At 71.2% G+C, this 57671-nt stretch carries 36 protein-coding genes and 3 pseudogenes (1 of these 39 running past the window's edge); 14 read left to right on the forward strand and 25 right to left on the reverse strand.

The features are described 5' to 3' along the window. Nucleotides 1–94: 94 nt before the first annotated feature. Together secA and ACZ43N_RS28475 are read right to left on the reverse strand one after the other, a co-directional pair. A complete protein-coding gene (secA, locus tag ACZ43N_RS28470; protein WP_468101748.1) occupies nucleotides 95–2725 on the reverse strand; it encodes a preprotein translocase subunit SecA in 2631 nt (876 codons plus the stop codon). Nucleotides 2726–2862: 137 nt separating this feature from the next. After that, nucleotides 2863–4803, reverse strand: a complete 1941-nt coding sequence (locus tag ACZ43N_RS28475) for an acyl-CoA dehydrogenase family protein (RefSeq protein ID WP_468101518.1) — start codon at nucleotides 4801–4803, stop codon at nucleotides 2863–2865. A 461-nt stretch (nucleotides 4804–5264) separates the two neighbouring features. Here ACZ43N_RS28475 and ACZ43N_RS28480 point away from each other — a divergent pair, with 461 nt between their 5' ends. The 3 genes from ACZ43N_RS28480 (at nucleotide 5265) to ACZ43N_RS28490 (ending at nucleotide 10076) form a co-directional block, all read left to right on the forward strand. Then, nucleotides 5265–6278 (forward strand): LacI family DNA-binding transcriptional regulator, encoded by a 1014-nt coding sequence (locus ACZ43N_RS28480; RefSeq protein WP_468101519.1) that lies wholly within the window; start codon nucleotides 5265–5267, stop codon nucleotides 6276–6278. A gap of 386 nt (nucleotides 6279–6664) precedes the next feature. Next, nucleotides 6665–8716 (forward strand): glycoside hydrolase family 31 protein, encoded by a 2052-nt coding sequence (locus ACZ43N_RS28485; RefSeq protein WP_468101521.1) that lies wholly within the window; start codon nucleotides 6665–6667, stop codon nucleotides 8714–8716. 106 nt (nucleotides 8717–8822) lie between these two features. Then, on the forward strand, nucleotides 8823–10076 hold the full coding sequence (locus ACZ43N_RS28490) for an AI-2E family transporter (RefSeq protein WP_468101523.1): 1254 nt from the start codon (nucleotides 8823–8825) through the stop codon (nucleotides 10074–10076). Between the two features lie 84 nt (nucleotides 10077–10160). Here the strand turns inward: ACZ43N_RS28490 and ACZ43N_RS28495 are convergent, their stop codons facing one another. From ACZ43N_RS28495 to ACZ43N_RS28505, 3 genes are all read right to left on the reverse strand, one after another. Then, nucleotides 10161–11591, reverse strand: coding sequence for a non-reducing end alpha-L-arabinofuranosidase family hydrolase (locus tag ACZ43N_RS28495; protein ID WP_468101524.1), 1431 nt, complete (start codon nucleotides 11589–11591; stop codon nucleotides 10161–10163). 187 nt (nucleotides 11592–11778) lie between these two features. After that, nucleotides 11779–14247: a CBM35 domain-containing protein gene (locus ACZ43N_RS28500; protein WP_468101526.1), complete on the reverse strand. Its 2469-nt coding sequence runs from the start codon at nucleotides 14245–14247 to the stop codon at nucleotides 11779–11781. Between the two features lie 328 nt (nucleotides 14248–14575). Then, on the reverse strand, nucleotides 14576–15634 hold the full coding sequence (locus tag ACZ43N_RS28505) for a LacI family DNA-binding transcriptional regulator (RefSeq protein ID WP_468101527.1): 1059 nt from the start codon (nucleotides 15632–15634) through the stop codon (nucleotides 14576–14578). Between the two features lie 105 nt (nucleotides 15635–15739). Here ACZ43N_RS28505 and ACZ43N_RS28510 point away from each other — a divergent pair, with 105 nt between their 5' ends. After that, complete coding sequence (locus tag ACZ43N_RS28510) at nucleotides 15740–18160, forward strand: glycoside hydrolase family 36 protein (RefSeq protein WP_468101529.1); 2421 nt, start codon at nucleotides 15740–15742, stop codon at nucleotides 18158–18160. 84 nt (nucleotides 18161–18244) lie between these two features. Here the strand turns inward: ACZ43N_RS28510 and ACZ43N_RS28515 are convergent, their stop codons facing one another. The 6 genes from ACZ43N_RS28515 to ACZ43N_RS28540 form a co-directional block, all read right to left on the reverse strand. Beyond that, complete coding sequence (locus ACZ43N_RS28515; RefSeq protein ID WP_468101532.1) at nucleotides 18245–18979, reverse strand: glycoside hydrolase family 12 protein; 735 nt, start codon at nucleotides 18977–18979, stop codon at nucleotides 18245–18247. Between the two features lie 167 nt (nucleotides 18980–19146). Further along, nucleotides 19147–21132: a beta-galactosidase gene (locus ACZ43N_RS28520; protein ID WP_468101533.1), complete on the reverse strand. Its 1986-nt coding sequence runs from the start codon at nucleotides 21130–21132 to the stop codon at nucleotides 19147–19149. Next, the gene (locus ACZ43N_RS28525; protein ID WP_468101535.1) at nucleotides 21129–23360 is read right to left on the reverse strand and encodes a 1,4-beta-glucanase; all 2232 of its coding nucleotides are present in this window, start codon (nucleotides 23358–23360) and stop codon (nucleotides 21129–21131) included. Before ACZ43N_RS28525 ends, ACZ43N_RS28520 begins: the two co-directional genes overlap by 4 nt. A gap of 253 nt (nucleotides 23361–23613) precedes the next feature. Then, a complete protein-coding gene (locus tag ACZ43N_RS28530; RefSeq protein ID WP_468101537.1) occupies nucleotides 23614–24576 on the reverse strand; it encodes a carbohydrate ABC transporter permease in 963 nt (320 codons plus the stop codon). After that, nucleotides 24573–25613: an ABC transporter permease gene (locus ACZ43N_RS28535; protein ID WP_468101539.1), complete on the reverse strand. Its 1041-nt coding sequence runs from the start codon at nucleotides 25611–25613 to the stop codon at nucleotides 24573–24575. Before ACZ43N_RS28535 ends, ACZ43N_RS28530 begins: the two co-directional genes overlap by 4 nt. A 27-nt stretch (nucleotides 25614–25640) precedes the next feature. After that, nucleotides 25641–27326: an extracellular solute-binding protein gene (locus tag ACZ43N_RS28540; RefSeq protein WP_468101540.1), complete on the reverse strand. Its 1686-nt coding sequence runs from the start codon at nucleotides 27324–27326 to the stop codon at nucleotides 25641–25643. A gap of 376 nt (nucleotides 27327–27702) precedes the next feature. Here ACZ43N_RS28540 and ACZ43N_RS28545 point away from each other — a divergent pair, with 376 nt between their 5' ends. Further along, the gene (locus ACZ43N_RS28545; RefSeq protein WP_468101542.1) at nucleotides 27703–30561 is read left to right on the forward strand and encodes a glycoside hydrolase family 3 C-terminal domain-containing protein; all 2859 of its coding nucleotides are present in this window, start codon (nucleotides 27703–27705) and stop codon (nucleotides 30559–30561) included. A 105-nt stretch (nucleotides 30562–30666) separates the two neighbouring features. Here ACZ43N_RS28545 and ACZ43N_RS28550 read toward each other — a convergent pair whose 3' ends face one another. Beyond that, on the reverse strand, nucleotides 30667–31443 hold the full coding sequence (locus ACZ43N_RS28550; protein WP_468101544.1) for a hypothetical protein: 777 nt from the start codon (nucleotides 31441–31443) through the stop codon (nucleotides 30667–30669). A gap of 108 nt (nucleotides 31444–31551) precedes the next feature. Here ACZ43N_RS28550 and ACZ43N_RS28555 point away from each other — a divergent pair, with 108 nt between their 5' ends. Further along, on the forward strand, nucleotides 31552–32073 hold the full coding sequence (locus ACZ43N_RS28555) for a GNAT family N-acetyltransferase (RefSeq protein ID WP_468101546.1): 522 nt from the start codon (nucleotides 31552–31554) through the stop codon (nucleotides 32071–32073). A 114-nt stretch (nucleotides 32074–32187) separates the two neighbouring features. Here the strand turns inward: ACZ43N_RS28555 and ACZ43N_RS28560 are convergent, their stop codons facing one another. The 3 genes from ACZ43N_RS28560 to ACZ43N_RS28570 all read right to left on the reverse strand — a co-directional run bounded on the left by ACZ43N_RS28560 (nucleotide 32188) and on the right by ACZ43N_RS28570 (nucleotide 38126). After that, nucleotides 32188–33633, reverse strand: a complete 1446-nt coding sequence (locus ACZ43N_RS28560) for an aldehyde dehydrogenase family protein (RefSeq protein WP_468101548.1) — start codon at nucleotides 33631–33633, stop codon at nucleotides 32188–32190. Nucleotides 33634–34038: 405 nt separating this feature from the next. Then, nucleotides 34039–35829, reverse strand: a complete 1791-nt coding sequence (locus ACZ43N_RS28565) for a PucR family transcriptional regulator (RefSeq protein ID WP_468101550.1) — start codon at nucleotides 35827–35829, stop codon at nucleotides 34039–34041. 167 nt (nucleotides 35830–35996) lie between these two features. Continuing rightward, nucleotides 35997–38126: an ATP-binding protein gene (locus ACZ43N_RS28570; protein ID WP_468101552.1), complete on the reverse strand. Its 2130-nt coding sequence runs from the start codon at nucleotides 38124–38126 to the stop codon at nucleotides 35997–35999. 271 nt (nucleotides 38127–38397) lie between these two features. Here ACZ43N_RS28570 and gabT point away from each other — a divergent pair, with 271 nt between their 5' ends. Together gabT and ACZ43N_RS28580 are read left to right on the forward strand one after the other, a co-directional pair. Further along, a complete protein-coding gene (gene gabT / locus ACZ43N_RS28575; RefSeq protein ID WP_468101554.1) occupies nucleotides 38398–39732 on the forward strand; it encodes a 4-aminobutyrate--2-oxoglutarate transaminase in 1335 nt (444 codons plus the stop codon). Nucleotides 39733–40008: 276 nt separating this feature from the next. Continuing rightward, nucleotides 40009–40836 (forward strand): phosphatase PAP2 family protein, encoded by an 828-nt coding sequence (locus ACZ43N_RS28580; RefSeq protein ID WP_468101556.1) that lies wholly within the window; start codon nucleotides 40009–40011, stop codon nucleotides 40834–40836. Here the strand turns inward: ACZ43N_RS28580 and ACZ43N_RS28585 are convergent. The 7 genes from ACZ43N_RS28585 to ACZ43N_RS28615 all read right to left on the reverse strand — a co-directional run bounded on the left by ACZ43N_RS28585 (nucleotide 40833) and on the right by ACZ43N_RS28615 (nucleotide 48761). After that, nucleotides 40833–41285 carry a bifunctional DNA primase/polymerase gene (locus ACZ43N_RS28585; protein WP_468101558.1) on the reverse strand — a complete coding sequence of 151 codons (453 nt, stop codon included), beginning with the start codon at nucleotides 41283–41285 and terminating at the stop codon, nucleotides 40833–40835. The two genes, ACZ43N_RS28580 and ACZ43N_RS28585, sit on opposite strands and share 4 nt — an antisense overlap. 211 nt (nucleotides 41286–41496) lie before the next feature. Next, entirely contained in the window at nucleotides 41497–42948 is a 1452-nt protein-coding gene (locus ACZ43N_RS28590; RefSeq protein WP_468101559.1) for an NAD(P)/FAD-dependent oxidoreductase, read from the reverse strand. A 37-nt stretch (nucleotides 42949–42985) separates the two neighbouring features. Further along, the gene (locus ACZ43N_RS28595; protein WP_468101560.1) at nucleotides 42986–43786 is read right to left on the reverse strand and encodes an ABC transporter permease; all 801 of its coding nucleotides are present in this window, start codon (nucleotides 43784–43786) and stop codon (nucleotides 42986–42988) included. Further along, a complete protein-coding gene (locus ACZ43N_RS28600) occupies nucleotides 43787–44719 on the reverse strand; it encodes an ABC transporter permease (protein WP_468101562.1) in 933 nt (310 codons plus the stop codon). After that, complete coding sequence (locus ACZ43N_RS28605) at nucleotides 44719–45888, reverse strand: ABC transporter ATP-binding protein (protein WP_468101564.1); 1170 nt, start codon at nucleotides 45886–45888, stop codon at nucleotides 44719–44721. Before ACZ43N_RS28605 ends, ACZ43N_RS28600 begins: the two co-directional genes overlap by 1 nt. An 8-nt stretch (nucleotides 45889–45896) precedes the next feature. Continuing rightward, nucleotides 45897–47141 carry an ABC transporter substrate-binding protein gene (locus ACZ43N_RS28610; RefSeq protein ID WP_468101565.1) on the reverse strand — a complete coding sequence of 415 codons (1245 nt, stop codon included), beginning with the start codon at nucleotides 47139–47141 and terminating at the stop codon, nucleotides 45897–45899. Nucleotides 47142–47225: 84 nt separating this feature from the next. After that, on the reverse strand, nucleotides 47226–48761 hold the full coding sequence (locus ACZ43N_RS28615) for a gamma-aminobutyraldehyde dehydrogenase (protein ID WP_468101567.1): 1536 nt from the start codon (nucleotides 48759–48761) through the stop codon (nucleotides 47226–47228). A 212-nt stretch (nucleotides 48762–48973) separates the two neighbouring features. Between ACZ43N_RS28615 and ACZ43N_RS28620 the strand changes: the two genes are divergently transcribed. Next, the gene (locus ACZ43N_RS28620; protein ID WP_468101569.1) at nucleotides 48974–49540 is read left to right on the forward strand and encodes an NADAR family protein; all 567 of its coding nucleotides are present in this window, start codon (nucleotides 48974–48976) and stop codon (nucleotides 49538–49540) included. Nucleotides 49541–49609: 69 nt separating this feature from the next. On the opposite strand, the gene ACZ43N_RS28625 is transcribed toward ACZ43N_RS28620, so the two are convergent. Further along, the gene (locus tag ACZ43N_RS28625; RefSeq protein WP_468101571.1) at nucleotides 49610–50809 is read right to left on the reverse strand and encodes a DUF4190 domain-containing protein; all 1200 of its coding nucleotides are present in this window, start codon (nucleotides 50807–50809) and stop codon (nucleotides 49610–49612) included. Nucleotides 50810–51575: 766 nt separating this feature from the next. Here ACZ43N_RS28625 and ACZ43N_RS28630 point away from each other — a divergent pair. Together ACZ43N_RS28630 and ACZ43N_RS28635 are read left to right on the forward strand one after the other, a co-directional pair. After that, nucleotides 51576–52704 (forward strand): annotated as a pseudogene (locus ACZ43N_RS28630) (adenosine deaminase). A 26-nt stretch (nucleotides 52705–52730) separates the two neighbouring features. Further along, nucleotides 52731–53417 (forward strand): glycerophosphodiester phosphodiesterase, encoded by a 687-nt coding sequence (locus tag ACZ43N_RS28635; RefSeq protein WP_468101750.1) that lies wholly within the window; start codon nucleotides 52731–52733, stop codon nucleotides 53415–53417. A 27-nt stretch (nucleotides 53418–53444) separates the two neighbouring features. On the opposite strand, the gene ACZ43N_RS28640 is transcribed toward ACZ43N_RS28635, so the two are convergent. Next, nucleotides 53445–55130, reverse strand: a complete 1686-nt coding sequence (locus ACZ43N_RS28640; protein ID WP_468101573.1) for an RNA polymerase sigma factor — start codon at nucleotides 55128–55130, stop codon at nucleotides 53445–53447. Nucleotides 55131–55342: 212 nt separating this feature from the next. Next, a complete protein-coding gene (locus ACZ43N_RS28645; RefSeq protein WP_468101574.1) occupies nucleotides 55343–55870 on the reverse strand; it encodes a hypothetical protein in 528 nt (175 codons plus the stop codon). Nucleotides 55871–56185: 315 nt separating this feature from the next. Between ACZ43N_RS28645 and ACZ43N_RS28650 the strand changes: the two genes are divergently transcribed. The 3 genes and pseudogenes from ACZ43N_RS28650 to ACZ43N_RS28660 all read left to right on the forward strand — a co-directional run. Continuing rightward, the gene (locus tag ACZ43N_RS28650; protein ID WP_468101576.1) at nucleotides 56186–56842 is read left to right on the forward strand and encodes a YceI family protein; all 657 of its coding nucleotides are present in this window, start codon (nucleotides 56186–56188) and stop codon (nucleotides 56840–56842) included. Nucleotides 56843–57012: 170 nt separating this feature from the next. After that, a pseudogene (locus ACZ43N_RS28655) lies at nucleotides 57013–57611 on the forward strand (hypothetical protein); the annotation flags it as partial. A gap of 2 nt (nucleotides 57612–57613) precedes the next feature. Next, a pseudogene (locus tag ACZ43N_RS28660) lies at nucleotides 57614–57671 on the forward strand (sugar phosphate isomerase/epimerase) (its annotated part continues 113 nt past the right edge of the window); the annotation flags it as partial.

Here is a 57671-nt window from a genome sequence, read left to right on the forward strand (position 1 = left end):
CTGGGAGATACGCGACGACATCCACGAAGCCTTCCTCACCCTCGGATGCGCACTCATCTGCTGGAGACGCCTGAAGTCATTGCGATAGGAGTTCTTAGGCCCTCCGGGCGCCCTCCACCACGCCCTCCGCCGTGTCGACGGTCGGGGCCGTGAAGTGGAGGGCGTTCTCGTCCCGGGTGGGGGCGAGGCCGCCGGAGGCGATGTCGAGGTTGAAGACGAAGCCGACGGACTCCTCCTTGATCGCGTCGGTCATGGCGACGAACATGTCGAAGCCCTCGCGCTCGTACTCGATGATCGGCTCGCGGCCCAGGGTCCAGCGCAGACCGATGCCGTCGCGGAGGTAGTCCATCTCGTAGAGGTGCTCGCGCCAGGTGCGGTCCAGGACGGACAGCACCACCCGGCGTTCCAGGTCGCGCAGGGTCTGCCTGCCCAGCTCGGCCTCGCGCTCGGCGTAGCGGGCGCGGATGTCGTCCGTCAGGGCCGTCACCAGGTCGTCGGCGGTGAGGTTGCCGCGGCCGCCGTGCTCCCGGGCCAGGTCCTCGATCATGAGCCCGACCGGGTAGAGCTCCCCGAGCGCCCGCCACAGGGCGTTCAGGTCCCACTCCTCCGGGAAGCCCTCGGCGGTCTCGGCGGCGACGTACGCCTCGACGGTGTCCTCCATGAAGTGGAGGATCTGGCCGCGCAGGTCCTCGCCCTCCAGCACGCGGCGGCGCTGGGCGTAGATCAGCCGGCGCTGGCGGTTGAGTACCTCGTCGAACTTGAGTACGTCCTTGCGGGACTCGAAGTGCTGGCGCTCCAGCTGGGCCTGGGCGGAGGCGACGGCACGGGTGACGATCCTGTTCTCGATGGGGACGTCCTCGGGCACGTGCGTCGCGGCCATGACGCGTTCGACGAGCTGGGCCTGGAACAGCCGCATCAGGTCGTCCTGGAGGGAGAGGTAGAAGCGGGACTCCCCCGGGTCGCCCTGGCGGCCGGAGCGGCCCCGCAGCTGGTGGTCGATGCGGCGGGCGTCGTGGCGTTCGGTGCCGAGGACGTAGAGACCGCCGAGTTCGGTGATCTCGGTGTGTTCGGCAGCCACCTCGGCGGTGATCCGGTCGAGGACCGTACGGCGCTCCTCCTCGTCCGCGTCGTCGGGCAGCGCGGCCCGGGCCAGGGCCTCCGGGTTGCCGCCGAGCATGATGTCGGTGCCCCGGCCCGCCATGTTCGTGGCGACCGTCACCGCTCCCCTGCGTCCCGCCTGGGCGACGATCATGGCCTCGCGCCGGTGGTTCTTGGCGTTGAGGACCTGGTGCGGGATACGGCGTTCGCTCAGGCGGGCGGAGAGCGCCTCGGAGACCTCGACGGTGGTGGTGCCGACCAGCACCGGCTGGCCCCTGGCGTGCCGCTCCGCGATGTCGTCGACGACCGCCGCGAACTTGGCCTCGGCGGTCCGGTAGATCAGGTCCGGCCGGTCCTCGCGGATCAGGGGCCGGTTGGTGGGGACGGGGACGACGCCCAGGTCGTAGATCTGGTGGAACTCCGCGGCCTCCGTCATGGCCGTGCCGGTCATGCCGGAGAGCTTGTCGTAGAGGCGGAAGAAGTTCTGCAGGGTGATGGTGGCGAGGGTCTGGTTCTCGGCCTTGACCGACACGCCCTCCTTGGCCTCGATCGCCTGGTGGAGGCCCTCGTTGTAGCGGCGGCCGGGCAGCATGCGGCCGGTGTGCTCGTCGACGATCAGGACCTCGCCGTCGATGACGACGTACTGCTGGTCCCTCTTGAACAGCTCCTTGGCCTTCAGGGCGTTGTTGAGGTGCCCGATGAGGGTGGTGTGGTCGGACTCGTAGAGGCTGTCGATGCCCAGCTGGTCCTGGACGTACTCGACGCCCGGGTCGAGGATCGCGACCGTGTGCTTGCGCGGGTCGTACTCGTAGTGGTGGCCCGCGCGCAGCCGCTCCAGCCGTTCCTTGTCGGCGGGGCGGGTGAAGCGTTCCTCCTGGATCTCGACGCCTCTCATCGGGCCGACGAGGGTCGCGAAGGCCTCGTACCAGTGGGTGGCCCGGTCGGCCGGGCCGGAGATGATCAGCGGGGTGCGGGCCTCGTCGATGAGGATGGAGTCGGCCTCGTCGACGATCGCGAAGTGGTGGCCGCGCTGCACGAGTTCGGCTCTCGACCAGGCCATGTTGTCGCGCAGATAGTCGAACCCGAACTCGGTGTTCGTGCCGTAGGTGACATCGCACGCGTACGCCGCCCGGCGTTCGTCCGGGGTCGATTCGGAGCGGAGAACGCCCACGGTCAGGCCGAGGAACTCATACGCCTTTCCCATCCACTCGGCGTCCCGGCGGGCCAGGTAGTCGTTGACGGTGACGACGTGGACGCCTTCTCCGGTGAGGGCGTTGAGATAGACCGGAAGGGTGGCCACCAGGGTCTTTCCCTCGCCCGTCTGCATTTCGGCGATATTGCCGAGGTGGAGGGCCGCGCCGCCCATGACCTGGACGTCGAAGGGGCGCATGCCGAGGGTGCGGCGGGCGGCCTCCCGCATGGTGGCGAAGGCCTCCGGCAGCAGGTCGTCGAGGGTCTCGCCGTCGGCCAGGCGCTGTCGGTACTCGTCGGTGAGGGCGCGCAGTCCGGTGTCCTCCAGGGCCGTGAAGTCCTCCTCGACCGAGGCGACCTCGTCGGCGATCCGGTGCAGTCGGCGCAGTATCCGGCCCTCGCCCGCGCGCATGATCTTGTGCGTGAGGGAGTTCATGCCCAGTTCGGACATCGCAGCATCACCTCGGCGCCGTCGCCCCGTCCGCCGTCCTCTTCGATTGTCGGCTCGTGCGGTGAGCGCGGCAAACAGCGAGACGGCGGAGCGGGGCGACGGTGGGTTCCGCGGGAGGAGGCTCAGCGAACGGGGCGGTGGACGTTCTCCCTCTCGCTCGCGCCCGGTGTCGCGTCCGCGATCCACGGGCCTTCGCCGGAGGGGTCGACCACACCCTGCTCGAGCCACTCGTACGCGCCCCCGAGCACGCCCTTGACCACCTTGCGGTCGACGTCGTCGGTGTTGCTCCACAGCCGGCCGAAGAGCTCCTCGACCCGGAGGCGGGACTGCCGGCAGAAGACGTCGGCGAGCTGGTACGCCTCGCGGCCGTGTCCCTCCGTGGTGCGCAGCAGCTCGGCCCGTACGCAGGCCGCGCTCATCGCGAACAGTTCGGCTCCGATGTCGACGATCCGGCCCAGGAAGCCCTGCTTGGTCTCCATCCGTCCCTGCCACCGGGACATGGCGTAGAAGGTGGAGCGGGCCAGTTTGCGGGCGGAGCGCTCGACGTAGCGCAGGTGGGCCGAGAGGTCGGGGTGCCCCGCCGGGTGGAACTCGGCGTAGGCGCGCGGGAGCTGTCCCGTACCGGCGACCAGTTTCGGCAGCCACTTGGCGTAGAAGACGCCCGCGTTCGCGCCCGCCCTGGCCTTGTCGGAGAGGGATTTCTCGGGGTCGATCAGGTCTCCGGCCACGGACAGGTGGGCGTCGACGGCCTCGCGGGCGATCAGCAGGTGCATGATCTCCGTGGAGCCCTCGAAGATGCGGTTGATCCGCAGGTCGCGGAGCATCTGCTCGGCGGGGACGGCACGTTCGCCGCGCGCCCTCAGGGACTCGGCGGTCTCGAAGCCCCGGCCGCCGCGGATCTGGACCAGCTCGTCGGCGATGCGCCAGCCCATCTCGGAGGCGAAGAGCTTGGCGAGGGCGCCCTCGATCCGGATGTCGTTGCGGTCCTCGTCGGCCATCTGCGAGGAGAGGTCGAGCACCGCCTCCAGGGCGAACGTGGTGGCCGCGATGAAGCTGATCTTGGCGCCCACCGCCTCGTGGTCGGCGATCGGCTTGCCCCACTGCTCACGGGCCGCCGACCACTCGCGGGCGATCTTCAGACACCACTTGCCGGCGGCCACGCAGGACGCGGGCAACGACAGTCGGCCGGTGTTGAGGGTGGTCAGCGCGATCTTCAGGCCTGCGCCCTCGGGGCCGATGCGGTTCGCCGCCGGGACCCGGACCTGGTGGAAGCGGGTGACGCCGTTCTCGATGCCGCGCAGGCCCATGAAGGCATTGCGGTTCTCGACGGTGACGCCCGGCGAGTCCGTCTCCACGACGAAGGCGGTGATGCCGCCCTTGTGGCCCTCGCTCTTCGGCACCCGGGCCATCACGACGAGGAGGTCCGCGACGACGCCGTTGGTGGTCCACAGCTTCACACCGTCGAGGACGTAGTCGTCCCCGTCGGGCACCGCGGTCGTCGCGAGCCGGGCCGGGTCCGAGCCGACGTCGGGCTCGGTGAGGAGGAAGGCGCTGATGTCGGTGCGGGCGCAGCGCGGCAGGAACTTCTGCTTCTGCTCGGGGGTGCCGAACAGTTTCAGCGGCTGCGGTACGCCGATCGACTGATGCGCGGAGAGCAGCACGCCGATCGCCGGGCTGGCCGAGCCCACCAGGGCCAGCGCCTTGTTGTAGTACACCTGGGTGAGGCCGAGGCCGCCGTACTTGGGGTCGATCTTCATGCCGAGGGCGCCGAGTTCCTTGAGGCCGTTGATCACCTCGTCGGGGATCCGGGCCTCGCGCTCGATGAGGGCGCCGTCGACCTTCGTCTCGCAGAACTCGCGGAGCTTGGTCAGGAACTGCTCACCGCGCCGGACGGCCTCGTCGGTGGGCAGCGGGTGGGGGTGGATGAGGTCGAGGCGGAACCGGCCCAGGAACAGTTCCTTGGCGAAGCTGGGCTTGCGCCAGTCCCGCTCGCGGGCGGCCTCCGCCACCTGGCGGGCCTCACGTTCGGTGACGACGGGTTTCTTGAGGGGTGGTGCGGACATGAGGCTCACCTCGCCGCGAATCGGGATCTTGTACCGGATGAGTACCTGATTGGTTACCGATGGGTGCTACCCGATCGTTGGTACCCGATCCGGACGCCCCCCGCCACCCCTCGCGCCCGCGTTCACCGGATGGTGGCCGAGTACCGCCTCGCCGCCCCGTCGGCCACTCCTGGCCACCTCCCGGCCGAAAGCAGTCGCCCGGCCCTAAGCTGAGAAATGCGGCGCCTCTCGAACAGGGGCCGCCCGGGAAGGGGCGCGGGAACTGCGCGACAAACCCCCGCGGGCCCCGCACCCGCCGTACGACATCCTCCCCCGCACCTCGGGGCGCCCAGCGATGAATCGAAGCGCTTCGACAACCTATGGACACGCATCCACCTCCGAGCTACTGTCGAGCCACCCTCACATCCACCTGTATGGATCCAACGCGCCGTCGAAGCGCTTAAACACGCTTGGAGAGCTGGATGGTCACCCTCGCCGAGGTCGCCCAGCACGCCGGAGTCTCGGCGAGCACGGTGAGCTATGTCCTCAGCGGCAAGCGGTCCATCTCCGCCGGCACCCGCCAGCGGGTCGAACGGAGCATCCAGGAGCTGGGCTACCACCCGAACGCCGGGGCGCGCGCCCTGGCGAGCAGCAAGTCCAACATCATCGCGCTGATGGTCCCGCTGCGGACGGACATGTACGTCCCCGTGATGATGGAGATCGCCATCGCGGTGGCGACCACGGCCCGTACCCACGGCTACGACGTGCTGCTGCTCACCGGCGAGGAGGGTCCCGACGCGGTGCGCCGGGTCACCGGCAGCGGGCTCGCCGACGCGATGATCCTGATGGACGTCGAGCTGAACGACGAACGCCTGCCGCTGCTGCGCGACACCGACCAGCCGTCGGTGCTCATCGGACTGCCGGCCGACACCACCGGCCTGACCTGCGTCGACCTCGACTTCGGGGCGACGGGCGCGCTGTGCGTGGAGCACCTGGCGATGCTGGGCCATCGCGAGATCGCCGTCATCGGCGAGGCCCCCGCGGTGTACGAGCGGCACACCGGCTTCGCCGAGCGCACCCTCGACGGGCTGCGGTCCCGCGCACGGGAACTGGGGCTGCGGGTGCTGCACCGGCCCTGCGAGGGCGGCTACGACGCCATGGCCGCGACCCTGGCCCGGATCTTCGACGAACGACCGGGCACCACGGGGTTCGTCGTGCAGAACGAGTCCGCGGTCGAGCCGCTGCTCGCGCTGCTGCGCCAGCAGGGCCGGGCGGTGCCCGAGGACGTCTCGGTGATCGCCGTCTGCCCCGAGCAGGTCGCCATGCAGGCGTCGGTACGGCTGACCTCGGTCGCCATTCCCGCCCAGGAGATGGGACGGCGGGCCGTGGAGCAACTGGTCGCCAAGCTCGACGGGCGGGAGACGGACGAAGTGGTGCTGCTCACCCCCGAGCTGACGGTCCGCGCGAGCACGGGACCGCTCTCCGGCGGCGGCTGAGACCGGGGCCGGGACATGGCCTGCGGGAACCGGCTCCCGCAGGCCGGCTGCCACCCCCACCGCCCGTCCTCCGCAGGCCGGCTGCCACCCCCACCGCCCGTCCTCCGCAGGCCAGCTACCACCCCCACCGCCCGTCCTCCGCAGGCCGGCTGCCACCCCCACCGCCCGTCCTCCGCACTCCGATTCCGCCCCGCCCCCGCCCTCCGGTCGTCCGGCGCCCCCGACCCCGCCCGCCGTCCTGCCCTCGTCCCGCACGTCGTCCCCCGACCCGCCCGTCGTCCGGGTGGTCGGCCCTGCGCTCCCCGCCCATGCCCCCTCACCCCCGTCCCCCGGCAGTCGCCGTCACGCCGGGCGTGCCGCCACTTCCTCCTCCCAGGAGCCGTCTCGTGAACCTGTCTGCCGAGAACCAGACCCCGACGGGCGCGGTCAGCCTCGCCCAGTCCTCCCCCACCGTCGGCACGTTCCGTGAGCGGGACGGCGCCCTGGAGTGGAGCGGACGCCAGGAGACCTTGCGGATCGAGCCCTGGGGCCCGGACGCGGTCCGGGTCCGTGCCCGGCTGGGCGGCCCGATCCTCGACGGACTGCCGGGCGCCCTGCTCGACGAGGCGGAGAGCACCGAGAGCAGCGTCAAGATCGAGGAGGGGCGGGGACGGCTGACGGTCGGCGCACTCACCGTCGAGGTCAGCACCGAGGGCCTGGTCCGGTTCACCCGTACCGCCGACGGCCGTGAACTGCTGTCCGAGGCGCGCGCCCACTTCTGGTGGCCGGGCTCGCGCCTCTACACGGCGGTCGGCAACGGCCACCACCGTCTGGAGCAGCGTTTCGCCGCCTACGACGACGAGAAGCTCTACGGCCTGGGCCAGCACCAGCACGGGCGGCTGGACCAGAAGGGGATGGTCCTCGACCTGGTGCAGCGCAACGCCGAGGTGGGCATCCCGGTGCTGACGTCCAGCCGCGGCTACACCCTGCTGTGGAACAACCCGGCGATCGGCCGGGTCGAGCTGGCGGGCAACGGGACGCGCTGGGTGGCGGACTCGGCCCGGCAGATCGACTACTGGATCACCGCGGGCGAGCCGGCCGACGCGCAGCGCCGCTACAGCGCGGTGACGGGCCGCACGCCGATGCTGCCCGAGTGGGCGGCCGGGTTCTGGCAGTGCAAGCTGCGCTACCGCACCCAGGACGAACTCCTCGCCGTGGCACGGGAGTACAAGCGTCGGGGTCTGCCGATCGATGTGATCGTGTGTGACTTCTTCCACTGGACGCACCTCGGCGAGTGGAAGTTCGACCTGAGCGAGTGGCCCGACCCGGCGGCCATGGTGAGCGAACTGGCCGAGATGGGCATCAAGCTGGTGGTGTCGGTGTGGCCGTCGGTGTCGCCGCTGTCGGAGAACCACCCCGTGATGGACCAGCGGGGCTACTTCATCGGCACGCAGTACGGTCCGACGGCCCACGCCGACTGGCCCGACAAGGAGGTCGCGTCCACGGTCCAGGTGGCCTTCTACGATGCGACGAACCCCGGGGCCCGTGAGTTCGTGTGGGCGCGGGTGAAGGAGAACTACCTGGAGCCGTACGGCATCACGGCGTTCTGGCTGGACGCCTGCGAGCCGGAGCTGAAGCCGGGCTTCCAGGAGAACCTGCGGTACTGGGCGGGCCCCGGCCTCGAGGTCGGCAACATCTACCCGGCGGAGAACGCCCGCACCTTCTACGAGGGGCTGAAGGCGGCCGGCGAGGACGAGATCGTCTCCCTCAACCGCTCGGCGTGGGCGGGCAGTCAGCGCTACGGGGCCGCCCTGTGGTCCGGTGACATCGGCACCGACTTCCCGACCCTGCGCCGGCAGATCGCGGCGGGCCTGAACACCGCACTGTCGGGTATTCCCTGGTGGAACACCGACATCGGCGGTTTCCACGGGGGTGACCCGGACGACCCGGCGTACCGCGAGGTGATGGTCCGCTGGTTCCAGTTCGGCGCGTTCTCCCCGCTGATGCGGCTGCACGGCTTCCGGGAGCCCGGCATGCCGCTGGGCCCGGCCATGACCGGCGGCCCCAACGAGGTCTGGTCGTACGGCGAGGAGGCCGGCGCGATCCTGGAGCGGTATCTGCGGCTGCGCGAGCGCGTCAAGCCGTACGTCCTGCGGGTCATGCGCGAGGCCCACGAGCAGGGACTCCCGGTCATGCGCCCGCTGTTCCTGGAGTTCCCCGGGGACGAGCGGGCCTGGTCGGTCGACGACGCCTATCTGTTCGGCCCCGACGTACTGGTCGCGCCGGTGCTGGAGGCGGGCGCGACAACCTGGACGACGTATCTCCCCGCGGGCGCCCGCTGGACCGACGCGTGGACCGGGGAGACCTACGACGGGGGCGCGTCCGTCACCGTCGACGCGCCGCTGGACCGCATCCCGCTGTTCCTGCGGGACGGGGCGTCGTTGCCGATCAACGAGTAGGCGGACGGCGGCCGTTCGGACACCGGGTCTACGCTATGGCGCCACGGCCATCCCGTGATCTTCAGGGGGTGTGCGCGACCCCCTGAGTGAGCGGAGACGACCAAGCATGAACAGCCGTACGGGAGACCCTCGCCGGGTGCGCGGGGGACGGCAGGGCCTGCGGGGCGGTCCCGCGCGCAGACCGTTGCACCGGACGCGGACGACGATACGGACCACCGGCGGCGGCCATCTGGAGCTGCCGCCACCGGCGGCGGCCCCGGCGACGCCGGTCGGCGCCGGTGGTTTCCTGCCGGGGCCCGCGCGGCACATCGCGGTGTGGAGCGCGCTGACGCTGCTCGTCACCGGTGTCGTCGCGGTGGGCGTGTGGATCTGCGTGACGTTCCAGACGGCGGTCACACCGGTGCTGCTCGCGCTGCTCGGCACGGCACTGCTCGGGCCGTTCTACCGGCGGCTGGTGGCGATGCGGTTCAACAAGTCCCTCGCCGCCGGGCTGACCTGTGCGGCCGTGGTCGTGGTGATGGGCGGCGCCGCGTACATCGTGGTCGCGGCGCTCATCGACACCGGCGACCAGATCATCTCCTCGCTGCGGGACGCGGCGAAGTCACTGAGCGACGAGTTCGGGTTCGCCGGGACGTCGTTGGACGACCTCGCGAAGAACGCCCAGGAACTGCTGTCGAAGTTCGGCGGCACGGCGGCCTCCGGGGTGCTCACCGGCGTCAGCGCGGTCAGTTCGTTCGTCGCGATGGCGATCCTGGCGCTGCTGCTGATGTTCTTCTTCCTCCGCGACTCCGACAAGGCGGTCGCGTCCCTGCACTCCCTCGCGCCGCGCGGCCGCGGGGAGACCCTGGAGGTGATGGCCCGGCGCGCCTTCCAGGCGATCGAGGGCTTCATGCGGGGCACGACGATCATCGCCTTCATCGACGGTGTCTGCATCGCCGTCGGCCTGCTGATCCTCCAGGTGCCGGGTGCCGTCGGACTGGGCGCGCTGGTGTTCGTCGGCGCGTACATCCCGTACCTCGGCGCGTTCCTGTCGGGCGCGGTGGCGATCCTGGTGGCGTTCGCCGACCGGGGGCTGGTGACGGCGCTGTGGGCGGTCGGTGTGGTGTTCGCGGTGCAGATCCTGGAGGGGAACGTGCTCCAGCCGATGATCCACAGTCGGACCGTGCAGATGCATCCGGCGGCGATCCTGCTGGCGCTCACCGCGGGCGCCTCCATCGCCGGCATCCTCGGCATGCTCCTGTCGGTGCCGCTGACGGCGGCGGCGTTCGGCGTGCTGTCGGAGCTGCGCTCCCGGTACGGCGACGGGGCGGACCGGGCCGAACCCACGCGGCCGAAGGAGATCGCCGGAACGGCGGGATGACCGCCGACGCCCGTCGGCCGCCAAAGGGGGGAACCCCAGCCGACGTGCGGCTGGGGTTCCTTCAGGCGGTGCGTATCAGGCGGGTCAGCGCTGGAGGGTGAGGACACCCGGCCGGTACGGCCACGTCAGGTAGTCGGCACCGCTCGGGGTGGCGCCCCTGCCCTGGTAGAGGAACTGCAGGTTGCAGGGGTCGATGGTCTTGGTCTGGTCGGGGTTGTTGCGGACCAGGTCACCGTGGCTGATGTCGTTGGTCCAGGTGACACCGGTGTTGGCCTTGCCCGCGAAGGGGGCGCTCTCGCTGCCGGCCTGCACGGTCCACGGACCGTTCAGGCTGGTGGCGGTGTACGAGCGGAAGTAGCGGGCCTGGTTCGTGCCCCTCGCCTCGACGATCATGAGGTACTGGTTCTGGCCCTGGACCTTGTAGACCTCCGGCGCCTCGAACACCTTGTCCACGGTGTCGCTGATGACCGTCGTGTACGACGAGCCGAAGTTGCCCGGGAAGTTCGCGAGCGGCATGCTCGTCTTGTAGATCTTGCCGTTGTCACCGGCGAAGAACAGGTACATGTTCTGGTCGTCGGCGATCAGGGTCTGGTCGAGCGCGCCCACGGAGCTCTCGGTCTTGGGGAGCTCGCCGGTGAACAGCGCCTGCGGCGCGGACCAGCTGTTGGGGTCGGCCGGGTTGCTCGACGTGCGGTAGTTGAACTTCCAGCCGCCGGCCCACTGGGAGGCCATCACCCAGATGTTCTTGGGCGCGAAGTAGATCAGCGTGGGCGCCACCGCGCCCTGGCTCATGGCGGTCTGGGGGGCCGTCGCCATGTCGGACCAGTTCGTGAAGGGGCCGAAGCCCATCGAGTGCCAGCCGCTGGCGTCGGCGTACGTCCCGTAGACCAGGTGCTTGCCCTGGTACGTCACGGTGGTGAAGTCCTTCTCCGAGTACCACCCGTTCGCCGGCTGCGCGAGCGGGCCGGTCGAGGTCCAGTTGTACGTCGACGGAAGAGCACACGTGGTGCTCGCGGACAGGCCGGTCCACTTCTGGTTGCTGCCGCCGTTGCAGGTCGCGATCTCCACCGCGGTGCCGTTGGCGGTACCCGCACCCACGACGCTCAGGCACAGCCCGGACTCCACGCCGACGACCGTGCCGTCGGTGTTCACCCGCCACTGCTGGTTCGTACCGCCGTTGCAGTCCCAGATCACCGGTCGGGTCCCGGACGTGGTGGCGTGGCCCGGGACGTCCAGGCACTTGTTGCCGTACACGGTCAGCTGGTTGCTGTCCGTCAGCGTCCACTGCTGGTTGGTCCCGCCCCAGCAGTCCCAGATCTGGGTGGTGGTGCCATTGGTCTGGCTGGCGCCCGGCACGTCGAGACACCGGTTGGAGCCGACGCCGCGCAGGGCGCCGCTGGTGGCCGCCTGGGCGGCCGGGCTGGCGACCAGCAGCGCCGCCAACGAGACCATGGTCGCGGTCGCGGCGGCGAGGACCGCGGACGGACGTCTGCGGCTGAAGCTGAGTCTGTGCATGGGGACCTCGTTTTTCTGAGCGCGCGGCCCTGCCGGCTCCTCGGAGGCTGTGCGAATGGTGGTGCGGCGCGTCCTCGCATGCGTTCGCAATTTCGAACGCGGATCGAAGTATCGAGCAAGTGGATAATAAAGATCCGGCCACCAGCGTCAATACTTCTCACAGAATTCACGAGCCGGAAAAAACGGCCTACCCGATGACCCGGCCCAGTTCGATGCGGTCGATGTTCGGTGCCCAGGCGCTCGCGTTGCCGAGGGTCACCTTGTTGGCGCCCTTCCCCAGGTCGACGGGGACGCCGACGGTCCAGTAGTCGTCCCAGCTCCAGGTGTTCTTGAAGGTGACCTTCCGCGGGGCCCCGGTGCCGACGGTGATGTCCGCCGTGCGGGACATGATGTCGGTGTTGTAGGCGTGGCCGTTGTCCCGGCGGTCGTTGTGGGCGTAGTGGACCACCAGGACGTAGCGGCCGGCGCTGGGCGCGTTCACGGTGAACTCCGCTGTGCTGTCGGCGCTGTTGCCGAGCCGGCCGATGTAGGCGCCGGCGGAGGCATGCGCCGAGTCGACCAGCCTGGCCCCGCCGGTGAGCGTGGCGGCGGCGGCCCCGTAGGAGAGGGCGCCGTCGGTCGAGCCGTCACCGGAGACGTCGAGGGAGCGCACGGCGGAGTGCTCGGCGGTCGCCTCGATCCGGTTGTTGCCCGCGACGAGGTACATCTTCAGTGGACGGCCGGGCACCGCCGCCACCGACTGCCCGTGCAGGGCGAGCCGTACCGGCGCCGACGCCCGGGGCACCACCCGGTAGTAGCCGTCGCGCGGGGCGTACACGTCGAAGACCGCCCTGTCGCCGGGGCCGAGGACGAGGGCACCGGTGCCGACGCCGGCCGAAGAGGAGTAGTCGTACGACGGCCTGCCGCTGATGTCGGCGAGCGTGGCCTCGTAGGAGGCGGCGGGTGCCGCGGTGCGGGCGGTGAGGTCGATCCGGTCGAGGGTGACCTCGGCGGCGCCCTTGGCGAGGGTCAGGGTGTGGCTGCCGGCCGACAACTCCACGCGGACGTCCTTCTTGGCGCGGTAGGTCCAGTTCTCCGTGGAGGGGTAGGTGACCGTGACGGGGTCGCCGCCGTCGACGGTCAGCTTCTGGGTGGCGGGACCGCCGGACTGGTTGCCGTAGAGGATCGCCAGGTCGTAACGGCCGTCCTCGGGGACCGTCACCGTGAAGTCGACCTTGCTGCCGGGCTGGTTGAGGGAGCCGACGTCCTTGGTGCCGGAGGCGGCGTAGCCGTTGGCGTTGGCGACGGTGCCCTGGGTGTAGACCTTGCCGTCGGTGATGGCGGCGTCCTCGGCCTCGTAGGAGGCGGTCCAGGGGACGGCCGGGGCGGACGGGGTGCCGGAGCCCCCGGGGGTGAGGACGATCCGGTAGGCGGACATCCTGTGCATGCCGCGCAGGGGGACGGTCACCGTGCCGTCGTCGGCGACCCGCGCCTTCGTGCGGCTCAGGACGCGCGGCGTGGCGTGCTGCCCCTCGTAGCCGGACCAGGCGGCCTCGGCGACGGTCGCGGTGACCGTACGGCCGAAGAGGGAGCGAGGGACCCCGCGGACCACGACGTCCGCGTCACCGGCCGAGCCGCCCAGCAGGACCTGGGCCTGGCGGCGGGAGGTGTCGAGGGAGGCGAGGCCCTGGAGGGTGTCGACGGTGTTGGCCCGTGGCGGGGTGACCTTCACGGTGTCGCCGGTGAGGCCCGCGTACCAACGGAAGAACCACCAGCCACCGTTGGGGATGTTGGAGCGGACGACGTTGCCGTCCAGGTTCCCGGCGGCGTCCCAGTACGCCTGGTTGGCGTACACCTTGTTCCTCTCGAACATGGAGACCCACTGCACCAGCTGGCCGGGGACGGAGAGGTCGCGGCGGTTGGCGTACTCATCGATGTTGATCTTCAGTGGGGCGATGCCCAACTGCCGTTCGAGCGACCGGTAGGCGTCGTAGTGGCCCTGGAAGTCCCTCAGTGAGCCGGAGTCCAGTTCGTGCCAGGTCATGACCTGGGGCAGGACGTTCTCGCGCTGGGCGAAGGAGAGGAAGTCCCTCAGCAGGCGTGTGTGGTACGCGGCTTCGTTGGGGCCGGCGATCCGCGCGTCGGGGTCGATGGCGCGGATGCGCTGGTACACGGTCTTCCAGTCCCGGAAGAACCGGTCGCGGTTCTTCTCGTACTGGGTCTGGTCGGCGACGTCGAGCTTGTACCAGATCTGGTCCGGCTCGTTGAAGGGGACGTAGACGAAGCGGTCGCTGTTCGGGGCGGCCGCGATGTCCTTGACGATCCTGTCGACCTTGGGGAGGTAGTCGTCGATGCCGAGATCCTCGTACGGCCACTTCGCGTAGATGTCCTGCATCATCACGTTGATCTCGCCGCCGCCGTTGCGGAAGAACGACTTCGAGACGGTGAGCGCGTCGCCGTTGGGGTGCTGGGCGCCGCCCTCCGGCTTCTGCGAGATGCTGGTGATCTTCAGCGGGGCGAGGGCGGCGTCGCTGGGCACGCCGTCGTCGCTGAGTCCGTAGAGCGCGCCGTTGGCGCCCAGCATGACGGGGCCCTCGGAGGCGGAGAGGTCGACGGTGAGGCGCTGCGGTTCCCCGGCGGCCGCGCCGGCCCCGGTGGCGGGAAGGGTGCCTGCCATGGCGGTGACTCCAAGGACTGCGGTGATCAGGACGGTTCGCGCCCGGGACCTGATGCGGGTTCGTCCACGGGCACGTGTGCGGGTGGGGGTGATCACTCGGTCGGACCTCCGGTCATGTGACGGCTCCACTGGTGATTCCGGACACGATGTCTCGCCGGCCGGCGAGGAACACGGCGATCATCCGGGCCGGATGCCCGCGATTCCCGGCCGCCACCGCCCGGGCAGGTCCGGGTCCGGCCCGTGAGGGCCGGGACGGAGGGTGCTCTTCTGTGCATGAACGTGCCTTTCGAGAAAGGGTGGTTCAGGGCCGAGAGGAACTACGGGGCGGTCAGGCGCGGACGGGCGGCACCCCCGAGCTCTCCCGGATGACCAGCTCCGGTACGCAGACCCGGTGCGGGGCGATCGGGGCCGACTTCTCCAGCACGCCGTGCAGCAGGGCGAACGCGGCCCGGCCGAGGCCGGTGAAGTCCAGGCGTACGGTCGTCAGGGACGGGGTCAGATACGCGGAGTGCGGCGCATCGTCGAACCCCGCCACGCTGACGTCGCCGGGGACGGAACGGCCGTTCTCGTGCAGGGCGCGGAGCACGCCGAGCGCCAGGTCGTCGTTGCCGCAGAGGATCGCCGTGACCGACGGGTCCCGAGCCAGTTTCCGGCCGGCCCGGTGTCCGCCCGCCGGGCCCCAGTCCCCCTGCACCGGGCGCGGTTCGGGCGCCCCCGCCTCCTCGAGTGCCTGCCGCCAGCCGGTGGTGCGGGCGCTGGTGCGGCGGGTGCTGGACGGGATGGCGACGTAGTGCACGGTCTCGTGGCCGAGGGAGAGCAGATGGCGGGTCACCGCGTAGGCGGCCTCGCGGTCGTCGGTCCACACCCAGGGGCGGTCGCCGTCGGGCGGGCTCGCGGGGGTCTCGACCACTCCGACGACCGGCAGGTCGGCCGGCACGGCGGCCAGGGCGCCGACACCGGCCGGATCGTAGGCGATCACGATCAGCCCGCCGCCCGCGTCCGCGGCCCGCCGCACCTCGGCCGCGACGGCCGTCTCCTCCGCCGATTCCAGGACGCCGATCCCGACCGCGTACGACGCCGCGCGGGCCGCCTCCTCGATGCCCTGGAGGATCGAGGCGTAGCCGTAGTGGGTGGTGTTGGCGGTCAGCACGGTCAACGCCCGGCTGCGGCCGCTGGCCAGGGCCAGGGCGGTCGCGTTGCGGCGGAAGCCCAGCTCGTCGATGGCCGCCAGCACCCGCTCCCGGGTGGACTGCTTGACGCTGGGGTGGCCGTTGATCACCCGGGAGACGGTCTGGTACGAGACTCCGGCGGTGGTCGCGACGTCACGGATGCTCGCCGGGCGCCTTGTGTGACCGGTCACATTCACGCCAGGATTGTGACCGGTCACACTGGGGGCGTCAAGGGAAAGTGACGCGGCTTCACGCAAGCGGGCACCGCGCGAGGGCCGGAGGACGCTGTACGCGAGCGGCGCGGCTCAGGAGGGGGCAACGACTTGACCGGTACGACGGATCAGACGGTGGGCGGCTGCAACTCTTCTCCCACGGCGTTCCGTTGGGGGCATCCGGCGCTGCCCGCGGAGTTCGCCACGGCGGCGGACGGCACCCTGCGTCTGGTCCGGCTGGGCCCTGCGGGGACCGCCGTCGATCCGGAGGTCGCCCTCCCCCTGGTCGAGTTGACGGTGGTCGGGCACGGGAGCGGGTGGTCCGGGCCCCGGTTCACCGGGACGGCGTTCGGGTCGCGGCTCGGATACCGGGGGCACCGTGACCTCAGCGGTTCCGGCTGGGCCCGGCTGACCGTCGAACTGCACGACCCCACGACGCGGTTGACGGCTTTGGTCGAGCTGGCCTCCCCCTGCGGGACTCCGGTGCTCCGCTCCCGGGTACGGCTCCGCAACGACGGCACGGACCCCTTGGTCGTCCAGTCCGTCAGCAGCCTCCTCCTCGGGGGACTGCCCGGCCCCGATGCCCTCGACGTGCACCGGGCGCGCAACGGCTGGCTCGCCGAATGCCGTTGGTACGCCGAGCCGCTGCGCGAGACCATCGCCGACATCAGTGTCGACGCCCACCAGCACGACAGCCGGGCCGCGCTCTCCCTCACCGGGCGCGGCAGCTGGCCCACCGACGGCCATCTGCCGATGGGGGCGCTGACGGAACGGGGCGGCGGCCGGGCCTGGGTGTGGCAGGCGGAGTCACCGGCCGGCTGGCGCTGGGATCTGGGCGAACGCGCACACGGCACGTACCTCGCGGTGAACGGCCCCACGGACGCCGAGCACCAGTGGCGGGTGCGGCTGGCGCCGGGCGACGAGTTCACGACCGTGTGGGCGGCGATCGCCACGGGGTCGGTGGGGTCGGTGGAGGGCGCTGCCGGGGCGGACGCCTCGGCGTCCACCGCTGGGGCTGACGCCGGGGAGGGGGCGGGGGCGGACGCCGGGCAGAGGGCGGGGGGCGGCTCGCCGGAGGCCATCACCGGGCTCGGCTCCCGTGCCGGCTCAACGGCGGCCCCGGCGCCCCGCCCGGCAGACGGCTCGGCGGATGCAGTCGCCAGGCTCGCCTCAGAAGTCGGCTCGACGGCGGCCCCGGCAGGCGACTCGGCGGGGACTGCGGCGCTCCCGCCGCGAGGCGGCTCGGCGCTCGACGCGGCGTTGGCCGCCATGACCTCGTACCGGCGGGCCGTCCGGCGGCCGCATCCGGACCATGCCGCGCTGCCCGTCGTCTTCAACGACTACATGAACACGCTGATGGGCGACCCGACCACCGAGAAGCTGCTGCCGCTGATCGACGCGGCGGCGAGCGCGGGCGCAGAGTACTTCTGCATCGACTCCGGCTGGTACGACGACACCGTGGACGGCGGCTGGTGGGACGGCGTCGGCGAGTGGCAGCCGTCGACGCGCCGCTTCCCCGACGGCGGTATCGAGGCTGTGCTGGACCGCATCCGGGAGCGCGGCATGGTACCGGGGCTGTGGCTGGAGCCGGAGGTCGTCGGGGTGCGCAGCCCGGTCGCCTCGGCGCTCCCGCCGGACGCCTTCTTCCAGCGGGACGGCGTACGGCTCACCGAGCAGGGCCGCCATCAGCTCGACCTGCGCCACCCCGCCGCCCGGGCACACCTGGACAGGACGGTGGACCGGATCGTCGGCGACTGGGGCGTGGGATATCTGAAGCTGGACTACAACATCGTCGTCGACCCGGGCACCTGCGCCCCCGGCGACCTCTCCCCCGGCGCCGGGCTCCTCGGCCACGCCCACGCCTTCCTGGAGTGGCTGTCCGACGTCCTGGACCGCCACCCCGGTCTCGTCGTCGAGAACTGCGCCTCCGGGGGCATGCGCATGGACGGCGCCACCCTGGCCGTCGCCCAGCTCCAGTCCACCAGTGACCAGCAGGACCCCCTGCGCTTCCCCGCGATCGCCGCCGCCGCGCCGACGGCGGTCCCGCCGGAACAGGGCGCCGTCTGGGCCTACCCGCAGCCCGAGTTCGACGACGACCTCATCGCCTTCACCCTCGGCGGCGCGCTCCTCGGCCGCATCCACCTCTCCGGCCACCTGAACCGTATGTCCGAACACCAGCTCGACCTCGTCCGGGACGCCGTGAACACGTACAAGTCGATCCGCGGGGACCTGGCACGGGCCGTACCCTTCTGGCCGCTCGGTCTGCCGGGGTGGACGGACGCGTGGCTGGCGCTGGGACTGCGGGTCCCGGACGGGCCGTCGTACGTCTCGGTGTGGCGGCGCGGCGGTCAGGCGGAAGTGTCGCTGCACGTCGGCCGTGTGGCGGGCCGCGATGTGCGTGCGGAGATCCTGCACCCGGCCACGGGGAGCGGCGGCTCGGCGGACTGGGACCGGGACCGGCACGTGCTGCGGGTGTCGCTGCCGCGCACGCCGACCGCCGTGCTGATCCGCCTCCGCGCCGAGGCCCGGTGATCCGCCGCCGGTCGGTCTCGTGCCACAGCGGACGGGCCCGAGCCGGGGCCGTGTGGGGGTCCGGCACCGGCTCGGGCGGGAGACTCAGCTGCTGCTGACGGTCAGGTTGTTGGTCTGGAAGTTGAGGCCGCCGGACGACGAGGTGATCTCGAAGCCGAACTGCACGTCACCGATGGTCTCGTTGCCCATCCAGCCCTTGGTGTCCTTGATCCACTTCAGGACGGGCAGGATCTGGACCGAGCCGGAGGTGGAGTCCGCGGTCCGCAGGAAGGAGAAGACGTCCCAGTAGGTGCCGTCGCTCCGGTACACCCGGCCCTTGTGGACGTTCCAGTTGTGGCCGCCGAGCGTGACGTTGCCCTGGTAGTCGCCGAGCGCGCCGACCGCGCCGTTGTAGTTGACCCAGAGCATGATCTCGTAGTCGTGGTCCGTGTCCCAGACGTCGTACGAGGTGTTGTACGCGCCCGAGGACGGGACCGTGACGTTGTAGTTGCTGTTGAGCGAACCGAGCGAGGTGATCGTCTTGTTGATCACCTTCTTGGAGTTGGGGTACGACTTGATGCCGCCGGTGTTGGGGTGGTTGGCCCAGACACCCCAGTTGGTGCCGGAGTTGGCCCAGATGCACTGGCTGCCGGCGCCGCCGCCCCAGATGTTGTTGTAGAGCGTGTAGCCGCCCAGGCTCGTGTTGCCCCACTGGTCACAGGTGTTCCAGACGGCCGCCGAGGCGGGGGCGGCGGCGAGACCGACGGTGGCGCCGAGCGCGAGCGCCGGCGCGAGCAGGGCCTTGCCGATCCCGCTCAGGGCGCGGGTGCGTAGTGCCATGGCTTTTCCTTCCATGGGTGGGGGGGAACTGCGGGGAGGATCACCACGCCCCCGCATGGGGGACGTGGCCTTCTCCGGCGACCGGTTCGAGCGGGTGGAGCGGTTCGGCGCCGGACGAAGCCGGAGGTCGACGCAGCACGGACGACCGGGGCGGGCGGTCCGGCCGGTCATGGCTTGAGTACCGCCGCCCCGTACCGTCCGAGGGACAGCGGGCCGGTGACGGTCGCACCTGTCAGGAGGTCGCGGTGGGTGCCCGGTACATGGACGGTGACCTCGTCGCGGCCGTGGTTGAGCAGGAAGAGCACTTCTCCCCTGCGTACCGCCTCGATACCGTCGGGCAGCCCGTCGAGCACCGGTCGCACCCCCGCACCGGCGGCGATCCGGGCCAGCAGACCGCGCAGCCCGGCCGGTTCGGGCAGCGTGGAGACATACCAGGCGCGCCCCTTGCGCAGCACCGCCGGAAGCCCGTCGAGTTCGCCGCCCTGGTAGGGGACCACCTCGTCCGCGTCGGCCGCCTCCAGTTCCTCGGACCACAGCCTGCCGCGGAAGCCGTCGCAGGGGACGTCCTCCCCGGCGTCCAGCGGCCACCACTCGTGCAGGGTGCGGATGCCGAGGAGATCGCGGAGCCGGGCGTCCATGCCGCCGGGTCGGACCCGGTCGTCCGCGTCGGCGACGCCGGTCAGGAAACCGCAGACCAGGGTGCCGCCCCCGCGGACGTGGGCGAGGAGGTTCTCGATCGCGGTGTCCGTGAGCAGATACAGCTGCGGCACGACGACGAGCCGGTACGCCGACAGGTCGTGCTCGGGGTGGGCGAAGGCGGTGGTGAGGTGGGTCTCCCAGAGGGCGCGGTGCCAGTCGCGGACGACCCGGGAGAGGTCGACCTCGGTCGACAGCCGGCCGTCCTGCGCGCCGGCCCACCAGGAGTTCCAGTCGAACAGCACGGCGACGTCGGCGGCGATGTGCCGGCCGGACACCTCGGCGCCGATGGCGGCGAGGTCGGCACCGAGCCGCTTGACCTCCTGGAAGGTGCGGCCCTGCTCGCCCGCGTGGCTGACCATTCCGGAGTGGAACTTCTCCGCACCCTGCCGGGACTGCCGCCACTGGAAATAGCAGACGGCGTCGGCGCCCCGGGCGACGGCCTGGAGGGACCAGAGGCGGTTGAGGCCCCGGGGCTTGGGGTGGTTCACCCCGCGCCAGTTGACCGGTCCGGCGGCCTGTTCCATCAGCATCCAGGGGCCGCCGCCCGCCTGCGAACGGGTCATGTCCTGGATGAGCGCGCCGTGCTGCGCGCCCAGCGGGTCACGCGGGTCCGGGTACAGGTCGACCGAGACGACGTCCTCCTCCTCGCCCCAGCGCCAGGCGTCCTGGCCCGCCCACAGCGGCATGAAGTTGGTGGTGACCGGGATGCGGGGGGTGTGCCGGCGGACGATGTCCCGCTCCATCACATAGCACTCCAGGAGCATGTCGCTCGTGAAGCGCTTGAAGTCCAGCACATGAGTGGGGTTCCTCATGTAGTGCGCGCGGCGGGGCGGCAGGATCTCGTGCCAGCCGTCGTAGCCCTGGCTCCAGAAGGCTGTCCCCCAGGCGTCGTTGAGCGCGTCGAGCGTGCCGTACCTTCCGCGCAGCCAGTCGCGGAAGGCGGTGGCGGCCTCGTCGCCCCAGTCATAGGTGCAGTACTCGTTGTTGATGTGCCAGAGAGTGAGGGCCGGGTGGGAGCCGTAGCGGGCGGCCAGATCCTCGGTGATGGCGGCGGCGTAGCGGCGGTAGACGGTGCTGGAGTGCGAGAAGTGCTGGCGGGAGCCCCACCACTCGATCTGTCCGTTCTCGTCGCGCGGGAGGGTCTCGGGGTGGAGACTGCCCATCCACGGCGGCGGGGAGGAGGTCGGGGTGGCGAGGACGACGCCGACGCCGTTCTCGTGCATCAGGTCCATCAGGGTGTCCAGCCAGCCGAACTCCCGTGCGCCCGGCCGGGGTTCGAGCTTCGCCCAGGAGAAGACGCCGAGGGTGACGGAGTTGACGCCCGCCTCCTTCATGAGGCGTACGTCCTCCTGCCAGACCTCTTCGGGCCACTGCTCGGGGTTGTAGTCGCCGCCGAAGAGGATCCGGCCGCGGGTGGCGTCGGCGAGTGCGGGTCCGGTGCTCCGCCGTGTCATCGGGCCGGCTCCCCGTACTGGATGCCGCGGCCGTTCGTCGCCACATAGACCCGGCCGTACATCCGCGGGTCGCCGGCGATGGCCTCGCCGGTCCAGCCCCACTGGTGGGAGTCGTCGTTGACGCGGGTCCACGTTCTCGCCCCGTCGTCGGAGCGGAGGACTGCGGTGAGGCTCTCGACGGCCCCGATCTGGTAGATCGCCGGGTAGTCGGCGCCGGGGGCGGCCTTGCCGAAGCCGAGGACGTGCGAGGCCCGGCAGCTGTCGACCTTGGAGAAGCGGGCTCCGCCGTCGGTGGACCGGTACAGCCCGGTCGTCTTGGTGCTCAGCCAGAGATCGCCGGTGCGTCCGGGGGCGGCGGCCAGTCTGAACTGGCTGTCCCCCGAGGGCAGGCCGGTCGCGCGTGCGGTGAAGGTGCGGCCGCCGTCGGTGCTGGCGTACAGCGTCCCCGTGTCGGCGTCGTACGCGTAGAAGCGTGCCGCGTCCACCGGGTCGGCGAGGGGTGTGGCGCCCTTGGGGAAGGTGGGGACCTCCGCCCAGGTCGCGCCGTTGTCGGTGGAGCGGTGCGCCGCGTGCTTCGTGCCGTCCCAGTGGACGAAGGACCACAGCAGCACGCCGGCGTCGGCGCTGACGGCGATCGGCCCCGGCGCATCCCTGGCGACGGCGGGCTGGCCGGCGAAGGGGGCCCAGGTCCGCCCGCCGTCGTTCGAGAAGGCGCCGTTGCCGTGGTCTCCCGAGCCGGTGCGGACCACGTACGACGGCTTCGCGGCGGCCAGCGCGAGCCCCGTCCCCGACCCGAACACGGGGTTCGTCGCCATGCCGCGTGACGGGGACACCGTGAGCCGCTCGTGGTACATCGTGCCGAGGTCCCCCAGTCCGCTGATCAGGTGCGCCTGTCCGGCGGGGGGCGAGATCAGCTGGCGCACGGACGTCTCCTCCAGCCCGCGGATCTGCGGCGCCCAGTGCTTGAGGTCGCGGGTGCCGTAGAGGGTGGCGCCGGTGCCGTACACGACGTGCCTCGAGTCGTACGGGTCGAGCGCCAGCGCCTGGATCCACCAGCCGAACTTCGGCTTGTCCGCGCCCCACTTGAGGAAAGGGGTCTCGGACACGTCGAGGACGGCGGAGTCCTTGAGAGAGGTCCAGGTACGGCCGCCGTTCGTGGAGCGGAACACCGTGTCGATGTCCGCCCAGCGGTTGTTGGTGGACACGACGACGGTGCCGGGACGGCGGGCGTCCACGCCGACACCTCCGTAGCCGAAGGTGTCGGCGGAGCCGTCGTCCGTGGTACCGCCTGGCTGCACCGGGGTGACGTCGGTCCACTTGCCACTGGTGGTGCGCAGTTTGTGCACGCTGCCGTCGGACTGGCCGTTGGGGCCGGGCCCGTTGGCGTACGTCACGTACAGCTCGCGGGTGTGCCGGTCGTACGCGGCGCGGATCGGGACCTTGGCGGAGGTGCCGGCCGGCTGCCCGGGGACCGCCTCCCAGGTGGTGCCGTCGGTCGTGCGGTACAGGTTGGCGGTGGCGGAGGTGCCGTCGCCGTCGCCCCAGCCGGCGTAGAGGGTGCGGTCGGCGGCGACGAGCAGGGTGACGCCCTGCCCGGTGGCGCTGGGCGTGGCCGGGAAGCCGGTGGCCTTCGCCCAGGTGGAACCCCGGTCCGTCGACCTGAGCAGGCCGTCGTGTCGGGTGCCCAGCCACAGGATGTCGCTGTCCCGGGGGTCGACGAGCAGGCGCTCTCCCGTGCCGCGGCCGTCCTCGTTGGCGCCGAGCTTCACGGTGAGGTCGGTGCGCGTCCAGGTGGCGCCCCGGTCGTCGGAGCGGAGGATCGCGCCGTTGCCGGCCCAGGGCTGGGTGTAGGTGCCGAGGGCGAGGTAGAGGCGGTTCGGGTGGGCCGGATCGACGGCCATGGCCTCCACGCCGAGGAGGTTCCAGTCGTCCCAGCCGAGGTGGTCGGTCAGCGGGATCCAGCGGGCCTCGCGGTCGTCCCAGCGGTAGGGGCCGCCGATGTCCGTGCGGGCGTAGGCGAGGCCGCGTACGGAGGGGTGGAAGAGGACACCGGTGATGAAACCGGTGCCGCCGATCACGGCGGTGCGCCAGCGGTAGCCTCCGGCGGTCGAGCCGTTGTGGGCCCCGGTGGCGTGGGCCGTGGCGGTGAGTGCGGGGAGGGTGGTGAGGGCTGCTGCGGCTGTGGTGGCGGTGAGGACGGTGCGGCGACTCGGGTGGGGCGTGCGCATGACATACCTCGGTCCGGGAGGGGGGTGTCAGGGAGGGGCGCGTTCTTCGGCGCCTGAGAGCTCGGGCTGTTGCGCCATGTCGGCGGCCGCGGGTCGTGTTCGGCCGGTCCCGCAGGCCGCGCGCCCCGGGAAGGGCTGCGCCGTTCGAAGGGGCGGGACCCTGCCGACACGGGCGCCCGGCTGCTGGGCCCGCCGTGCTCGGCCGGGTGACAGGCACGGCCGAACACGGCGGGGGTCGGTGGGGCGGCTCGGGTCAGCCCTTGATCGCGCCGGTGAGCATGCCCTTCTTGAAGTGCTTTTGAACAAAGGGCGACAGGACGGCGACCGGAAGCAGGGCCATCACCATGACGGCCATCTGGATGGCCAGGGGGGAGAGTTGGCCGGTATTGATCTGGGCGGACAGGCCGACGGGGCGTTCCTGTTTCTGGACGAGCTGGATCATGACGTTCTGCAGCGGCATCATGTCCTGGTCGGTGAGGTAGATCGAGGCGTTGAACCAGGCGCTCCAGTAGCCCACCGCGTAGAACAGGGCGATGACCGCGAGGACCGCCCTCGACAGGGGCATCACGATCTTCCAGAGGATGCGCCAGTCGCCGGCGCCGTCGATACGGGCGCTGTCGACGAGCTCCGGGGAGATGCCCATGAAGAACGACCGCAGGACCAGGATGTTGAAGACGCTGACCGCGCTCGGGAGGATCAGCGCGAGATAGGTGTCGGTGAGACCGAGGGCCTGGACCAGGAGGTAGGTCGGGATCAGGCCCGCGCCGAAGAACATCGTCGCGAGCAGGGTCATCAGGAGCCAGCGGTGGCCGAGGGAGCCCGTGCGGGAGAGTCCGTAGGCGCACAGGACCGAGACCGTCATGCTGAACAGGGTGCCGACGAGGGTGACACCCACGCTGACCAGCGCGGCCCGCTGGACCTGGCCGCCGCCGAGAAGCTCCTGGTAGGCGACGAAGGTGATGCTCTTGGGGATGACGACCAGGCCGCCCGCCTCGTCGATGGTCTTCTTCGTCTGGAGGCTGGTGACCATGACGATCCACAGCGGGAAGAGGATCGCGAAGCAGGCGAAGCCCAGGGCGATGCCCTTGCCCGCGAGTCCGGCCCTGGCGGGTTCCTCCTCCCAGACCGGCCGTGGCGGGGCGGCCCAGCGGCTCGGTTTCTGCGGGGCCGGCCGCCGGCCGGCCTGCCTGGCAGTCTTGTCGAGGAGCGCGCTCATTTCTTGTACACCCCCTGCTCGCCCATGAGATGGGCGACCTTGTTGGCGACGAGGACCAGGGAGACGCCGACCAGACCCTTGATGAGTCCCGCCGCGGCGGCATAGCTGAAGTCCTGGTTGCGGATGCCGTTCCACCAGACGTAGGTGTCGAGGACCTCGGAGGCGTCGACGCCCACGGCCGAGCGTTGGAGGAGGAGTTGCTCGAATCCGACGGTGAGGGCGTCACCGACGCGGAGCACCAGGAGCAGGGCGATCACCGGGCGCAGGGCGGGCAGGGTGATGTGCCACATGCGCCGCCAGCGGCCCGCGCCGTCCATGGCGGCGGCCTCGTAGAGGTCGTGGGAGACGGAGGAGAGCGCGGCGAGGAAGACGATGATGCCCCAGCCTGCGTCCTTCCAGATCATCTCGACGGTGACCAGGTATTTGAAGGTCTCCGGGTTGGTCATCAGGTCGAAGCCCTCGACGCCGTGCCGGCGCAGGGTCTGCGCGATGATGCCGGCGCCGCCGAAGATCTGCATGAACACGGTGACGACGAGGACCCAGGAGAAGAAGTGCGGCAGGTACATCACCGCCTGGGCGACCGCCCGGACCCGGGGCCTGACCACGCTGTTGATGAGCAGCGCGAGCAGGATCGGGACCGGGAAGAACAGCACCAACTGCAGGAAGAACAGCACGAACGTGTTCTGCACCGCGTGCCAGAAGGCCGAGTCCGCGACGATCCGCTCGAACTGCTCCAGCCCGACCCAGGGGCTTTCCAGCATGGCGACGAAGCCGTTGTCGCTGAGGTAGGGGTCGTAGTCCTGGAAGGCCACCACATTGCCGAGGATCGGTATGTAGTTGAAGACCACGAGGAGCAGGACCGCGGGCAGCGTCATCAGGATCAGCGTGCGGTCACGCCGGAATCTGAGCCGCAAGCTCAGCCTGCCGGTGCGTCTTTCCCCCCGGGGCCGTGACCCGGCGGCGTCACCGGACGCCACCGGGGGCTGCTCGGGGGGCTTCGCCTCGGCCCCGGGCCGGGGCACCGTGCTGTGGGACACGGCCTTCTCCTTGCCTCGGGCCCCGGGTCAGCTCGCCGAGCCGGTCTCGTCGAGCAGCTTCTTGTACCAGTCGCGCAGTTTGTCGCCGCCCTTGCTCTTCCAGTCGGACACCGCCTGCTGGACGTCGCTGATCTTCTTGCGGCCGCGGACGGTGTCGTCCTCGAGCTGCTCGAAGTTGTCGGCGAGGTTGGCCCAGCGGTTGGGCTCGGTGATGGTCAGCCCGAAGAAGGAGGTCTTCTTGGTGAAGGCGCCCATGCGCTGCTGCCACTCGACGATTCCCTTGGTGATCTCGGGCAGGTCGGGGTAGGCGACGTACGGGGCGGGGTTGCCGGTGTAGTCGTAGGCGCCGTTGACCTCGTTGACACCCTGGGTGGTCTTGACCGGCAGTCCCTTCTTCGTCTCGTAGTCCGTGCCCTCGACGCCGTAGGCGGTGAGCATGAACTCCTTGGTGCCGTAGGGGGCCGCGCAGTAGTTGCAGAGGGCGAGGAAGTCCTTGATCTGCTGCTTGGTCGCCTTCTTGCTGATGAAGGTGAAGATGCTGGCCGGCTGGCCGGCCCAGAGCGTGGGGTCGCCGCCGTCGGCGCCGAAGTAGTCGAACGCGGCCATGTCGAAGTCGGGGTTCTGGGTGCGCTGTTCGGCCGTCTTTCCCCACCAGTCGGAGATGTTCTGGTTGTAGACCAGCACCTCCCCGGCGGTGAAGCGGTTGCCCGCGGTGCCGCCCGCCTTGATGTTGAGGGCGTCGGGGTGGACCACGCCGGCCGCGTAGAGCTTGCGCGTCCACTCCAGGGCTTCCAGGTACTCCTCGGTCTCGACACGGTTGACCAGCTTCCCGTCGACCATGTTCCACCACAGCTCCTTGTCGCCGCCGGGGAAGACGCCGTGGATGTGGAACGCCGCCCACTTCATGTCGTCGCAGGCCCACAGCTTCGACTTGGCGTCGGTGGCCTCCTTCGCCCAGGACAGGAACGCGTCGGGGCTCTTCGGGACCTCGTAGCCCTTCTTCCCGAAGAGGTCCCTGCGGTAGAGGGGCGCGATGTTCGTGACGTACGAGCCGGGCATCGGGATCCCGCGGAGCTGGCCGCCGAAGATGGCGCGCTGCCAGGCCTCGCTGGGGACGGCGGCGAGGTTCGGGTACTTCTTGACCTTGTCGCCGGAGAGGTAGGGGCCGAGGTCGGCGAACTTGGCGTTGATGGCGCTGGGTATCTTGCCCATCAGGTTCCAGGCGGGCACGACCACCGCGTCGGGGATGTCGCTGGAGGCGAGGACCGCGCCGAGCTTCTGGTCGTAGGTGATGCCGTCCTGGTTCTGCCAGATGACCTCGACCCCGATGGCCTCGTTCATCGCCTGGTAGTACGGGTTGTCACCCTTGGGTGGGGTCCCCCAGAACGGCGACATGACCTTCAGCCGGCCGCCGCTGCCGAGCTTCTTCGGGACCGAGGTCTTCAGTTCCGCGGTGGGGATCGCCTTGGTGAAGCCCGCCGCCGAGCCGTTCTTCGCCGGGATGTCGGGGGCCACGACGGTCGAGGCGACGAACGCCGGAAGGAGCTTCTGCGCGTCCTTCCCGGACGTGGTGCCCTCCTTGCGGCCCTCCTGCGAGCCGCCGCAGGCGGACAGCAGAGGCACACCTCCCGCCACGACGGCGGTGGCAACCGCCGTGGAGGCGAGGAAGCTTCTCCGGCTCGGGGCGGAGGGGGCGGCGGAGTTCGGCGTCATTGCGTCAACCCTTCATGGCGCACACCAGGACACCCGGCGGTGGCCGTCGGCTGCGGTGTCTTGAGTGGGACTGGTTGTGCTGAGGCGATGTAACCCATGACCGGCGGAGGGACGGGGAGGCGGGCGAAGCGGTCCCCACGCCGTCGAAGCGCTTCGATGTTGCTGCGAGGTTAAGTGAACGACCGGGGGTGCACAAGGGTCGATTCCCAGATTCCCCGGAGGTATGGACAACTGACGCGACCCCCGGAACGGGGCCTGTATGACAGTGAGGAAACAGATCCGTTGCGCCTTGGTCTCTTGACACCCACCCCACGGTCGAATGAGCATCGAAGCGCTTCGAAAGTGCCTCGCCGCTCCATCACAAAGGGAACCCCACGTGACCGCTCAGACGCCGCCTGTGCCGCCGTTCCGTGATCCGCAGCTGCCGGTCGCGAAGCGCATCGACGACCTGCTCCAGCGGCTCACCCAGGACGAGAAGATCAGCTTTCTGCACCAGTTCGCACCCGCGGTCGAACGTCTTGGCGTCGCCGCGTTCCGCACCGGCCAGGAGGCCCTGCACGGGGTCGCCTGGATGGGTCCCGCGACGGTGTTCCCGCAGGCCGTCGGTCTCGGCGCCACCTGGAACGAGGACCTGGTACGCCGGGTCGGCGAGGCGGTGTCCACCGAGGTCCGCGCCATGCGGGCCCGCGACGACCGCGTCGGTCTCAACGTCTGGTCCCCGACGGTGAATCTCCTGCGTCACCCCCTGTGGGGCCGCAACGAGGAGGGCTACTCCGAGGACCCGAGGCTGACCTCGGCGATCGCGACCGCGTACACCCGGGGCCTGCGCGGCGACCACCCCACGTACTGGCGCACCGCCCCCGTCCTCAAGCACTGGCTGGCCCACAACAACGAGACCGACCGCTCCGAGACGTCCTCCTCGGTCCGCCCGCGCGTCCTGCACGAGTACGATCTGCGCGCCTTCCGCGCGACCGTCGAGGCGGGCGCGGTCGCCGGCGTCATGCCCGCGTACAACCTGGTCAACGGCCGCCCCAACCATGTCTCGCCCTACCTGGCCGAGCATCTGCGCACCTGGACCGACGAACCCCTGCTCGTCTGCTCCGACGCGGGCGCCCCGTCGAACCTGGTCGACTCCGAGCACTACTTCGACACCCACGAGGAGGCGACCGCCGCCTCGCTGCGCGCCGGCGTCGACAGCTTCACCGACCACGGCACCGACAGCTCGACGATGACCGGACGCATCCGGCGCGCTCTCGACCGGGGCCTGCTGACCGAGGACGACATCGACGAGGCGGTCCGCCGCCAGCTCTCGGTCCGCTTCCGGCTCGGCGAGTTCGACCCCGGGGCCGACCCGTACGGCGACGTCAAGGACTTCGACACCCCGGCCCATCGGGCCCTCGCCCAGGAGGCCGCCGAGCAGGCGATCGTCCTGCTGAAGAACGAGGGCGGTCTGCTGCCGCTCCCCGGGGACACCCGGATCGCCGTCGTCGGCCTCCTCGCCGACGAGTGCAAGCTGGACTGGTACAGCGGCACCCTCATCCACCGCTCGACCCCGCTGGAGGGCCTCCACGACCGGTTCGGCGCCGAGCGCGTGACGTTCGCGGAGGGCGTGGACCGGGTGAGGCTGCGCACGGCGGGCGGCGCGTACCTGGCCGTCCCCGAGTCCGGCGACACCGCCGACGAGGCGCCCGGTGCGGCGGGCGCCCTCGACCCGGCGCTCCTCGCCGGCCGTTCGGACCTGCCCCCGCTCACCACCGACCCGACCGGCACCGAACTCGCCCTGGTCGACTGGGGCGAGGGCGTCCTCACCTTCCGTGCGCCGGACGGCCGTTACCTTTCGGTCGCCGAGGACGGCCGGGTCCGTGCCGCCGCCGACCAGCCGGGCGGCTGGGTGGTCCAGGAGACGTTCCGCCTGGAACCTCACGAGAACGGTCACCTCCTCAAGCACACAGGGACGGGCCGGTACGTCACTGTCGCCGCCGACGGCGTGCAGGTTGCCGACGGGAATCCGGAGGTCTTCGAACTCGTCGTGGTCCAGGCGGGCGAGGAGGCGGTGGGACAGGCCGCCGCCGAGGCCGACGTGGTCGTCGTGGTCGCGGGCAACGACCCGCACATCAACGGCCGGGAGACCGAGGACCGCACCACCCTCGCCCTCCCCGCCCACCAGGAGCGGCTGTTGCGCGCGGCCCGTGCCGCCAACCCGAACACGGTCCTGGTCCTGGTCTCGGCCTACCCGTACGCCGTCGACCCGGCCGATCTGCCCGCCGCCCTGTGGACCGCCCACGGCGGCCAGGCCTCGGGCACCGCCCTGGCCCGCGTCCTCGCCGGCGACGTCTCCCCCGCCGGCCGCCTCCCCCAGACCTGGTACGCCTCCGACGCGGACCTGCCCGACCTCCTCGACTACGACGTGATCGGCGCCCGCCAGACCTACCTCTACTTCGAGGGCGAACCGCTGTTCCCGTTCGGCCACGGCCTGTCGTACGGGGAGTTCGCGTACGAGAACCTCGACGCCCGGGTGGAGCCGGGCCGGGACGGGGGTGGGGACGAGCTGACCGTCTCCTTCACCGTCACCAACACGAGCACTGTGGGCGCCGACGAGGTCGCCCAGCTCTACGTCCGAGCGGTGGACCCCTCGGTCCCGCGCCCGCGCCGCGAACTGGCCGGCCACCGCCGTCTCACCCTCGCCGCCGGCGCCGCGACCGAGCTGACCTTCCGGCTGCCGCTGTCCGCCCTGGAGTTCTGGGACGTGGCCCACGGCACCTGGCGGCTGGCACCGGGGGCGTACGAGGTGCTGGCCGGCGCGTCCAGCGAGGACATCCGCCTGCGCACGACCATCGAGGTCGAGGGCGAGCCGCTCACCCCGCGGCCGGTCCGCGAACGCGGCCTCAACGCGGCGGACTTCGACGAGCAGCGCGGCACGGAGATCGTCGACCGCACCAAGGCGGCGGGCGACGCCGTGACACCCCTGGGCGCCGCCTCGGGTGAACTGATCTTCCGCGGCTGCGACTTCGGGCCGGGGGTCACCGGGATGTCGGTCGAGGTGGCGGGCGGGGGAAGCGTCGAGTTCTCCCTCATCGGCGGCCCGGTGCTGGCGACCCTGACGCTCGGCACCCCCACCGCGGACCCGTACACGTACACCACCCTGCACGCCGCCGTCTCCGCCACCGAGGTGCACGACGTCCATCTCAGAGTCCGCGGCCCGCTGCGGCTCGCGCGCGTCGGCTTCTCCGGTTGAGGGTCCGGAAGCAGGCCGGCACACAGAAGGGGCCCGGCACCGGAAGGCATCGGTGCCGGGCCCCTTCATCCCGGGATCTGACACCAGAATATATGAAAACGATTGTCAGAGGCTAGAGGTGCGCTCCTCGTTTTCCGCGTCCCGCCTTCCTCGCCCGGCGGCTACCGGCCCGCTCGACCCCGCCGGCAGCTCGGCCAGGCGCTTGTCGGCCGCGGGCACCCCGGCGTTCCGCGCCTTTCGAAGCGCGGTCTCGGCTCCGGCGAGACCGCCGCGTTTCTGCCGGAACTCGGCCAGGGCCAGAAGCGCGTCCGCCTCTCCGCGAACCACCAGCGACGTCAACAGGTCTTCCGCTGCGCCCCACTCACCCCGCGGGGCACGCGCCCGCGCCAGTTCCTTCATGCGGTCAGGCCAGTCGCCGGCCAGTTCCTCGGCTTCCCTGGTCCGCCCGCCGCGCATCAGGAGACGGATCAGTTGGTTCGCCGCTGAGTCGTGCCCTTCCCGGAGAGCGCGCCTGTGCAGGCGTTCCGCCTGCTTGAGTCTGCCCTCCGCCTCCCTCAGGGCGGCCAGTTCCAACAGGACGCAGTCCAGGCCGAGGTTGTAGGCCCTCCAGAACAGGGCGGCGGCAGAGCGGTGGTCGCCCATGAGGAGCAGATCGTCCGGATCGATCGGATGCCAGAGTCTCCACCCGTGCGGCAGGCGCCTGATCGCCTCGTACGCCGCCCGGGACTTCCCCGTGGAGGAGTCGCCCAGCAGGACCTTGACGACGCTCCTCCCCCCGCGGGCCTGGTCGACGGCGGCTTCGAGCGCGTCGTCGAACGGACGGCGGAGGCAGCGGGGAAGCGAGCTGCCCTGCGGGTCGTCCCCACACTCCAGCCCCGCCACGCATGCCGCGATCCTTCCGCACCTACGGTCATCAACCGGAGGCGGGGTGCTGCCCGCTCGGATAATCCAAGTGCGGTCCGGTCGTCCCTCGTGATACCCCTCCCGACCATGGGCGATCTTGTGACAGCGCGGCTCGTGCTTCATCCGATGACGGTCAGCGAGGCTGAGCGAGTGGTGGCGGGCGAGCCGGATGGCGATGCCCGATGGGCGCCCGGGTACCCCACCGATGGGGACGTGTCCGCCGCCAGGCGCTTTGTGGGCACCTGCGCGGACACCGGTGATCCCCGACCGTTCGGTAACTATGAGATCCGTCGCCGCGAGGACGGTCAGGCGATCGGCGGTCTGGGCTTCCACGGACCTGCGGACGACAACGGCAGCGTCACGATCGGCTACGGTCTCATCCCGTCAGCGCGAGGCAGGGGATACGCCTCCGAAGCCCTCCGCGAGCTACTGCTGTTCGCCCGGGCACGCGGCGTCACCTGCGTGAAAGGCGACGCCGACCACGACAACATCGCGTCCCAGCGCGTCATGATGGCAGCTGGCATGCGGCCGGCCGGAGAAGACGAACGCGTCAGGTACTTCGAGATCGCCTGGACCGACACGACGGCGGATACTGACCCACGCTCCTAGCCAAACCCGCTGACATCAGGGGGTCGTCATAGGACGACGGCCCCGAAGCAGGAACGGCCGCAGCCCCCGCACACGGGGCTGCGGCCGTTAATCTCCCACCAGTCCCGTGGCGAATCAGAGGGCGAGGCCGGTCAGCACCAGCACCCGCTCGTACGTGTAGTCGTCCATCGCGAACCGGACGCCCTCGCGGCCGACGCCGGACTGCTTGGCGCCGCCGTACGGCATCTGGTCGGCGCGGTAGGACGGGACGTCGCCGATCACCACGCCGCCGACCTCCAGCGCACGGTGGGCGCGGAAGGCGGTCTGCAGGTCGTGGGTGAAGACGCCCGCCTGGAGGCCGTACTTGGAGTCGTTGACGGCGGCGAAGGCCTCGGCCTCTCCGTTCACCTTCTGGACGGTGAGGACGGGGCCGAAGACCTCCTCGCAGGAGATCGTGACGTCGTCCGGTACGTCGGTGAGGACGGTCGGCGCGTACGAGGCGCCGTCGCGCTTGCCCCCGGTGAGGAGGGCGGCCCCCGCGTCGACGGCCTCCCGCACCCACGCCTCGACACGCTTCGCCGCGTCCTCGCTGACCAGCGGACCGACGTCGGTGGCGGCGTCGGACGGGTCGCCGGTGACCTGGGCCTCCACGGCGGCCACGATCCGCGGCAGCAGCCGGTCGTACACGGACGCGTCCGCGATCACCCGCTGGACCGAGATGCAGGACTGGCCGCCCTGGTAGTTGGAGAAGGTGGCGATGCGGTTCGCGGCCCAGTCGAGGTCCTCGTCGGAGGCGTAGTCGGCGAGCACGACCGCCGCGCCGTTGCCGCCCAGCTCCAGCGTGCAGTGCTTGCGCGGCACCGAGTCCATGATCGCGTAGCCGACCTTCTCGGAACCGGTGAAGGAGATGACCGGCAGCCGCTCGTCCTGGACGAGGGCCGGCATCCGGTCGTTCGCGACGGGGAGGATGCTCCACGACCCGGCGGGCAGCTCGCTCTCGGCCAGCAGCTCACCGAGGACCAGACCGGAGAGCGGGGTGGCCGGGGCGGGCTTCAGGATGATCGGCACACCGGCCGCGATCGCCGGGGCGATCTTGTGGGCGCAGAGGTTCAGCGGGAAGTTGAACGGCGCGATGCCGAGGACGACGCCCTTGGGGAAGCGGCGCGTGAGGGCGAGCCGTCCCTGACCGCCCAGGTCGGTGTCGAGGCGCTGTGCCTCACCGCCGTTGAACCGGCGGGCCTCCTCCGCCGCGAACCGGAACACGGACACGGCACGGCCGACCTCGCCGCGGGCCCACTTGACCGGCTTGCCGTTCTCGGCGGAGATCAGCTGCGCGATCTCCTCGGTCCGTTCGGCCAGACGCCGGCTGACGTGGTCCAGCGCGGCGGCCCGTACGTGCGCCGGCGTCGCCGCGAACTCGTCCCGCACGGCGTACGCGGCGGCCACCGCCTCCTCGACCTGCGCGTCCGTCGGCACGCTCACCCTGCCGACGAGCCGGTCGTCCCACGGCGACGTGACATCGAACGTGGTCTCACCGGTGGCCTCGCGGCCGGCGAGCCAGAAGGCATGCGTGGCGGTCATAGTCGTTCCCGGCCCTTCGGTGCGTCTCTGTACAACCTCTTCTCGGCTCCACGGTAGGGCCGGGAAGCCGGGGGGTCGTTTGTCCGGCGCGTATGAGTGGGGCGGGGGGTTGCTCCGCTTTGGTGCGGTGGTGGGTGGGGCCGGGCGCCGGATGACTCGAGGGTGCGGGTGGGTGGACGGGCACGGGCGCGTCGTGGCGGGTCGCGCAGTTCCCCGCGCCCTGAAGACGGCCTGCGGCCCCTTCGTCAAAAAGCGGGGGCCGCAGGCCCCGCTGTTTGAGGGGCGCGGGGAACTGCGCGATCAGCCCCCACCCACCCGCACATACCCACTCCCCCTGGCGGGGTCGAAGGGGCGCAGCCCCTGGCGACGGAACGGGTAGGGGCGGCGGGGGCGAAGAACCCCCGGTCACTCCCCCGCCGCTGACGTCGCCTTCAACGCCAGCCACAACTCCATCCGCACATCGGGATCGTCCAGCGACCGCCCGAGAATCTCCTCCACCCGCCGCATCCGGTACCGCAACGTATGCCGATGCACCCCGAGATCGGCCGCCGCCGCGTCCCACTGGCCGTGCCGCGACAACCACGCCCGCAACGAGGCCACCAGGTCCCCCCGCCCGGTCGCGTCATGCTCGCGCAACGCACGCAGTAGCCCGTCCGCGAAGGCTCGCACCGCGTCGTCCGCGAGCAGCGGCAGCACGGACCCGGCCGCCAGGTCCTCGTGCTCGACCAGACACCGCCCCCGCCGCCGCGCCACTGACAACGCCTGCTCTGCCTGCTTGTACGCGGCCGAGACCGCTATGGGCCCGGCGGGCGCGGAGAGACCGACGACGAGTTCCCCCTCCTCGGCGAAGACGGAGGCCGCGGAACCGGCCGCGGCGGAGGCGGATCCCGACCCCCCGGCCGACGTCCCGCCCGCACCCCCCGCACCCCCCGCTCCCCGCACCGTCGCCGCCCGTGCCGTCTCCAGAGCCGCCGCGAACTCCCCGCACGCGGCCACCGCCGCGCCCCCGTCCACGGCGAGCACGACGAGGCGCTCCCCGTCGGGCACGACGAGCACCGTCTCCCCGCCCCGCGCGGCCGCCGCCTCGACGACCTCGGCAAGCTGCCCGAGCGGATCACCGTGCGCGGAAGCACCGGCCGGAACGGCCGCCCCACCACCGGCGGCGCCACTACGGGCGGTCTCGCCCCCGGCGACCGCCGCGCCACTCCCGGCCGAGCCGCCGCCGACCGCCCCCTCCGCCCGCGCCCGAGCCGCCGACGCGGAGCCCGACTCCGCGAGGATCAGCCGGAACGGGGCATCCAGCAGCTCCCCGTACAGGTCCCCGGCGACGGCCCGCGCGTGGTCCGGTTCCCCGGCGAGCAGCATCCGCAGCACCGCCGCCCCGATCCGCTGCTCGGCGGCGCGCAACGAGCGTGACCTCTCCGTCGTGAGCGTCAGCAGCGCGATCGCCGAGTGGACGGCGTACCGCTCGGCGGTGCCCAGGGCGGCGGCCGTGCCGACGGCGAGTGCGGCGCGGGCCCGGCGCCCGGTGCCGAGGGAGTGCAGCTCGACGCGGTCCTCGCCGCCGACGACCGCGCTGGCCGGGGCGGGCCGGTCCCGCAGCCGTTCGACGTCGGCGGTGAGCCGACCGGCCCGCCGCTCCGCCCACTCGGGCGCCACCGCCACCACGGCACCGGAGGCGTCGTAGAGCGCGGCCCAGCCGTCGACCTGCGCGGCGAGCGCGGCGAGCACCCCCTCGGGGCCGGCGCTCAGCGCCTGCTTGGTGAGTTCGCGCTGGGCGGCGAAGCCCGCCGTCACCGCCCGGTACTGGTCGGCGGCGATGGCGGCCGACACCGCCTTGCTGATCGCGAGGAAGGGCGTGCGCCGGGGCACCTCCAGCAGGGGCAGCCCCTCGGCGTGCGCCGCTTCGACGAGCGCCTCAGGGACCTCCTCGTAGTTCACCCCGACCCCGAAGCCGAGCCCGACGACTCCGGCGCCGACCAGCCGCCGTACATAGCGCCGCATCTCCTGCGGATCCTCCGCGTCCAGCTTGAGCGCGGTGCTCAGCAGCAGTTCGCCACCCTCCATGTAGGGCACGGGGTCGGCGAGTTCGCTGACGTGGGCCCAGCGGACGGGCACGTCCAGGCGGTCCCCGCCCGCCCGCACGGTCAGCTTGAGCGCGGAGTGGTGGACGAGCGAGGCGAGCGTCGGGGGCATCAGGCCTTCAGATAGTCGGACCGGCGTCGGGGCATCGGGATCTCGGCCGTCTCGGCGATCAGCGTGGGTACGTTTTGGCCGCTGCGTATGAACGGCCTGTCCCGATTCTGCCTCACCGTAGGGTCGCCGCGCGCCCCCTCCGCCGTGTCGACCGCGCCCCGGGGCGGTCAGTTCCGCAGGTTCACCAGCAGCGGCGGCGCGTGCTCGCCCCGGACGTTCGTGAGCGACAGCACCGCGTGGCCCGGCGGAACCGCGTGCGCCAGTTCGGACGCGGACCAGCGCTCCCGTTCGACCTGCCGCACGGTGACGGCGCGGGCGGTCGGGGCGTGTCCCGTGATCACCCGGCGCAGCGCGTGCCATGCCTTGCCCGCCGGGGAGTCCGCGATGATCTGCCGGTCGGTGACGTCGCGCGCCTCGGTCCACTCCTTGCCCCAGACCTCGGCGAAGTCCTGCCCGTCCCACGGGGTGATCCCGGACAGCGCGATGCGGCAGCCGGTCGCGCCGAGCAGCGGCCCGCGCAACGGCCGGGGCACGTCGTCGAGGGTGCGGAGGGTGAGCACCGTGCCGGCGTTGGCGGACCGCAGCCGTTGGATGCCGCGCACGGCCTCCGGGGTGATGACGCCCGTCGCGTCGTCCAGCACCAGGCATGCGAACAGCGAGCGGTCCTCCCGTACCGCCACGCTCGCGGTGAACTGCGCGAGCACCAGCCGCGCCAGGATCCGTGAGGCGTCGGCGTGGCCGCGCTGGGGGAGGTCGATACGCACCCGTACGGGATGGTCGAGCGCCTGGAGGGAAAAGGGCCGGGACTGGCCGGAGGTGTCGAAGAAGCCGGCGAAGGCGGGCCGGTCGAGCAGGGCGACCCGGTCGGCCAGGACGGAGCCGACGTCGCCGGGGTGCCCGAGCTGCCGCTCCCGAGCGTCCAGCTCCCGCAGCAGCGAGTCCTGTCCGGCGTCCTGGAGCGCCTTGCGCAGCTCGCCCAAGGGGCCGGGGGCTCCGTCCAGCAGCTGCCGCAACTGCGGTACCGACGGGAACCGTCCGTGCACCGCCCGGAACGGCCCGAGCAACTGTGCGAGCACGGTGGTCGAACGCCGGCTGTCGCCGCCGGGGTGCGGGTCGGCGAGATCGCCGACGAGCGCCTCGGCGAGCACGGCGGCCGCCTCGTCGGGGTCGGTGGTGCCCCCGTAGAGGTCCAGGTCGTACACGGACTCCGGGTTGCCGATGCGGACGACGACGTCGTAGGCGTCGGCCGGGCCGAGCCCCGCGCCGGCCGCGCCCACGACCACGACCGCGGCGCGGCCGGCCAGCGCGTGCAGACACAGCGACTCGGCGACGGGCCACACGATGCCCCCGGTCTTGCCCGACCCGGCGGGACCGACGGCCAGCAGGGAGGTGCCCAGCAGCTCGGGGCCCAGGGCGAGGCCGGTGCCGCGGTAGGCGTAGGGGTTGCGGGCGTCGTCCGCCGTCGTGCCGAGCCGGACCTGCCCGGTCACCATGTCGTGCTGCGCGAGCCTGCTCGGGAGGTCCCGCTCCCCCGAGGGATGCAGACACGCCGCCGCGCCGTCCTTCAGCACCGCGCCCGTGAACGTCGCCATGCTGTGCCGCCCACTGCGCACCCCCTGCCAGGCCCGCATGATCCGTGCGTGATCCACGTCCCGCATGAGCCCGGCCGCCGCTTCGGCGACGAGCCGGTCGGCGACCTCGACGGCCCCGGCCTCCCTGAGCTGCGGCCACTCGGCGGGGTCCCGCTCGGGCGGCGGTACGGCCTGGCGCTCCTGGGGCCGTTTGAAGCGCGGGGCGCCGTACCGGCGCCAGACCTCGCCCCAGCGGCCGAGCCGCCCTACGCCGATCATGATCGCCAGGGCGACGACCACGTACCAGACATAGCTGAGAACAACCGCGGAGTACGAGTGGGCGGGGGCCCAGGAGTCCGGGATCATCGCGTAGAGCGGCACCAGCCACCAGCCGCCGAGATAGCCGTTCCAGAGGAGGGACCAGATCAGCCAGCCGACGAGGAAGGCGATGACCGCGCCGCCGAGGAGCTGGCGGCCGGGGACGATCTCGGGTTCCTCCTCGGGTCGCGGGCGATGGCCGAGCCGCCAGACGCCGGGCGCCGCGTCCGGCCGGGGGGCCCGCAGCCAGGTGAGGAAGGCGTTCCCGTCGGGCCTGGGCGGCGCGCCCGGCACCCCGGCGGGCATGGGAGGCAGCGGAGGCACCGCGGGCATCTCCGGCGACCCCGCCGGACGCGGCACAGGATTCGCATGGGTGCCCCGCGCGTCCCGCGTCCCGTCGCTGTTCATCGCCTTGCCCCCTGACCAGCCGTTCCGTCCACCATCAGCGTGCCAATCTAACGCTCCTGGAAAGGGAGTTCACCGCATACGCGGCCGACTGCCCACCCGGGCTCACCGTTTTACGCGGTGGGACGCACACCCGTACCCACGGTTCCTCCATGTCCAACGCGGACAAGACCAACCCTCGACACCGCCCACATGGAGCATGCCCAGCCTCCGGTCCCCGTCCTAGCCTGCGAGAAAAGAAGACAAGCGTCCGTAACGCCCCCAGGAGCCCCACATGAGCGCACTTCCGCAGGAGCGCCGCGTAGTCACCCCCATCCCCGGCCCGAAGTCGCAGGAGCTGCAGGCCCGTCGTACCGCCGCGGTGGCGGCGGGTGTGGGCTCCGTGCTGCCGGTGTTCACCGCGCGCGCGGGCGGCGGGATCATCGAGGACGTGGACGGCAACCGGCTGATCGACTTCGGTTCGGGCATCGCCGTGACGAGCGTCGGCGCCTCCGCCGAGGCCGTCGTCCGCCGGGCCTCCGCCCAGCTCCAGGACTTCACGCACACCTGTTTCATGGTCACCCCGTACGAGGGCTACGTGGCCGTCGCCGAGGCCCTCGCCGAGCTGACCCCGGGCGACCACGCCAAGAAGTCCGCCCTGTTCAACTCGGGCGCCGAGGCCGTCGAGAACGCCGTGAAGATCGCGCGTGCGTACACCAAGCGGCAGGCCGTCGTCGTGTTCGACCACGGGTACCACGGCCGCACCAACCTGACGATGGCGCTCACCGCCAAGAACATGCCGTACAAGCACGGCTTCGGCCCGTTCGCCCCCGAGGTGTACCGCGTGCCCGTCGCCTACGGCTACCGCTGGCCCACCGGCCCGGACAACGCGGGCCCGGAGGCCGCCGCGCAGGCCATCGACCAGATCACCAAGCAGGTCGGCCCGGAGAACGTCGCCGCGATCATCATCGAACCGGTCCTCGGTGAGGGCGGCTTCATCGAGCCCGCCAAGGGCTTCCTCCCGGCCATCAGCAGGTTCGCCTCCGACCACGGCATCGTCTTCGTCGCCGACGAGATCCAGTCGGGCTTCTGCCGCACCGGCCAGTGGTTCGCGTGCGAGGACGAGGGCATCGTCCCCGACCTGATCACCACCGCCAAGGGCATCGCCGGCGGTCTCCCGCTCGCGGCGGTGACCGGCCGCGCCGAGATCATGGACGCCGCCCACGCGGGCGGCCTGGGCGGCACCTACGGCGGCAACCCGGTCGCCTGCGCGGGCGCCCTCGGCTCCATCGAGACGATGAAGGAGCTCGACCTCAACGCCAGGGCGAAGACCATCGAGGCGATCATGAAGGCCCGCCTCACGGCCATGGCCGAGAAGTTCGACGTCATCGGCGACGTCCGGGGCCGCGGCGCCATGATCGCCATCGAGCTGGTCAAGGACCGCACGACGAAGGAGCCGAACCCGGAGGCGACCGCCGCGCTGGCGAAGGCCTGCCACCAGGAGGGCCTGCTGGTCCTGACCTGTGGCACCTACGGCAACGTGCTGCGCTTCCTGCCGCCGCTGGTCATCGGCGAGGACCTCCTGAACGAGGGCCTCGACATCATCGAGCAGGCGTTCACCCGCATCTGAGCCGTCGGCGAATCCCCCTGCAAGTCCCGAGCGCGCCCCCTGTTGCCGTCCACGCCTTGCACGGGGCGCGCATACGGAACCACCCATCCGCCTCCGACGTCCCACGCTTCCCGGAACCGGAATACCACCCCGGACTCCGGTGGCTGTGGACAAGCGTCGGAGGGCGTGAAGAAGGTGTGCAAGGTGCATGTCGGGTCGCGTTTTCGCCTGTCGTCACCGCACCGCCTGTCGTAGGTTCTGGGGCAGATGAGAGATACACCCCGCCCGCAGGGGACTGTGGGTGACACCCGGACGGGGCCTCCCCAGCTTCGTCCTGGTCGTGCCCTCGCGCACACACCCGGAGCTTCCGGTTCCGGATCTCCTCACCGATCGGATGGCCGCTCGCCCCAAACCCCCCGGGGCGCGCGGCACACCGATCCGGACGGCCGCTCTCGAACCACCCCCCCTGTTCGAGGGCGGCCGACCATCTTCTCCGGCCGCCGCGCCGCACTCCTCCTTCTCGGCCTTCCGGGCCTCCTCTTCACGCTGATCACCTGGCAGGTCGTCGCGCACGGTCCACTGGCCCACATGGACGAACGTGTCAGCGACCTGCTCGTGCGCCGGGGCGCCGCCACGCAGTTCCTCGCCGACCTCGGCAACGTCACGGTCGCCGTGCCGGTGCTCGGGCTGGTCCTCGTGTTCGTCGCGTGGCGCACGCGTGCCACCGGTACGGACCACTGGTGGCGACCCGCCGCCGGCGCCGCCGCGCTCATGGCGGCCGTACCGCTCTGGGTCGTCCCGCTGAAGGAGCTCATCGCCCGCCCCGGCCCCGCGATCATGGGACCGGGCACGGGCTTCTATCCCTCCGGTCACACGGCGACCGCCGCCGTCGCGTACGGCGCCGCCGCCCTGCTCCTCCTGCCCGTGCTGCGTGGGGCCCCGGCGCGCGCCGCGGCCGTCTGCTGCGCGGTCGTCCTCAACCTCGGCGTCGGTGCCGGCCTGGTGCGCCAGGGCTACCACTGGCCGCTCGACGTGCTGGCGAGCTGGTGCGTGTGCGCGCTGCTCCTCGCCGCGCTGGGCCGCTGGTCGCGACACCGCTGCCGTACCCCTGACGACGGGGCCTAGCGGTCCCGGTCCCCGGCCGGGCCAGCCGCCGCCTCGTGCATCGCCAGTTCCAGCAGGGCCGGGTCGGTCAGGGTGCCGGTGCCGTCCGGGGGGACCAGCCAGCGGACGCCGCCGGACGTCCGGCCGGGGTACGGCACCACGATCCAGGTGCCGCGGCCCGCGCTGCGCACCCCGGTCCCGAGCCAGCGGGACGCGGTGCCCGGGGGCACGAAGAAGCCCATGCGGTCGTCGCCGAAGTCGACGAGCACGGGCCCGGGTCGGTCGATGACGCGGGTCAGGACGTCCAGTGTGGGGTAGCCGAGCTTCCCCGGCAGGATCAGGACGTCCCAGGCGCGGCCCGCCGGGAGCAGCGTGACTCCCAGGGGGTTGCGTTCCCACTCCCAGCGGCAGACCTCGGGATCCGGCGCCGCCGATGCCAGCCACTCGATCGCTGTCTTGGCCCCAGTCATGACGGGACCTTCCTCTCTATAGAGCTCCGTCGGACGCGGTTGGCGTCAGGAGCACCGACAGCGGTGCGGGCCGGGCATTACGCGGGTTTCCCTCATTTCCTGGTGGTGAATCCGAGAACGGCGATCGAGCTGGGCGTACGCCTATACCGAAACGGCGTACGCCCGTAGCTCACGAGCGCGTTGGTGCGCCCCCTACATCCTCTGCTCGGAATCAGCTGTCGAAGCCCAGCCCCAGGCGGTCCATGGCTTTCAGCCAGAGGTTGCGCCGGCCGCCATGGGAGTCGGCACGGGCGAGGGACCACTTGGTGAGGGCGATACCGGTCCAGGCGAACGGCTCGGGTGGGAACGGCAGGGGCTTCTTGCGGACCATCTCCAGTTCGGTGCGCTCCGTGCGCTCCCCCGCGAGCAGGTCGAGCATGACCTCCGCGCCGAACCGGGTGGCGCCCACGCCCAGCCCGGTGTAGCCGGCCGCGTAGGCGACCCTGCCCTGGTGGGCGGTGCCGAAGAACGCCGAGAAGCGGGAGCAGGTGTCGATGGCGCCGCCCCAGGCGTGGGTGAAGCGGACGCCCTCCAGCTGCGGGAAGCAGGTGAAGAAGTGACCGGCGAGCTTGGCGTAGGTCTCGGGCCGGTCGTCGTACTCGGCGCGCACCCGGCCGCCGTACGGGTAGATGGCGTCGTAGCCGCCCCACAGGACGCGGTTGTCGGCGGAGAGCCGGAAGTAGTGGAACTGGTTGGCGGAGTCCCCGAGCCCCTGTCTGTTCTTCCAGCCGATCGACGCCAGCTGGTCGGCGGTGAGGGGCTCGGTCATGAGGGCGTAGTCGTAGACCGGGACGGTGTACGCGCGGACGCGCTTGACCAGGCTGGGGAAGATGTTCGTGCCGAGGGCGACCTGTCGGGCGCGGACCTGGCCGTACGGGGTGCGGACGGCCATGCCGGCACCGTACGTCTTCAGGCTGAGCGCAGGGGTGTGCTCGTAGACGCGGACGCCGAGCCTCACGCAGGCGCGCTTGAGGCCCCAGGCGAGCTTGGCGGGGTGCAGCATGGCGACGCCCCGGCGGTCGTGGAGGCCGGCCTCGAAGGTCGGTGAGGCGACCTGCTCGCGGACGGCGTCTGCGTCGAGGAACTCGATGCCGTCGGCGAGGCCCCTGCGGCTGATCTCGTCGTACCAGTCGCGCAGTTCCCAGGCCTGGTACGTCTCGGTGGCGACGTCGATCTCACCGGTGCGTTCGAAGTCGCAGTCGAGGTCGTGCCGGGCGACCGCCGCCTCGATCTCGTCGAGGTTGCGGGCGCCCAGTTCCTCCAGTTTGTGGATCTCGTCCGGCCAGCGGCTGAGGCCGTTGGCCAGACCATGGGTGAGGGAGGCGGCGCAGAAGCCGCCGTTGCGGCCGGAGGCGGCCCAGCCCACCTCACGGCCTTCCAGCAGGACGACATCCCGTCCGGGGTCGCGTTCCTTGGCGATGAGCGCGGTCCACAGTCCGCTGTAGCCGCCGCCGACGACCAGCAGGTCGCAGGTCTCGGCGCCGGTGAGGGCGGGTTCGGGGTGGGGCTTGCCGGGGTCTTCCAGCCAGTACGGGACCGGCTGTGCGTCGGAGAGAGACTTTGTCCAACCAGGGGGTCTGGGGGTGTTGCCCCCAGAATTGAAGGGCATGGCGCTTGGGGCCATGATTTCAACTCCCTACAGAATGATCCGACGGGCGGCGTTATGCCTTCTGCCGCTTTCTGCGGTTCGTGACGACCATTCCGGCCACCACGAACAATACGGCGATGAGGAACATGGCCGTACCGATGACATTGATCTGGACGGGCGTTCCGCGCTGTGCGGAACCCCAGACGAACATGGGGAAGGTGACGGTCGAGCCCGCGTTGAAATTGGTGATGATGAAATCGTCGAAGGAGAGCGCGAATGCGAGGAGCGCGCCTGCCGCGATACCGGGGGCGGCGATGGGGAGGGTGACGCGGAGGAAGGTCTGGACGGGGCCGGCGTACAGGTCCCGCGCGGCCTCCTCCAGCCGTGGGTCCATCGACATCACGCGTGCCTTGACGGCGACCACGACGAAGCTGAGGCAGAACATGATGTGGGCGATGAGGATCGTCCAGAAACCCAGCTCTGCACCCAGGTTGAGGAAGAGGGTGAGCAGCGAGGCGGCCATCACGACTTCGGGCATCGCCATCGGCAGGAAAATCAGCGAGTTGACGGCGCCCCGTGCGCGGAACCGGTAGCGGACGAGCGCGAAGGCGATCAGGGTGCCGAGGACGGTCGCGCCGAGGGTCGCCCAGGCGGCGAGCTGGAGGCTGAGGGTGAGCGAGCCGCACAGGTCGGCGACGCCGCACGGGTCGGTCCAGGCGGCCGTGGAGAATTCCTGCCACTCGTAGTTGAAGCGGCCCTTCGGCTGGTTGAAGGAGAAGACCGTGACCACGACATTGGGCAGGAGGAGGTATCCGAGGGTGAGCAGTCCCGCGATGACGACGAGATTCCGCTTGAGCCAGTTCAGGAAGGCCATTTAAACCAGATCCTCCGTCCCGGACTTACGGATGTAGACCGTGACCATGATGAGGATCGCGGCCATGAGGATGAACGAGAGGGCCGCGGCCGTCGGATAGTCGAGAATCCGCAGGAACTGGCTCTGGATGACGTTGCCGATCATCTGGGTGTTGGTGGAGCCGAGGAGTTCGGCGTTCACGTAGTCGCCGCTGGCGGGGATGAAGGTCAGCAGGGTGCCGGAGACGACACCGGGCATGGACAGCGGGAAGGTGACCTTGCGGAAGGTGGTGAACGGCGTCGCGTAGAGGTCGCCGGCCGCCTCGTGCAGCCGCCCGTCGATGCGCTCCAGCGAGGTGTAGAGCGGCAGGATCATGAACGGCAGGAAGTTGTAGGTGAGGCCGCAGACCACCGCGAGCGGGGTGGCCAGCACCCGGTCGCCCGCCGTGAGGCCGAGCCAGCTGGTGACGTCCAGGAGGTGCAGCGAGTTGAGGGCGCCGACCACCGGGCCGCCGTCCGCGAGGATCGTCTTCCAGGCGAGGGTGCGGATCAGGAAGCTGGTGAAGAACGGGGCGATCACCAGGATCAGGATCAGATTGCGCCAGCGTCCCGCGCGGAACGCGATCAGATACGCCAGCGGGTAGCCCAGCAGCAGGCACAGGATCGTCGCCGTGCCGGCGAAGAGCACCGAGCGCAGGAACTGCGGGTAGTACTCGCTGAGCGCGTCCCAGTAGGTCGCGAAGTGCCAGGTGACCTGGTAGCCCTCCTCCAGGGAGCCCGTCTGCACGGACGTGGAGGCCTGGTAGACCATCGGCATCGCGAAGAACACGAACAGCCAGATCAGACCGGGCGCGAGGAGCAGGTAGGGCGTCCAGCGGCCCCTTCTGCGGGGCGGCTTCGCCGTCGGTACGGGGGCGAGGGGCGGTGGCGCCTCGGCTTCGGTGAGGGTCGACATCACAGGGCCGCCCCCTCTTCGACGCCCGCGGAGCCCGCTGTCCCGGCAAGCAGGGACTGGGAGGCGTCCAGGCCGAACGTGTGGGCCGGGCTCCAGTGCAGGACGACGTCGGCGCCGGGGACCAGGCGGGCGTCGCGGTCGATGTTCTGGACGTACACCTCGAACTCGGGGCAGACGGAGCTGTCGATCACGTACTGCGTGGAGACCCCGATGAAGCTGGTCGCGGCGATCTTCCCGGTGATGCGGTTGCGGCCGACCGGGATCTCGCCCGCGTCGTCCGCGTGCGTGAGGGTGATCTTCTCCGGGCGGATGCCGACGAGGACCTTGCCGCCGGTCGTCGCGGGCGCCGAACAGCGTGCCTCGGGCAGGACGAGTTTGCCGTCGCCCGCCTTCAGCACGATCTCCTCGCCGCTTCTGGAGTCGACCTCGGCCTCGATGAGGTTGGAGGTGCCGAGGAAGTTGGCGACGAAGGTCGTCTTGGGGTTCTCGTAGAGGTCGGTCGGGGAGCCGAGTTGCTCGACCCTGCCGCCGTTCATCACGGCGACCATGTCGGCCATGGTCATGGCCTCCTCCTGGTCGTGCGTGACATGGATGAAGGTGATCCCGACCTCGGTCTGGATGCGCTTGAGCTCCAGCTGCATCTGGCGGCGCAGCTTGAGGTCGAGGGCGCCGAGCGGCTCGTCGAGGAGCAGCACCTTGGGGTGGTTGATCAGGGCACGGGCGACGGCGACGCGCTGCTGCTGGCCGCCGGAGAGCTGGTGCGGCTTCTTGCGCGCCTGCTCGCCGAGCTGGACCAGGTCCAGCATCTCGTCGACCTGCTTCTTCACGCTCTTGAGGCCGCGTCGGCGCAGTCCGAAGGCGACGTTCTCGAAGATGTCGAGGTGCGGGAAGAGGGCGTACGACTGGAAGACGGTGTTCACCGGCCGCTTGTACGGCGGGAGGTGCGTCACGTCCTGGTCGCCCAGCGAGACCGTGCCGCAGGAAGGTTCCTCCAGGCCGGCGATCATCCGCAGCGTGGTGGTCTTGCCGCAGCCGGAGGCGCCCAGAAGCGCGAAGAAGGAGCCTTCCGGCACGGTCAGGTCGAGCGGGTGCACGGCGGTGAAGGAGCCGTAGGTCTTGCCGATGCCGGTGAGGCGGACGTCACCGCTGCTGTTCTGTGTGGTCTTCATGGTCCTCGTCACGCCCCCGTCAGCTTCGCGAACTTCTCTTCGTACGCCGTCTCTTCCTTCTGGGCGAGGGAGCGGAAGGCGTGGGACTTGGCCGCCATGGCGGCGTCGGGGATGATCAGCGGGTTGTTCGCCGCGTCCTCGTCGATCCTGGCCAGCTCCGCCTTCACCCCGTCGACGGGGCACACGTAGTTGATGTACGCGGCGAGTTCGGCGGCCGGCTTCGGCTCGTAGTAGTAGTCGATCAGCCGTTCGGCGTTGGACTTGTGGCGGGCCTTGTTCGGGACCAGCAGGTTGTCCGTCGAGGTCATGTAGCCGCTGTCCGGGATGACGAAGTCGATGTCGGGGCTGTCGGCCTTGAGCTGGACGACGTCGCCGGCCCAGGCGATGCAGGCCGCGAAGTCGCCCTTGGTGAGGTCCGAGGTGTAGTCGTTGCCGGTGAAGCGGCGTATCTGACCCTTGTCGACGGCCTTCTGGAGGCGGGCGATCGCCGCATCGTAGTCGTCGTCGGAGAACTTCGCGGGGTCCTTGCCCATGTCCAGCAGGGTCATACCGATGCTGTCGCGCATCTCGGAGAGGAAGCCGATCCGCCCCTTCAGCTTCGGGTTGTCGAGCATGTCGGAGACCGACTTCACCTCCTCGCCGTCGAGGGCCTTCTTGTTGTAGGCGATGACGGTGGAGATGCCGGTCCACGGGTACGAGTACGCACGCCCCGGATCCCAGTCGGGGGTGCGGAACTGCTGGGAGAGGTTCGTAAAGGCGTGCGGCAGGTTGGACGGGTCCAGTTTCTGGACCCACCCGAAGCGGATCAGCCGGGCCGCCAGCCAGTCGGTGACGCAGATCAGGTCCCGCCCGGTGGCCTGACCGGCGGCGAGCTGCGGCTTGATCTTGCCGAAGAACTCGACGTTGTCGTTGATGTCCTCGGTGTACTTGACCTTGATGCCGGTGCGCTTCGTGAACGCCTCCAGGCTGGGGCGGTGTTTGCCGCTGTCGTCGACGTCCATGTACTCGGTCCAGTTGGAGAAGGAGATCTCCTTCTCCTTGGCCGAGTGGTCCTCGGACGAGACGCCCGAGGTGTTCTTCGCCGCGGGGATGCCGCAGGCGCTCAGCGCCCCGAGCGCGCCGACGGCGAGCGCGCCGCCCGTTCCGGCGCGCAGCAGCGAACGGCGGCTGAGGGCGGCCCTGCCGTTCCTGAGACTGCGCCGCATGGCGGCCACCTGGGCCGGGGACAGGCGGTCGGGCTCGTACTGCTCCATGCGCGTGATGCCCTTTCGGGAAGTGCCCTTTCGGGAGGATGGCGGGGACCGGCCGGAGGTCGGGCGGCCGGGACCCCGGTCTGACTAGCGGTCCCCGAAGATCGTGCGGTGCCAGTCCTTCCTGGCAACCGCCGTATTGTCGAACATGACGTGTTTGATCTGCGTGTACTCCTCGAACGAGTACGCCGACATGTCCTTGCCGAAGCCGGACGCCCGGTAGCCGCCGTGCGGCATCTCGCTGATGATCGGGATGTGGTCGTTGACCCATACGCACCCGGCCTTGATCTCCCGTGTCGCACGGCCCGCCCGGTACACGTCGCGGCTCCAGGCTGAGGCGGCGAGCCCGTACGGGGTGTCGTTGGCGAGACGGATGCCCTCGTCGTCGCTGTCGAAGGGCAGGACGACGAGGACGGGGCCGAAGATCTCCGACTGGACGATCTCGCTGTCCTGTGCGGCGTCGGCGACGAGCGTCGGACGATAGTACGCGCCCTTCGCCAGCTCCCCCTGTGGCGCCTCCCCACCGGCGGCCACGCGCGCGTACCCGCGTGCCCGGTCGACGAATCCGGCGACCCGGTCGCGCTGGACGTGCGAGATCAGCGGCCCGAGGTCGGTGCCCGGGGTGAAGGGGTCGCCCAGCCGGACGGTCTCCATGAGGGCGGCCGTCCGCTCCACGAACGCCTCGTAGAGGGGACGCTGGACGTACGCGCGCGTGGCGGCCGTGCAGTCCTGCCCGGTGTTGATGAGCGCGCCCGCGACGGCCCCGTTCACGGCGGCGTCCAGGTCCGCGTCGTCGAAGACGACGAAGGGTGCCTTGCCGCCGAGCTCCAGGTGGAGCCGCTTGACGGTCGCCGTGGCGATCTCGGCGACCCGCTTGCCCACGGCGGTGGAGCCCGTGAAGGACGTCATGGCCACATCGGGGTGGCCGACGAGGTGCTCGCCGGCCACCTTGCCGGTGCCGGTGACGATGTTGATCACACCGTCGGGGATTCCGGCGTCGGTGGCGGCCTGCGCGAAGAGCAGCGAGGTGAGGGGGGTCAGCTCGGCGGGCTTCAGGACGATCGTGTTGCCCGCGGCGACCGCCGGGAGGATCTTCCAGGCGGCCATCTGGAGGGGGTAGTTCCAGGGGGCGATGGAGCCGACGACACCGATGGGCTCACGCCGTACGTACGAGGTGTGGTCGCCGGAGTACTCACCCGCCGACTGGCCCTGGAGGTGACGGGCGGCGCCCGCGAAGAAGGCGATGTTGTCGATGGTGCCGGGGACGTCGAACTCGCGGGTGAGCTTCAGCGGCTTCCCGCACTGGAGTGACTCGGCCCGGGCGAACTCCTCGGCCCGGTCGGCGAGCACGGCGGCGAACCGGTGCAGCGCGTCGGACCGCTCGCCGGGCGTGGCCGCGGCCCAGCCGGGGAACGCCTCGCGGGCGGCGGCGACGGCCGCGTCCACGTCGTCGGTGCCGGCCAGCTCGTAGCTGAGGACCTGGTCGCCGGTGGCGGGGTCGACGACCGCGTGTGTGCGACCCGACGTTCCCTGGGTCGGGCGGCCGGCGATGTACTGCGCGCCGGCCGCGAAGCGTTCCTGTGCGGGGAATCGGTCCGGGGTGGCGGTACCCGGGTTCTGCATGTCGCTCTCCTCCGCCTTGTCCCCCTGCGTCCCGGGGGACGGGTGGCGTAGCTCCAGCTCGAATTGAGTGCCGATCCTGACAGAGGGATGGGGCTTCAACAAGTGATTCCGTTGTTGCCTTTTGGTTACGCGACGGAATCTGTCGACCAGGTGTCCAGTCTCAGGGGAAAATCGGGTACGGAGTGTCAGTGGCGGGTGCCACACTCCTCGGCATGCTGAAGATCGATTCTTGGGACGCGCTGATCAGCGAGGTCCAGGCGGGGGCGAGGGTCAAGTACCTGCACTTCTGGGGGCACCGGCCGCGGCCCGACGGCCGGGTGGGGCCGAGCTGTCTGAGTCAGTGGTGGCCGTCGCCGTTCACGGTGGACGGCGTGGAGTACGCGACGGCGGAGCACTGGATGATGGCGTCCAAGGCCCGGCTGTTCGGGGACGGGGAGGCGGAGCGCAAGGCCGTCGCGGCGTCGAGTCCCGCGATGGCCAAGAAGGTCGGGCGGCTCGTGCGCGGTTTCGACGAGGCCCTGTGGGAGCGGGAGCGCTTCGGCATCGTCGTCGAGGGCAGCGTCCACAAGTTCGCCGCTCACCCCGACCTGCGGGCCTACCTGCTGGGCACCGCGGGCCGCGTCCTCGTGGAGGCCAGCCCTCTCGACCGTGTCTGGGGCATCGGCCTCGCCGCGGACGACGAGCGCGCGTTGGATCCCACCCGGTGGCGCGGCCCCAACCTGCTGGGCTTCGCCCTGATGACGGCGCGGGAGCGGTTGCTGCGGGGCGACGAGGGGTAGCCGGAGCCCCGCCCACGACGCGGACCGGTCCGGCGCGGCGGGGCGCCGGGGATTTGTGCCGGTGAAGGGCTACCGGCCCCGTACGGCGGGCCGGGTGAGAGGCGGCGGTGCGTTCTCCGTCGGCAGGACCAGCGACAGAGAGGTGTCGTAGCCGTCCTCGAAGACATCGGTATCCGAGTCGTCCGTGGCGTCCGGTGCCATGAGGATCAGGACGAAGAAGCCGATGCCCATGAGGAAGCCGGCGATGCCGCAGATGATCCCGGCCAGCGCGTGCCCGGGGTTCGTCGCCTCGCCCCGGGCGGCCTTGGCGCGGCCGAGGATGCCGAAGATCACCGCCATCACGCCCAGCAGGATCGCGAGCGGCCACATGCAGAACAGGGTGGCCGCGCAGATCCCGAGCACCATCGAGGCGATGCCCATCCCGTTGCTCGGTGGGGGCGGCATGAGGGGCCAGCCGTAGCCGGAGGCTTGCGCGTGGCCGACGGTGCCGGGACCGCCGCCCGGGTATGGCGCATAGCCGTACGGGAACTGCCCGGGCCCGTCGGGGCTGATCGGCGGGGGCGGTACGGGGGCACCGGGGCCGGATGCGGCGAACGGGGCACCGCCCATCACGCCGGGTACGTGGGTGTGAGCGTGGGCCATCGGCGCCGACGGAGCGAAGGGGGCGCCGGGACCGGGTGCCGGCGTGGGCGGAGGGTAGGCGGCGTAGGGCGCGGGCGCCGGGAGGGGCGGCCCGTCGGAGGGCGGAGCGAACGGGTTGCTCGGGGCGGGACCCTGCGCCGTGGGACAGGGAGCCGCTGCGGGCGCGGCGAACGGGTCGGCGGTGTGCGGCACCGGCGCCGGTGAGGCCGTTCCGTCCGAGGGCGGAGCGAAGGGAGTGGCCGGGTGAGGGGCGGGCGCCGGGAGAGCCGTCCCGTCCGAGGGCGGAGCGAAGGGAGTGGCCGGGTGAGGGGCGGGCGCCGGGAGAGCCGTCCCGTCCGAGGGCGGAGCGAAGGGGTTGGCGGCGTGGACCGTGGGCGCCGGGAAGGCCGTCCCGTCACCCGGTGGCGCGAAGGGGTCGCGGGCCGCGGGCGCGGCGGCGGGGGGCGGGGTCCACGCGGGAGGGGTCACGGCCCCCTGACCGGTGGGGGCCGCGAACCCACCGGGGTCGGCCCAGGGGCGGGGTGTCGCGGCCGCCGGGGCAGGGTTCGCCGTGCCGGTGGTGGCGGACTTGTCGAGCGTCACCGGGACGGCGTCCGCCACGTCGGCGACCGCCGGCTTGTCGAGCACGACCTTCCGGGCAGCGGCACCCCCGGGCTGCGAAGGGGCGTCAGCGGGCTGCGGTGAAGCCGCCTCCGGCTGCGGAAGGGCGTCCGCCAGCCGCGGAACGGCATCCTCCGGCCGGGGAGCGGCACCCTCGGACTGCGGAGAAGCCTCCTCACGCTGGGGAACGGCGCCCCCAGGCTGTGGAGCAGCATCTTCCGACGGCGCAACTGCACCCCCGGCCTGCTGAGGGGCGCCCTCAAGCTGGGCGTCGGCCTCTTCCGCCGACTCGGGCGGCGGGCCCCCATCGATGAGGGTGGGCGCGGACGGCACCCGGTCCTCAGCCGCGGACGGCACCCGGTCCTCAGCCGCGGGCAGCACCCGGTCCTCAGCCGAGGGCGGCACCCGGTCCTCAGGCACGGACCGCACGTCCCTGGGGCCGGCCCCGCCCTCGGACGCGGACGAATCGCCCTCCTCGGCGACGGACACCCCGGCCCACGCGGCCGCCTGCTCCCCCGAGTCGCGCGCCGTGCCCTCCCCCGGAGGCGCCCAAGGGCCCCCGGGTGTCGGGTCGGCCGGTGTCCCCGGGGTTCTGGCCTCGTCGGACGACATGCGCGGGTCCCCCTCTGTTCCGTTCCGCGTCGTGGCGTTGCGTCTCGTTGATCCCGTCGTATCGCTGATCCGTCGCACCGAATGACCGGTACGACATCAGCTGTACGTTCGGTCATGCTAAGGCCCGGGGTCCTCCACGCGGTTCGCCGCCTACGATGATCCCCGAGTCACCGATCAGCCGATCACCCGCGTCCCCCGGCGAAGACCTCGGTCCGGGCCGGACGCCGTTCCCGGGAGGAACCTTGACCGTCCATCGCACCGCGCCCGGCGGCTCCGGCGCCCGCGACCTGCACGCCTTCATCGCCGGCCTGCCCAAGGCCGAACTGCACGTGCACCATGTCGGCTCCGCCTCCCCCCGGATCGTCTCCGAACTCGCCGCCCGTCACCCCGACTCCAAGGTGCCGACCGACCCCGAGGCGCTCGCGGACTACTTCTCGTTCACGGACTTCGCCCACTTCATCCAGGTGTATCTGTCCGTCGTGGACCTGATCCGCACCCCGGAGGACGTCCGGCTGCTGACGTTCGAGGTGGCCAGGGACCTGGCCCGGCAACAGGTGCGGTACGCCGAGCTGACCATCACGCCCTACTCCTCGACCCGCCGCGGCATCGACGAGCGGGCGTTCATGGACGCGATCGAGGACGCGCGCAAGGCGGCCGAGGCCGAGTTCGGGACCGTACTGCGCTGGTGCTTCGACATCCCCGGCGAGGCGGGACTCGTGTCGGCCGACGAGACCATCCGGCTCGCCACCGACGACCGGCTGCGCCCGGAGGGCCTGGTGTCGTTCGGGCTCGGCGGGCCGGAGGTCGGCGTACCGCGACCGCAGTTCAAGCCGTACTTCGACCAGGCCATCGCGGCCGGACTGCACTCCGTGCCGCACGCCGGCGAGACCACCGGTCCGGAGACGGTCTGGGACGCGATCAACGAACTGCGCGCGGAGCGCATCGGGCACGGCACGAGTTCCGCCCAGGACCCGAAGCTGCTCGCACATCTCGCCGAGCACCGGATCGCCCTGGAGGTCTGCCCCACGTCGAACATAGCGACGCGCGCGGTCCGCACTCTCGACGAGCACCCCATCAAGGAGTTCGTGCGGGCCGGGGTCCTGGTGACCGTCAACTCCGACGACCCGCCGATGTTCGGCACCGACCTCAACACCGAGTACGCGGTCGCCGCCCGGCTCCTCGACCTCGACGAGCAAGGGGTGGCCGCGCTCGCGAAGAACGCGGTGGAGGCGGCCTTCCTCGACGAGCCGGGCAAGGCCCGGCTGGCCGCCGAGATCGACACCTACACCTCGGCCTGGCTCGCCCCCTGACCCGCACCGGAAGCACCATGAACCCCCTGCGCACCGTCACCGCCGTGGCCCACCGCGGCGCCCCGTACCGCCATCGCGAGAACACCCTGGACTCGCTGCGGGCGGGGCTCGCGCTGGGCGCGGACGCCGTCGAGTTCGACGTCCGCACGACCCGTGACGGCGTGCCGGTCCTGCTCCACGACTCCACGCTGAAGCGGTTGTGGGAGCTGGACCGGCCGCTGGCGGCCCTCTCCTCCGCCGAGTTGCGGGGGCTCACGGCGGACGGTGTGCCGACTCTGGCCGACGCGCTGGCCGCCACCGGGGACAGCCGGGTCATGATCGACCTGCCGGGTGCGGCCGCCCCCCGGGCGATACGGCACGTGGTGGGCGTCGTACAGGAGTGCGGGGCACAGGAGCGGGTGTACTACAGCGCCGGGGCCGACACCATGCTCGCGCTGCGGGCCGCCGCCCCCGGCGCCGAGATCGCCCTCACCTGGAAGACCCTCGCCCCGCCCCGCCCCGCCCTCCTCGACGCCGTACGTCCCCGCTGGCTCAACTACCGCTTCGGGCTGGTGAGCCGTGCCCTCGCGGACCGCGTCCACCGGGACGGCTATCTGCTGTCCGTCTGGACGCCGGACACCCGCCGCTCCATGCGGCGGCTGGCGGATCTCGGGGTCGACTCCATCACCACGAACCGCATCGAGACGCTGTGCGCGCTGCGGAACGGGAACTGACGACCGCACACCCGGGTCGCGCCGCCCTCACACCTGCGACCGCTGAGCCACCGTCGCCGCGTCCTCGGGCGTCTCCCGCGTGACGTACTGCGGTACGGGTGTCGTGTCCGTGCCGTTGTCGCGGACGAGGCCGTAGCGGAGGGCGCCCTGGTCGGGGCCGCGGTTGACGTCCTCCTCGACGGCGGTCCGGGAGGAGGGGAACACGGAGACGTTGTAGTCGGCGCCGCGTTCGTTCTGGACGAGGGTGACCGTGCCGTCGAGGTAGAAGTACTCGTTCTGCCACATCTGCTGGGCGCCGTCGGGGAGGACGATGTATCCGATGTCGGGGCCGCCCATGCCGCTCGTCCGGCCGTCCGGTGACGTCGGGTCGTCCATGCGGCGGCCCCCGCCCGAGGCGACATGGAAGAGCTTGCCCTTCAGCCCGGTCCAGGCCGGCATGACCAGGCCGCCCGGCCGGTACTGCGGCAAGAGCTGCCAGCGGACGAGGATGTAGCCCTCACCCTGGAGGGTCACGCTGTCGCCCCGGTGGTTCATCACGGCCCGCGCGCCCGCGCTGCTCCCGATCCCCGTCTCGGGCCGGCGCGGAAGGGCGCGGGGCGGGGTATCCCGGTCGGGGGCCCGGTCCACGGCGTCCACGATCGTGCCGTACACCTGGCTCTTCTTCTTCGGTGACGGTGACGGGGACGGGCCGGGGGGCGACGACGACGAAGGGACGGCCGGGGAACGGCGCGGGGCGGTGGCCTGCGGGCGGGCCGTGCTCAGTGCCGTGGGCGCAGCCTGCGGGGGCCGTTCCTCGCGGGGCTTCGTGACCACGTACGCGCCCCCGGCGACGATCGTCGCGCTCGCCGTCACCGCCACGGCCGGTTTGGTGAGGGCGCCCAGCACTTTGGCGGACCAGCCCATCGAGGCCGTGGCGGCCGTCGCCGCGGCCGCCGTCTTGCCGCCGAACGCCAGGGACAGGGTGAAGCCGACGGGAAGGGGGACGAGCGCGAGTCCGACGAGGAGGCGCTCGGCGGGGACGACCGCCTCACCGCGCCTGCCGTGGCCGTCGCAGCGGTCACAGCCGCGGATGTGCCGGGCGATGCGCTTGCGCCACACCGAGTCGGGCTGCCCGGTCCACCGCGCGGTCACCTCGCGCAGGTCGGCGCAGGCGGAGTCGAGGGCCCGGACGATGCCGCGCGCGGTCTCCAGACGGGCCTTCATCCGCTGCACCCGTACCGCCGCGTGCTGCCGGCTGATGCCGACGGCGGCCGCGAGCTCGCGCCGGGTAAGTTCGCCGACGACCTCCAGCCACCACAGGGAGAGCAGTTGCCGGTCCTCGTCGTCGAGCCAGCGGACCGCCTCCGCGACCTCGCGTCGCTGGCCCTCCAGTTGGAGGCGCAGCACGGTCAGTTCGGCGAAGTCGGCGGGCCCGCGGGCGTCGCCGTCGGCGAGGTGGTCGGTGGTGCGCCGGCGCGCCCGGTCCCGTATCTGACGCATCGCGATGGCGACCAGCCAGGACCGGAAGCTGTCCGGGTCGCGCAGCGTACCGAGGTTGCCGACGGCGCGCAGCATGGTCTCCTGCACGACGTCGTCGACGTCGGCGTGACCGTTGAGTGCGCGGCCGACGATGTTGTAGACGAGCGGCAGCCAGCCCTCGACCAGGTCGTCGAGGGCGCGCCGGTCGCCCGCCTGTGCGGCCGCGATGGTGGGGCGCCACTGCCGCCCGTCCACGTGCGTTCCTTCCGCTCCCGCTGGGTGCACCCTGTTCACTCGGCTGATTTCCGTACCTTCTCAGTCGTTCCCGTGACATGGGGAACCCGCGAGTCGGAGATCACACAGCCCATACGGCGCACTCCTGTACGTGGGGAAACAGGGGTCATCGGGGAGACGGGACGGAGGCACCGCCGATAACAGTTTTTCGTCCCGTCGGAACCCGGCGGGGCTCAGCCGGCCACCGCGACGACCGGCTCCGCCACCGGCGGCAGCGACTCCAGCCGCTTGATCCGCTTCCACACGACGTACAGCGGGATCACACCGAACACCCCGAACGACATGTCGATCAGCGACCACCAGAAGGGGATGCCGCGGATCGGCCCGCAGATCAGGGCCAGCGGGATGATTCCCGCGCAGGCGATCATCCCGACCTCGACGACCCAGATGTTGCGCACCGGGTCGCGGTACGGCCCGAGGAAGGCGACCGCGATCACGAGGTGTGCGAAGGCCAGCCAGTCCGTGCCGTACAGCAGGAACGGGTACTCGGCGTCGGCCGCGTCCAGCCCGGCGCGCACCCGCTCGATCCACTCCATGAGCCCCGGCAGGTGGTCGCCGACGGACAGCGATCGCATCAACTCCTCGCTCCAGCGCAGCTCGTGGACGAGTGGGAACGCCGTGGCGCCGCTCAGCACCAGGCAGACGACGAAGAAAACCAGCCACGCACGGATGCCCTTCAGCAGGGCGGCTCTGTCGCTCATACCAGGAGCGTACGCCTGCACTTGAACGCGTTCAAAAGCCCCCCAGGCCCCGACCGCGGGCGAGCGACGCACCGCCCCCGCCCCGACCGGCAGGCGAGCGCACACCGCCCCTCCCCGCGCCGGAAAGCACACTGAATACTTCTTGACGCAATAAGGCGATTCTTCCCGCTTTTCGCGACCCGCCCGCCGTTCGACGAATTACGGTGAATAGCAGACGAATGACAGGCGAATGGCAAGGGCAATTCGTGGCGACCGTGTGGGTGGCTCTTGAAGAAGACTTGCGGCCCTTTCCCAACTGCCGTAGTTACGTGAATCATGAACCTGTTCAACCGTGCTGCGTCCCTGCGCCGCCCGGCTCCCCCCACTGCCCGACAACTCCCCCACGACTCCCCGGCGTTCGCCACCGGCACGCTGGATCCCGCCCTGGCGGGGCTGACCGGAGAATGGATCATCGACCGGGCGCACAGCCGTATCGGTTTCTCCGTCCGCCACGCCCTGGTGACGACCGTGCGCGGAGCTTTCACTCAGTACGAGAGCCGGCTCTATTTCGACGGCCGTGACCCGTCCCGCTCGCAGGCCGAGATCCTGCTGTCCACCGCGTCCGTCGACACCGGCGTGGAACAACGCGACGCCCACCTGGTCGGCCGGGACTTTCTCGATGCCGCGACCTACCCCCGTATGCGCTTCGCGAGTACGGCGGTCCAGCTCGTCGGCAACGATGTCTACCGCATGACCGGCGACCTCACGATCAAGAACGTCACCCGCCCCGTCGACCTCGAACTCACCTACATCGGCCATGTCGTCGACCCGTTCGGATACGAGCGGGTCGGCTTCGACGGCACGACCACCATCAACCGTTCCGAATGGGGACTGACCTACAACCAGCGGCTCGCCGAGGGCGGTGCCATGGTCAGCGAGAAGGTCCGCCTGCAGTTCGACCTCGCCGCGATCCGCCAGATCCCCGGCGCCTGACGAGCACCCGACGGGACCGCCCGGGGAGGCACTCGCCCCGGGCGGCTCCGCGACCCGGCCGACTCCCGTGGCGGGCCGGGAGCCGCGTCACTGCGCCCCGAGGGCCTCATCCGCCGTGCCGTCCTTCCCGCCTCCAACGACAGAAGGAACCCGATCCTGGCACCGGCACCATCCCCCTCCCTACGGTCGCCGGCAACCTGTAGCTCGACTCCGGCCCCGACTCCTGGGGCATGCGGTTCCCCGAGGCCGAGCACCAGGTGCCGTGCACCCGCTTCCTCGACGAGCCGGCCGACGCCGGCTACCGGTGGCGTGGGCTCGGCCTCTACGGCCACCTCCCCGCCGACCCGCGGCGGCTGAAGGAGGAACTCGACGCCGCGGACTGCAGGTGTCCGGCGGCACCGCGTTGGGCGCGCTGAACCGGCCGGAGGCCCGGGACGGCATGCTCGCGCATGTCCGGCGGGTGGCCGCGCCGACCGCCGCCTCGGGCGCTCACCACCTGGCCTCATCCCGCCGAAGTACCGGGCCGAGAGGACCGGCGCGTTCACCGAGCAGCTTGAGCACGCGGACCTCGAATGCCCGCTGATGAACTCGGAGTTCGACTGCCACCCCGAGCACGCGGCCGAGAGCGAGGCGGCGTTCTGGCGCTCGCCGGAGTTGCTGCCCCCTTCGAGCGGGTGGGCATCGCGCTGAACCTGGAGGCACACCCGGACGACTCCTGCGAGGAGAACACCACGCCGTCGATGTGGTCCGCGCGGTCAACAAGCCCTGGGCCACCAGCGCCTCGGCATCGGCCAGGGCGAGGTCGACTGGTACGCCTTCTTCGGCACCT

Source organism: Streptomyces sp. NPDC030814 (assembly GCF_055572155.1).

What these genes read in the sequence shown, in the direction of transcription:
- secA (WP_468101748.1), bottom strand. Translation starts at nt 2,725, where the DNA reads ATGAACTCCCTCACGCACAAGATCATGCGCGCGGGCGAGGGCCGGATA.
- ACZ43N_RS28475 (WP_468101518.1), bottom strand. Translation starts at nt 4,803, where the DNA reads ATGTCCGCACCACCCCTCAAGAAACCCGTCGTCACCGAACGTGAGGCC.
- ACZ43N_RS28480 (WP_468101519.1), top strand. Translation starts at nt 5,265, where the DNA reads ATGGTCACCCTCGCCGAGGTCGCCCAGCACGCCGGAGTCTCGGCGAGC.
- ACZ43N_RS28490 (WP_468101523.1), top strand. Translation starts at nt 8,823, where the DNA reads ATGAACAGCCGTACGGGAGACCCTCGCCGGGTGCGCGGGGGACGGCAG.
- ACZ43N_RS28495 (WP_468101524.1), bottom strand. Translation starts at nt 11,591, where the DNA reads ATGCACAGACTCAGCTTCAGCCGCAGACGTCCGTCCGCGGTCCTCGCC.
- ACZ43N_RS28500 (WP_468101526.1), bottom strand. Translation starts at nt 14,247, where the DNA reads ATGGCAGGCACCCTTCCCGCCACCGGGGCCGGCGCGGCCGCCGGGGAA.
- ACZ43N_RS28515 (WP_468101532.1), bottom strand. Translation starts at nt 18,979, where the DNA reads ATGGCACTACGCACCCGCGCCCTGAGCGGGATCGGCAAGGCCCTGCTC.
- ACZ43N_RS28520 (WP_468101533.1), bottom strand. Translation starts at nt 21,132, where the DNA reads ATGACACGGCGGAGCACCGGACCCGCACTCGCCGACGCCACCCGCGGC.
- ACZ43N_RS28525 (WP_468101535.1), bottom strand. Translation starts at nt 23,360, where the DNA reads ATGCGCACGCCCCACCCGAGTCGCCGCACCGTCCTCACCGCCACCACA.
- ACZ43N_RS28530 (WP_468101537.1), bottom strand. Translation starts at nt 24,576, where the DNA reads ATGAGCGCGCTCCTCGACAAGACTGCCAGGCAGGCCGGCCGGCGGCCG.
- ACZ43N_RS28540 (WP_468101540.1), bottom strand. Translation starts at nt 27,326, where the DNA reads ATGACGCCGAACTCCGCCGCCCCCTCCGCCCCGAGCCGGAGAAGCTTC.
- ACZ43N_RS28555 (WP_468101546.1), top strand. Translation starts at nt 31,552, where the DNA reads ATGGGCGATCTTGTGACAGCGCGGCTCGTGCTTCATCCGATGACGGTC.
- ACZ43N_RS28560 (WP_468101548.1), bottom strand. Translation starts at nt 33,633, where the DNA reads ATGACCGCCACGCATGCCTTCTGGCTCGCCGGCCGCGAGGCCACCGGT.
- ACZ43N_RS28565 (WP_468101550.1), bottom strand. Translation starts at nt 35,829, where the DNA reads ATGCCCCCGACGCTCGCCTCGCTCGTCCACCACTCCGCGCTCAAGCTG.
- ACZ43N_RS28570 (WP_468101552.1), bottom strand. Translation starts at nt 38,126, where the DNA reads ATGAACAGCGACGGGACGCGGGACGCGCGGGGCACCCATGCGAATCCT.
- gabT (WP_468101554.1), top strand. Translation starts at nt 38,398, where the DNA reads ATGAGCGCACTTCCGCAGGAGCGCCGCGTAGTCACCCCCATCCCCGGC.
- ACZ43N_RS28585 (WP_468101558.1), bottom strand. Translation starts at nt 41,285, where the DNA reads ATGACTGGGGCCAAGACAGCGATCGAGTGGCTGGCATCGGCGGCGCCG.
- ACZ43N_RS28590 (WP_468101559.1), bottom strand. Translation starts at nt 42,948, where the DNA reads ATGGCCCCAAGCGCCATGCCCTTCAATTCTGGGGGCAACACCCCCAGA.
- ACZ43N_RS28595 (WP_468101560.1), bottom strand. Translation starts at nt 43,786, where the DNA reads ATGGCCTTCCTGAACTGGCTCAAGCGGAATCTCGTCGTCATCGCGGGA.
- ACZ43N_RS28600 (WP_468101562.1), bottom strand. Translation starts at nt 44,719, where the DNA reads ATGTCGACCCTCACCGAAGCCGAGGCGCCACCGCCCCTCGCCCCCGTA.
- ACZ43N_RS28605 (WP_468101564.1), bottom strand. Translation starts at nt 45,888, where the DNA reads ATGAAGACCACACAGAACAGCAGCGGTGACGTCCGCCTCACCGGCATC.
- ACZ43N_RS28610 (WP_468101565.1), bottom strand. Translation starts at nt 47,141, where the DNA reads ATGGAGCAGTACGAGCCCGACCGCCTGTCCCCGGCCCAGGTGGCCGCC.
- ACZ43N_RS28615 (WP_468101567.1), bottom strand. Translation starts at nt 48,761, where the DNA reads ATGCAGAACCCGGGTACCGCCACCCCGGACCGATTCCCCGCACAGGAA.
- ACZ43N_RS28620 (WP_468101569.1), top strand. Translation starts at nt 48,974, where the DNA reads ATGCTGAAGATCGATTCTTGGGACGCGCTGATCAGCGAGGTCCAGGCG.
- ACZ43N_RS28645 (WP_468101574.1), bottom strand. Translation starts at nt 55,870, where the DNA reads ATGAGCGACAGAGCCGCCCTGCTGAAGGGCATCCGTGCGTGGCTGGTT.
- ACZ43N_RS28650 (WP_468101576.1), top strand. Translation starts at nt 56,186, where the DNA reads ATGAACCTGTTCAACCGTGCTGCGTCCCTGCGCCGCCCGGCTCCCCCC.